The following is a 57,671-nucleotide window of genomic DNA, read 5'->3' on the forward strand; positions in this document are numbered from 1 at the left end:
TTGCAGCCGTCACGCTTAATCACTACCGTTGCCATTTACTCTCCGTGAAACTACATGTTGTGATTTTTACGAAGTGTAATCGCTATATATGGTGTTTGCCTGAGAATTAATTGCAGGGTTTTTGATATGGCGCAAAGAAGCAATAAGGAAGTTTGAAAGGCGCGCAATCAGCAACGCTGACTAAACTGAAAAAGTTTTAACCCGCCCATAGTTCCGCTTTCTGCAACTTGATGTGCGACGCGAAACAGGTTTAATGAGCCTTTTGCCCGCTTTGGTCAGACAATCGTTAACAAGGATGCCCTTCATGCCTCTGCAACGCACGCTGCTTGCCTGTTGTTTATCCGTGAGTTTTTCCGCTTTCGCCACCCCGGCGGGTGATCTGCCGCTGATGCCCTGGCCGCAACAGGTTGAGCTGCCTCGGAGCGGCGGTGCCTATCAACTGACGCCACAGCTGACGCTACACATATCGGGGGACCATCTGGAGGGGGCGGAGACGCGCTGGCTCAGACGTATTGCGCGACAAACTGGCTGGCCGTTGTTGCCAACGGACGCATCGGATGAAAAGGCGACTATCCGGGTGCAAATCAAGGAGGCGGTTGACCCCTTACCGCAACCGGACAGCGATGAAAGCTATCAGCTGGAGGTGAACAGCGATGGTGTCTTGCTCGAGGCGCAGACACGCTTCGGTGCCATGCGTGGTATGGAGACTCTGCTGCAACTGATTGAGAACAGTGAAAGCGGCACGGTCATCCCGTATGTCACCATCAATGACCAACCGCGCTTTGCCTGGCGCGGTCTGCTGATCGACTCCGCACGTCATTTTATGCCGGTGGAGACCATCAAACGTCAGATTGATGGCATCGCGGCAGCCCGTATGAATGTTTTTCACTGGCACCTGACCGACGATCAGGGCTGGCGTTTTGCCTCCAGCCATTATCCGCAGTTGCAGGATAAAGCCAGTGATGGCCGCTACTACACCCAGCAGCAGATGCGCGATGTAGTGCAATATGCCACGCAACGTGGCATCCGCGTTGTCCCGGAAATCGATCTACCCGGCCATGCTTCGGCCATCGCCGTGGCGATGCCAGAGCTGATCAGCGCACCGGGACCGTACTCAATGGAGCGCGGCTGGGGGGTATTTAAGCCGCTGCTCGATCCGAGCAATGAACAGGTTTTTGCCTTTATCGATACGCTGGTGGGGGAAGTGGCAGCGATCTTCCCGGATCCGTATCTGCATATTGGCGGTGATGAGGTTGATCCTGCGCAGTGGAATGACTCGCCTAAAATTCAACAGTTTATGCGCGATCACGGGTTAAAGGATGCCCATGCGTTGCAGGCCTGGTTTAATCAGCGGGTGGAAAAGATTCTTGAAGCGCATCAACGTCGCATGGTGGGCTGGGACGAAATCTATCATCCCGATCTGCCGCGCAGCATTCTGATCCAGTCGTGGCAGGGGCAGGATGCCTTAGGTGAGGTGGTGAAAAACGACTATCGCGGCATCCTTTCAACCGGCTTCTACCTTGATCAACCACAACCTGCGGCTTACCACTATCGTAATGAGCCTTTCCCGCAGGGGCTGAACGGCGAGGATCAGGTGCAGGCGGATGAGCAGGCACAGAGTTGGGCATTCACCCTGCCACGTCTGAAAGGCAGCGCGGTGAAGGGCAGTTTCACCCTGATTGAGGGAAAAGAGGGGTGGCGCGGTTTTATTGACTTTAACGGCAAAGCGCGGCGCCTGGTGCAGCAGGTTGACTGGTTGTCATCCAGCCAGGTCACGTTCCGGGTGGATACCTGGATGGGGGAAGTGCAGCCGATGGTGACGTTGACGGACAACAAACTGACCGGATATATGCTGGTGGGCAATGTACGTTATCCCACCGAGGGGGGCCGTCTGGCGCAAGTACCCAGCGGGATTGCCCCTTCGTTGCCCAGCCCGCAGCAGTTAAGTGAAAACCTGAAAGGGGGTGAAGCGGCGCTGTGGGCGGAAAACGTCAATAGCCAGATTATTGACACCAAACTGTGGCCACGAACCTTTGTGGTGGCGGAACGCCTGTGGTCTGCTGCCGATGTGAATGACAGCGATAATATGTATCAGCGGTTGAGCGCCATCGATCGCTGGGGTGCCATATCCGTTGGTCTGCAACAACATCAGCAGGCGGAGGTACAGATGATGCGACTGGCGAACAGCACCGATATTACCCCACTGCGCGTGCTGAGTGAGGTGCTGGAACCGGCACAATATTACACGCGGCAGCATCTGAAATTCCAGGCAGGCCACTATAACTATTTCGAGCCGCTTAACCGACTGGCCGATGTTCTGCCCGCCGAGAGCGAAGCGGTGCGTTTGCTGGACAAGCAGGTGGATGCCTTGATCGCTAATCGGGGCAACCGGCAGGCCACCAATGTGATTCGCCAGCAATTGCAACGCTGGCTAAGTAACAGCGACCGGGTGCTGCCGCTGACGCTGCATAACTATCAACTGCATGCGCTGCAACCGCAGGTACAGCAGGTGGCAATTCTCTGCCGCATGGGGCTGGATTTGGTCGCGACGCTGGAGCGTAATCAGGCGTATGGCGCGGGAGAAGTGGCGCAGATGCAAGAGAAACTGGATGACGCTGCCCTGGTGCAGGATGAGACGGTGCTGGCGTTAGTGCGCCCGTTGGAAAAACTGCTGCGTTCTGTCAAATAACCCAGGATGTAGCGGCGCGATTTATCGCGCGATTTCGTGCGCTATGCGGGTAAAATCCGCGCGATAAATCGCGCCGCTATGCGGGTAAAATCCGCGCGATAAATCGCGCCGCTACGGGGGGCATCAGCGACGAACCGCAATCGCCTCGATCTCAATCTTCACATCTTTCGGCAGACGCGCCACTTCCACGCAGGAGCGAGCCGGGAAGCTGGCGTTATGCTCGGTGAAAAACGCTTCATAGGTTGCGTTCACGGTGGCGAAGTCATTCAGGTCTTTGACAAACACCGTGGTTTTCACAATGTCGCCCACTTTCAGACCGGCAGCTTCAACAATCGCCTTCACGTTTTCCAGCGACTGACGCGCCTGAGCAGACACATCGTCAGCCACTGCGCCGGTTTGCGGATCAACCGGGATCTGGCCGGAGGTAATGATCATGCTACCGAGATCCACGCCCTGTACGTACGGACCAATCGCTGCCGGTGCTTTTTCGGTACTGATTTCGCGAGACATTGTTTCTCCTTAAGAAAATGCGCCGCCAGTGCTCCCGACGGCATGAAAAGATCGCCCCATTATAGGGGCGATGCTGACGATTACCAGTGACCGAGCACTACATGGTGCGCGAACTCTTTCTCGCAATATTTGCACTTCAGGTGCACTTCATCGTCGCGCTTTTTCACGGCAAAACTGGAGAACACTGGCTCGCTGCGGCTGATACAGTTGCCGTTCGGGCAGGTCAGCACCCGTTCGATGCGATCCGGCAGCGTCGGGGCGATCTTCGCCACCACTTCATATTCGTCGATACGGTTGACCGTGGCATGAGGGGCATACACCGCCAGTTGGTTGATCTGATCATCGGTGAGAAAGGTGTTCTCGATCTTGATCAGATCTTTACGCCCCATTTCGCCAGAAGGCAGATTCAGACCAATGGTGATGCGCTGATCGGTTTCGGTCAGGCGAAACAGCGACAGTAATTTAAAGCCAACCTGCGCCGGGATATGGTCAATCACCGTGCCGCGTTTAATGGCTTCAACCTGCAATTTGTTATCGTGTGTCATGCTGTTTTCCTCCTTACAGGGCCAGATCGCGATTCAGTACCAGAGCCAGCAAAGCCTGGCGGGCAAAGATGCCATTCCCGGCCTGCTGGAAGTACCAGGCGTGCGGTGTGCTGTCGACATCCGTAGTGATCTCATCGATTCGTGGCAGCGGGTGCAGCACCTTCATATTGTCGCGTGCGCCCACCAGGTCGCTGGCGCGCAGAATAAACTGCGCTTTGACGTTGGCGTATTCTGACGGGTCGAGACGCTCTTTCTGCACGCGCGTCATGTACAGGATATCCAGTTCCGGCATCACCTCTTCGATGCTGTCATGGCGCGACCAGCGAATGTTTTGCTCATCCAGCATATCGGTGATGTAAGACGGCATCGCCAGTGCATCAGGGGCGATAAAGAAGAACCGGTTGCCATCGAACTTCGCCAGCGCCTGAGTCAGGGAGTGCACGGTACGGCCATATTTCAGGTCACCCACCATCGCCACATTCAGGTTATCCAGACGGCTCTGGGTTTCACGAATGGTGAACAAATCGAGCAGGGTTTGCGTCGGATGCTGGTTAGCCCCGTCTCCGGCGTTGAGAATCGGCACGCCGCCGGAAAACTCAGTAGCGAGACGGGCCGCGCCTTCCTGTGGATGGCGCATCACAATGGCATCGACATAGGTACCAATCACCGAAATGGTATCGGCGAGGGTTTCCCCTTTCTTACCGAGCGAGGTGTTGCTGCCGTCGGCAAAACCGACGACCGAGGCACCAAGGCGATGCATGGCGGTTTCAAACGACAGACGGGTACGCGTTGAGGCTTCAAAGAAGCAGCTGGCGATGACGTTGTGTTTCAGCAATTCCGGCTGCGGGTGTGCCTTGAGCTGCGCGGCGGTATGCAGTACCAGCTCCAGCTCAGCGCGGCTGAGATCGTTAATTGAAATAATGTGCTTACGATATAGCGGGTTGGCCATAGCTCTCTCCTCTGCGCTGCCGGATAACGGACAAAAAAAAGCCCCTGCTTAAGGGGCTTGATTTGCGATCGATTGATGACGGAAAGAAACAGGTGCGCCGCCAGCTTTCTGGCGTAATTGAGCGTCAAATTGTGCGCTGCGCTGTTGCATGCTTCCTCCCGGCAAATTGTGGCGCATTATACGCATTCACTGCTTTGCATCAAGCAAAAATCACACGCGAGGTAATCGTTTGCTCCCGCCTGAGTCAGGGCTGGCCGAGCGTTGCCACCATCACGGCTTTAATGGTGTGCATGCGGTTTTCTGCCTGGTCAAACACAATGCTGTGTGCCGATTCAAACACCTCGTTGCTGACTTCCATACCGTCGTTCAGGCCATACTGCTCAGCCATCTGACGTCCCAGCGTGGTTTGGTCATCATGGAACGCTGGCAGGCAGTGCAGGAACTTCACCTGCGGATTGCCGGTCAACGCCAGCATCGCGCTGTTTACCTGATACGGGCGCAGCAGCGCGATACGATCAGACCACACGGATTTGTCTTCTCCCATCGAGACCCACACGTCAGTGTAGATGAAATCGGCACCCTGCACGCCGGTGGCGATATCTTCGGTCAGCGTGATTTTGCCACCGGTTTTTTGCGCTGCGATGCGGCATTGTTCCACCAGTTGTTCTTCTGGCCAGCAGCCTTTCGGTGCCACCAGACGCAGGTCCAGCCCGACCATCGCAGCTGCTTCCAGCATGCTGTTGCCCATGTTATTGCGCGCATCGCCAACGTACACCAGCGTCATCTGGTTCAGCGATTTTTGTGGCAGATGTTCCTGCATCGTCAACAGATCCGCCAGCAACTGAGTTGGATGGAATTCGGTGGTCAGACCGTTCCAGACCGGCACCCCGGCATGTTCCGCCAGGGTTTCCACCAACGCCTGACCATAACCACGATATTGAATACCGTCATACATACGTCCGAGCACGCGCGCAGTGTCTTTCATCGACTCTTTATGGCCGATCTGGCTGCCGCTTGGGCCGAGGTAAGTCACGTTAGCACCCTGATCGTAAGCGGCAACTTCGAAAGAGCAACGGGTACGAGTCGAGTCTTTTTCGAAGATGAGCGCGATGTTTTTGCCTTTCAGGTACTGCGTTTCGCTGGCGTTTTTCTTTGCGTGTTTTAATTCACCGGCCAGTCTTAACAGGTAATCAATTTCTGCTGGGGTGAAGTCCAGCAATCTCAGGAAATGGCGTTGGTTCAGCTGACTCATACAGCGCTCCATGTGGGGATCATAAATGAATTAAAATTCAATCTAACCGTATGAATATGCATTTTCAACCCCGGCGTTAAGAAACTTTCTGTTTTGAGTAGTGGCGCGCGAGGCAGTGTGGGAAAATAATTGCATTCATTGCCGAACATTTTGAGGATATCCCCATGGCATACGAAGCATTGCTGGAAGAACAACGCGAAGAGACGCGGTTGATCATTGATGAATTACTGGAAGATGGCAGCGATCCTGATGCCCTCTACACCATCGAGCACCATCTTTCCTGCAACAATTTTGACTCGCTGGAAAAAGCGGCGGTAGATGCCTTCAAGCTGGGTTATGAGGTGACTGAACCGGAAGAGCTGGAGCTGGAAGATGGCAGCACGGTGATGTGTGTCGACATCCTGAGCGAAGCCGCGCTGAAACCCGAGCTGATTGATGCGCAGGTTGAGCAACTGGTGAATCTGGCGGGCAAATACAACGTAGATTACGACGGTTGGGGCACCTACTTCGAAGACCCGGACGCGGAAGACGAAGATGATGACGGCGACTTCATTGATGATGAAGACGACGGTGTACGTCACTAAAAATGAACGGGCAGCCGCGTTGCTGCCCGTATTTTTTCCCCGCAGATAAAGACATTCATGAATTACGCCCCGCTATTAGAACCTATCCATCAGTTTCTGCATTGCCGCACACCACAGGCGTGGATTGATGAAGCACGCAAGCCGGAAAACCTGACGTTGCTACTCACCGATCATATGGTTTGTGAGTTAAAAGCCGCGCAAACCGCCGTCTGGTTGATTCGTAAATATGTGGCTGACAAGCCGAGTGGTGACGCTATTCTGGCGTGGCTGAAGCCCTACGAAGATTTTATTTTTGGCGAAGATCACGACAGCAACTTTATCAACGCCCACAAAAATCTGACCAAAAGCATCATCGTGCGTAATGAGTTGCCGTGGGCGGATGATCTGGTGGAAAAGATGGTGCTGCTGATTAAAGAAGAGCTGCACCATTTTTATCAGGTCTGGGAAATTATGCAGGCGCGCGGTCTGCCGTATCGCAAGATTACCGCCAGTCGTTACGCCAAAGGGTTGCTGCGTGAGGTCACGACTCATGAGCCAGATACCCTGGTAGATAAGCTGATTTGCGGTGCTTATATCGAGGCGCGTTCTTGTGAACGTTTCGCCAGCCTGGCACCGTATCTGGATGAGCAACTGGAGAAGTTTTATATCTCGCTGCTGCGTTCCGAAGCGCGTCATTACCAGGATTACCTGACGCTGGCGGCGCAGATTTCGCCGAAAGATATTGCGCCACGCGTGCGCGCGATTGGTGAGGCGGAAGGGCGCTTAATCAGCGAACCGGATATCGAGCTGCGTTTTCACAGCGGTGTGCCAACCTTATAAAATCCGCGCGATAAATCGCGCCGCTACAACCCGCGCGATAAATCGCGCCGCTACAACCCGCGCGATAAATCGCGCCGCTACGACCCGCATGATAAATCGCGCCGCTACGGGACGGAATGATTACAGGGTACGCAGCATACGCACTTCACAATCCACATGCCCGGTGCAGCCCATCGCGGTATCAATCAGGGTAAAACCCAGCGATTCATACAACTTAATGGCGCGCGTCAGGCTGGCGGTGGTTTCCAGATAGCAACGACGGAAACCTTGCTGGCGTGCATAATCCATCGCGCGTAGTGCCAGATCGCGGGCCAGGCCAAAACCACGCGCTTCCGGCAGAAAGTACATCTTCTGTAATTCACAAATATCCGGCGCGCTACACGCCAGGGGTGCCACACCGCCGCCACCCAGCACTTTGCCCTGATGCTCGACAATCCAGTAAGCGCTGTTCGCCTCGCTGTACAATTCAAACAGCCGGTCCAGATTGGGATCAGACACGGTATAGCCTTTGTCAGCAGTCAGGCCGAACTCGGCAGAGACGTCGCGAATAACCCGAGCAATCAGCGGATTATCGGCTGCGGTAATGGGACGTACCTGAAGATCCAGCGGGGTGACAGTGGTCATTAGCATCTCATCCGATAGAAAAAAGCCGGGCAGTGCCCGGCTTCGGTTAAGCAGTTGGCCTGAAGCGATTACAATGCCGCAATCACGCCCTGCTGTTCAATCAGTTTTGCTTTTGATTGTTCCAGCTCAGCTGCACGTTCGCGCTCTTTCGCTACCACCGCTTCCGGTGCACGGGCAACAAAACCTTCGTTCGCCAGTTTGGTCTGGATCTTCTCGATTTCAACATCCAGCTTGGTCAGCTCTTTCGCCAGACGATCCAGCTCCGCTTCTTTGTTCACCAGATCCGCCATCGGAATCAGCAGTTCAGCGCCTTCAACGATCTTGGTCACCGATACCGGGCCTTTCTCGCCCGCAGGCAGGATGGTGAGGCTTTCCAGGCGTGCCAGACGCGACAGGAAGTTACGGTTCTCTTCCACGCGACGCAGCGCCGCCGGTGAGCAATCACGCAGCAACACATCCAGCGGTTTGCTCAGGGCGATGTTCATCTCGGCGCGGATATTACGTACCGCGACGATAGCCTGCTTCATCCACTCGATATCCGCTTTCGCTTCCGCATCTTCTTTCGCCGCCTCGTACTGCGGGAACGGTTGCAGCATGATGGTGTCGTCGCTGATATTTTTCAGCACTTTGACACGCTGCCAGATGGTTTCAGTGATAAACGGAATGACCGGATGTGCCAGGCGCAGCAACGCTTCCAGCACCGTCACCAGCGTGTTACGCGTGCCGCGCAGTTCCGCTTCGCTACCGCTGTTCATCACTGGCTTGGTCAGCTCCAGATACCAGTCACAGAACTGGTTCCAGGTGAAGTCGTACAGCAGGTTGGCAGCGATATCGAAACGATAGCTATCCAGTGCTTCACGGTAGGCTTTTACGGTGCTGTTAAACTCGGTGAGGATCCAACGATCCGCCAGCGACAGCTTCATTTCGCCGCCATTCTGGCCGCAATCCTGATCTTCGGTGTTCATCAGCACAAAGCGGCTGGCGTTCCACAGCTTGTTACAGAAGTTGCGATAACCTTCGAGACGCTTCATGTCCCAGTTGATGTCACGACCCGTCGAGGCCAGTGCCGCCAGGGTAAAGCGCAGCGCATCGGTGCCTGATGGGACGATGCCGTCCGGGAACTGCTTCTCGGTACGTTTACGGATTTTATCAGCCAACTGCGGCTGCATCATGTTACCGGTACGTTTTTCCAGCAGATCTTCCAGTGAAATGCCGTCCACCATATCCAGCGGATCGATGACGTTACCCTTCGACTTGGACATTTTCTGTCCTTCTTCGTCGCGGATCAGACCAGTGATATACACGGTCTTGAACGGCACCTGCGGTTTGCCGTTTTCATCTTTCATGAAATGCATGGTCAGCATGATCATGCGGGCAATCCAGAAGAAGATGATGTCGAAGCCGCTCACCAGCACGCTGGTCGGGTGGAAGGTACGCAGCGCTTCGGTGTTCTCCGGCCAGCCGAGGGTTGAGAAGGTCCACAGGCCAGAAGAGAACCAGGTATCCAGCACGTCTTCGTCCTGGCGCAGCGCAACGTCAGCGCCAAGGTTGTTTTCCTGACGTACTTCTTCTTCAGTGCGACCGACATACACGTTGCCGTGATTGTCGTACCACGCCGGAATACGGTGGCCCCACCACAGTTGACGGGAAATACACCAGTCCTGAATGTCGCGCATCCAGGAGAAATACATGTTTTCGTACTGCTTCGGCACGAACTGGATGTCGCCGTTTTCCACCGCTTCAACCGCGACTTTTGCCAGCGGGGCAGTGCGCACATACCACTGGTCGGTCAGCATCGGCTCAATCACCACGCCGCCACGGTCGCCATAAGGTACGGTCAGATCGTGAGGCTTGATCTCATCCAGCAGGCCGAGGGCGTCAATCGCCGCGACGATCGCTTTACGCGCAGCAAAACGTTCCATGTTCTGGAACTCAGCCGGGATGGCGTTGCTGTAAACGTCAGTCTCTTCACCGTTAGTGTCGAGCACTTCCGCAGTGGTGCGGATGTCGCCGTCGAAGGTCAGGATGTTGATCATCGGCAGCGCATGGCGACGGCCAACTTCGTAGTCGTTGAAGTCGTGGGCCGGGGTGATCTTCACGCAGCCGGTGCCTTTTTCCATGTCGGCGTGTTCATCGCCAACGATCGGAATACGACGGTCTACCAGCGGCAGGATCAGCTCTTTGCCGATCAGATCTTTATAACGTGGATCTTCCGGGTTGACGGCCACACCGGTATCGCCCAGCAGGGTTTCCGGGCGGGTGGTCGCGACCACCAGGTAATCTTTACCTTCCGCGGTTTTTGCGCCATCGGCCAGCGGGTAGCGGATGTGCCACATCGAACCTTTGGTTTCGCGGTTTTCAACTTCGAGGTCAGAAATCGCGGTACGCAGTTTCGGGTCCCAGTTTACCAGGCGCTTACCACGGTAAATCAGGTTCTCTTTATACAGGCGTACAAACACTTCTTTCACGGCATTGGAAAGCCCTTCATCCATAGTGAAGCGCTCGCGTTCCCAGTCAACGGAGTTGCCGAGGCGACGCATCTGACGGGAGATATTGCCGCCTGATTCCGCTTTCCACTGCCAGATTTTGTCGATAAAGGCTTCGCGACCGTAATCCTGGCGCGTTTTGCCCTCTTCAGCCGCAATTTTGCGCTCAACCACCATCTGGGTAGCGATACCCGCGTGGTCAGTACCCGCCTGCCACAGGGTGTTTTTGCCCTGCATGCGCTGGTAACGAATCATGGTGTCCATGATGGTTTGCTGGAAGGCGTGACCCATATGCAAGCTGCCGGTGACGTTCGGCGGCGGGATCATGATGCAAAAGCTTTCCTGGCTGGTGTCGCCATTCGGTTTAAAGTAGCCCTGCTGTTCCCAGTGCTCGTAGAGCGGCTGCTCGATATCTTGCGGGTTATATGTCTTTTCCATTTCTGCTATGTCGTTTGCGGCTGTGGTGGCGTCGCCGTATTCAATTGGAAGCCAACGCTGCGATACGCTTTATAGCGGTCACGCGCCAGCTGTTTCTGGGATTCTTCGTAAGGAACGAAGTCTATCACTTCATGGAAAGCAGTAGCAAAATCTGCGAACTGCGGCAGCAGGCTGATTAGCAAGTCGCGTGGCGAACTGCCGCGTCGTTGCGGCCAGGCCAACTCGACCGGTGCGCCATAACGCGGGCCTTCACCCGCAAGGTTATGCGGTACAAAGGCATTGGCCGGGCGCTGCCATAAGGCTTCATCCAGACGATTGGCCTGCTGTTCATCGGTGCAGGCAATCAGGATGCGTTTGCCGTCACGCCAGCGTGCTTCGGCCAAATCGCACACCAGCGCTTCAATGGCGCTCAGGCCGTCGCTGGCGGTATCGGACTCCATCACATAAAAGGTGGCGTTTTTCATGGCGGGCTAGATTCCATTAATGACATTGGGGCGCATTATGCGCCCCGGTTTTAATTGCTGCACGTCGGATGCGTTAATCGTCGCCGTTCAGACCTGCACGGTTCAGCAGGAACTGCGACAGCAGCGGCACCGGGCGACCGGTTGCGCCTTTGGCTTTACCGGAGCGCCAGGCAGTACCGGCGATATCCAGGTGCGCCCAGTTAAATTTGCGCGCGAAGCGAGCCAGGAAGCACGCTGCGGTGATGGCACCACCCGGACGGCCGCCAATGTTTGCCATGTCGGCAAAATTGGATTCCAGCTGCTCCTGATATTCATCTGCCATCGGCAAGCGCCAGGCACGGTCGCCAGACTGCTCAGAGGCGCTGATCAACTCATGCGCCAACGGATTGTGGTTCGACAGCAGACCGCTGACATGATGACCCAGCGCAATCACGCAGGCACCGGTCAGGGTGGCGACATCAATCACCACTTCAGGATCGAAGCGCTCAACATAAGTCAGGGCATCGCACAGCACCAGACGACCTTCGGCATCGGTGTTCAGCACTTCTACCGTCTGGCCTGACATGGTGGTCAGCACGTCACCCGGGCGCATCGAACGGCCATCAGGCATGTTTTCACAGCCTGCCAGCACCCCGACCACGTTCAGCGGCAGATTCAGTTCCGCCACCATGCGCATCACGCCATAGACCGACGCAGCGCCGCACATGTCGTACTTCATCTCGTCCATCGCTTCCGCCGGTTTGATCGAGATACCGCCGGAATCGAAGGTCAGGCCTTTACCGACCAGCACGATCGGGCGTTCGTCTGCGTTGCTGCTGCCTTTGTATTCAATCACCGACATCAGTGACTCATTCTGCGAACCCGCTCCCACGGCGAGATAGGCGTTCATCCCCAGCTCTTTCATCTGCTGTTCGCCGATGACGCGGGTGGTGACATTTTTGCTGAACGCATCCGCCAGTTGGCGTGCCTGCGACGCCAGATACGCGGCGTTACAAATATTTGGCGGCATGTTGCTGAGGTCTTTGGCCGCTTTAACGCCAGAGGCTACTGCCAGACCATGCTGAATTGCGCGTTCACCGCTGGTCAGTTCACGACGTGTCGGCACGTTGAACACCAGCTTACGCAGCGGGCGGCGTGGCTCGACTTTGTTACTTTTCAGTTGATCAAAGTTGTAGAGCGCCTCTTTGGAGGTCTCCACCGCCTGGCGTACTTTCCAGTAGGTATTGCGGCCTTTGACGTGCAGTTCAGTCAGGAAGCATACCGCTTCCATTGAGCCGGTATCATTCAGCGTGTTGATGGTCTTTTGAATTACCTGCTTGTACTGGCGCTCATCCAGTTCGCGTTCTTTGCCGCAGCCGATCAGCAGGATGCGCTCGGAAAGGATATTCGGCACATGGTGCAGCAGCAGTGTCTGGCCCACTTTACCCTCAAGCTCACCGCGGCGCAGCAGGGCGCTGATGTAACCGTCGCTGATCTTATCGAGCTGTTCGGCAATCGGTGAAAGACGACGCGGTTCGAAAACGCCAACCACAATGCAGGCGCTGCGTTGTTTTTCCGGGCTACCGCTTTTTACACTGAACTCCATGCACTCTCCTGAATCTTAAAGACAACGGCCTAAGCTGTCGTTAGAATGTAGCGCGCTCGTAACGCATTAAATTTGTTGCGACGCCATGACATTTAAACGCCGGCGGTCATAATGAGTTAGGGTGGCAATGTGTTGTTTTTTCACCACCCGGACGCGTTTGTCATACTATTTTAGCTGCGATGACGGCCATTGATGAAGAAAAATGGCTGATAAGCGTTGAAACTAGCGATTTTCCTGCAAAAAGACAAGTTATCACAGGCGTACTAAGCGTGATCATCATTAGATATCTGGTTCGGGAAACGCTCAAAAGCCAGCTGGCTATCCTGTTCATCCTGCTACTGATCTTCTTTTGTCAGAAGTTAGTGAGGATCCTGGGTGCCGCGGTGGATGGCGAGATCCCAACAAACCTGGTTCTGACATTGTTAGGACTTGGCGTGCCTGAAATGGCACAACTTATCCTGCCCCTAAGCCTGTTTCTGGCGATTTTAATGACCCTTGGGCGGCTGTACACCGAAAGTGAAATCACGGTGATGCATGCCTGTGGCCTGGGGAAAAGCGTGCTGGTTAAATCAGCGATGATCCTGATGCTGCTCACCTCGATGGTGGCGGCGATTAACGTGATATGGCTGGGCCCCTGGTCTTCACGTTATCAGGATGAAGTGACGCAGAATGCCAAAGCCAACCCCGGCGCGGCCGCGTTGGCGGCAGGGCAATTCCAGACCTCCAGCGACGGTAACGCGGTGTTGTTCGTTGAAAACGTGCGGGGTAACACCTTCGGCAACGTCTTCCTCGCCCAGTTGCGTCCAAAGGGGAATGCGCGACCTTCAGTGGTGCTGGCAGATAGCGGGCATATGGAGCAACGCCCGGACGGGTCACAAATTGTGACGCTGGATAAAGGCACGCGTTTTGAAGGGACCGCAATGTTGCGTGATTTCCGTATCACCGACTTTGTGAATTACCAGGCGCTGATTGGCTACAAACAGGCGGTGCTGGATCCCAACGATGCTGAGCAGGCGGATATGCGCACGCTGTGGCAAAGCAAAGATCCTACCTTCACTGCCGAGCTGAACTGGCGTCTGACGCTGGTGTTCTCAGTATTGGTGATGGCGTTGATGGTGGTGCCGCTTAGCGTGGTGAACCCGCGTCAGGGCCGTGTCCTGTCGATGTTACCGGCGATGTTGCTGTATCTGATCTTCTTCCTGCTGCAAAGCTCGCTGAAATCAAACTCGGCGAAAGGGAAATTCGATCCAACCATCTGGATGTGGGTGGTGAACTTCGGTTACCTGGCACTGGCCGTCGGCCTGAACCTGTGGGATACGGTGCCGATGCGCCGCATCCGCGCCCGTTTTAGCCGTGGAGGGTCAGTGTGATGTTTAAGGTACTTGACCGGTATATCGGCAAAACCATTTTTAACACCATCATGATGACGCTGTTCATGCTGGTGTCGCTGTCGGGCATCATCAAGTTTGTCGATCAGCTACGTAAAACCGGGCAGGGCATGTATACCGCGCTGGATGCTGGGTACTACACCCTGCTCAGTGTGCCGAAAGATATTGAGATCTTCTTTCCGATGGCGGCGTTGCTCGGGGCGTTGTTAGGTCTTGGCAATCTGGCGCAACGCAGCGAACTGGTGGTGATGCAGGCATCGGGTTTCACCCGGATGCAGGTAGCACTGGCGGTGATGAAAACCGCAATTCCGCTGGTGTTGCTGACCATGGCGATTGGTGAGTTTGTTGCGCCGCAGGGTGAGCAGATGGCACGAAACTACCGTGCGCAGCAGTTGTACGGCGGTGCACTGGTGTCGACGCAGAATGGTTTGTGGGCGAAAGACGGTAGCAGTTTCATCTATATCGAACGTATCAAGGGCGATAACCAGATTGATGGCGTCAGCATCTACAACTTCAACGATCAACGTCGCCTGTTGAGCGTTCGTTATGCAGCGACTGCCACCTGGGATAAAACGAAGAAACTTTGGGTGCTGTCCCAGGTGGATGAGTCGGACCTGAAAGATGCGAAGCAGATTACCGGTTCACAAAGCCTGAGCGGTGAATGGAAGACCAACCTGACGCCAGACAAGCTGGGTGTGGTTGCGCTGGACCCGGACGCGCTGTCGATTCGCGGGCTTTACAACTACAGCAAGTACCTCAAACAAAGTGGACAAGAGGCGGGACGTTATCAGCTCAACATGTGGAGCAAAATCTTCCAGCCGCTCTCGGTGGCGGTGATGATGCTGATGGCGTTGTCGTTTATCTTTGGACCGTTGCGTAGCGTGTCGATGGGGGTACGTGTCGTAACCGGCATCAGCTTTGGTTTCCTGTTCTACGTGCTGGATCAGATTTTCGGTCCGTTGAGTCTGGTGTATGGTATCCCACCGATTCTCGGGGCGATTCTGCCGAGCGCGGCGTTCTTCGCCATCAGCCTGTTTTTGATGTTGAAACGTCGTTAAGCACCATCCCCGTAGCGGCGCGATTTATCGCGCAATTTCGTGCGTGATGCCGGAAAAATCGGCGCGATAAATCGCGCCGCTACGGGAGCGTCAAATATCTCATCAACATTGGCAACTGCGACAACAAATACAGCACCAGACCAATCGAACCGCCCACCAGCGTGCCGTTGATACGAATAAACTGTAAATCACGGCCAATATTCAGCTCAATCTGCTGCGACATTTCGCGCGCATCCCAGCTTTTCACCGTGTCACTGATGTGGCGTGTCAGAAACTGGGCAAACTCCGGTGCGACGCTACGTGCGGCATCTTCCAGATGCTGATTCATTGAGGTGCGCAGCGCCTGGTCAGCGGCAAGCGTTTCACCCAACCACAACGCAGCCAGTCGAAAGCGTTCCTGCACACGCGAGTTGTCGCTGCGCAAATCCTCCTTCAGCCAGCCGCGTAAATCCTGCCACAGTTCACCAATGTAGCGATTCAGCGACTCATCTTCCTTCAGCCAGCTTTTGATCACCTCAGCGCGTTCGGCCATCTCAGGATCGTTTTTCAGCTTCACAATCAGCCGCTCCACCGCGCGGTTAAAACCGAGGCGAAATTCGTGGCCCTGATCAAGCGCCACCTCATCCAAAATCGAATCGACGGCGTTAGCCACCAGCTCGGCGCTGTGCTCGCCCAACCACTCGGTGGGTAACACTTTGGCCTTGATTGGATGCTCGCGTTTCAGCCAGCGCACAATCTGCATGGCGATAAACTCCCGCGTGCCGGGCTTGTGCAGGATACGCAGCAGTTGCTGCACCGCCGCATCCAGCAGCTCCTGATGGCGGTTGTTTTTGGTCAGGCTTTCCAGCAGCAGCGCGCTGGATTGGGTGAGGTCAACCTTGTCGAGCGCGCGATGTACCGCCCGACGCAGAAACTGCTGAATACGCGCATCGTCGGTAAGGTCGAGAAAGCCGCGCATCACCTGCAACAGATGGCGGCCAATGCGATCGGCATTACCGGGCGCATTCAGCCACTGCGCCAGCATCTGCGAAGGGTCGTGACGACGAATCAGGGCCAGCAGCGAATCGGTATCGAGGAATTTTTCCTGCACAAAGCGGCCAAGGTTTTCGCCGATGCGATCCTTATTACGCGGGATGATCGCGGTGTGACGTGAAATAAAGGGCACCGGCACGCGGCGAAACAGCGCCACCACCGCGAACCAGTCGGCCAGCGCACCGACCATCGCCGCTTCGGCAATGGCTTTAACGCCACTGACCCAAAAGTTGGGCGGCAGAAACAGCGTAATGACAAAAATCGCGGCGGCAATCAGCAGCAGCGACAGCGCCAGACGTTTGCTCCGTTTCAGTTGTTGATGTTTATCCATTAACTGCTCCTTAACGACGACGCCCTCCCAACAGGCTACCCAACACGCCGCGAATGATTTGATTAGTGACCTGCCGTGCGGCGCTTTTTGCCATCGTCTGTACCACCCCATCACGCTTGCCGCCGCGCGGGCCGGTACTGCCAAACAGAATATCTTTCAGGCCGCCGAGAATGCCGTCATCCACCGCCACATTGTTGCCTTTCGCTGCGGGGGCATTGGCCTGATCGGTGGCAACCTGCACCCCTTTTTGTAGCATCTCGAAGGCAGATTCACGATCGACTTCGCTGTCGTATTTACCGTACAACGGCGAGTGGTTAATCAGGCCATTACGTTCATCACTGCTGACTGGCCCCATGCGGGAACCGGGCGCAATCACCATCGCACGTTCCACTATCGACGGGCTGCCTTTTTCATCGAGGAAGGAGATTAACGCCTCGCCAGTCCCCAGCGCCTGAATGGCCTCGACGGTATTAAACGCCGGGTTGGCGCGCATGGTGTCGGCCGCCGTTTTCACCGCTTTCTGATCTTTCGGGGTAAAGGCGCGCAGTGCATGCTGCACACGGTTGCCGAGTTGGCCCAACACGCTGTCGGGAATATCGGCGGGATTCTGCGTGACAAAATAGACGCCAACGCCTTTCGAGCGAATCAGGCGAATCACCTGTTCAACCTTCTCCAGCAGCACCGCGGGCGCGTCGTTAAACAGCAGATGCGCCTCATCAAAGAAGAACACCATTTTTGGCTTCTCAAGATCGCCCGCTTCGGGTAATTGTTCATACAATTCTGCCAGTAGCCACAGCAGGCTGGTGGCGTAGAGTTTTGGCAGTTGATAGAGCTTTTCGGCGGAGAGGATGTTGATAAAACCTTTGCCCTGATCGTCGCAACGCATCCAGTCGCGAATATCCAGCATCGGTTCACCAAAGAAATGCTCAGCACCCTGCTGCTCCAGCGTCAGCAGGCCACGCTGAATTGCGCCGACCGAGGCGCTATTGATGTTGCCATATTGCGTCTGGAATTCTTTAGCGTTGTCGCCGATGTATTGCGTCATAGCGCGCAAATCTTTGAAATCCAGCAGCAACAGGCCCTGATCGTCGGCGATGCGGAAGATGATTTGCAGTACGCCGCTCTGGATGTCATTGAGGTTGAGCAAACGCGCCAGCAGCAGCGGGCCAACATCCGAGACGGTGGCGCGCACCGGATGGCCTTGCTCGCCAAAGATATCCCACAACATCACCGGATTGGATTGAGGTTGCCAGTCGGTCACGCCGATTTTCGCCAGCCGAGCCAGCAGTTTCTCCGAACCTTCGCCCTCAGCGGCGATACCCGTCAGATCGCCTTTCACATCGGCCATAAACACCGGTACGCCAATGGAGGAGAAGGATTCTGCCAGTTTTTGCAGCGTGACGGTTTTACCGGTGCCGGTCGCGCCGGTAATCAGGCCGTGGCGGTTCGCCATGTTTGGCAGCAGTTGCAGTTTCACTTCCGGGGTTTGGGCAATCAACAACGGGGTGGTCATGATTTTTCTCTCTCAGGCAAGCGGTGATGCCTGAAAGGATAGCAAACGTCGACCAGGCGTAGCGGCGCGATTCTTTATCGTCTGCGAAAAGATGCGCGATAAATCGCGCCGCTACGGGACAGGTTATTTCTTTTGCACCGTATCGAAATATAACAGGCTCACACCGATCCCCTGCTGCACATGATCGACATTATTACGCACCGCCACCTGCTGCGCGCCCTGTAAGGTGATAACGAACGGCGAATTCTGCTGCACCGACTGCTGCAATTCGGTGTAGAGCTGGCGACGTTTGGCCGCATCGCTTTCGCCTGCTGCGGCGCGGGTTTTGGCGCTCAGATCCGGAATGTCCCAGCCGACGCGCCATGCGAGGGTTTTCGAGCCGCCGGGTACGTTGTACACAAAGGCGCTGGCGTTGGTATTGGGATCGACATAATCCGCTCCCCAGTAAATAAAGATTGACTGGAAATCACGTCCGCGCATTTTGCTCCACAGCTCCGACTCCGCCACCGGTTGCAGCTCAATCTGAATATCCGCTTTGGCAAAGCTGGCTTGCAGTGCCTGGGCCACATCGATATAAGGCGGTTGATTGATGACCGTTAGCGAGAACCGGGTGCCGGACTGAATGCCGCCCTGGCGCAGAATTTGTTTGGCTTTCGCCACATCGTAGTGGAATGGCTGGTTTTCCAGCGCGCCGTCAAACCCCTGCGGCAGGAAGCTTTGATGAATAGCGTATTGGCCTTTTAACAGTTGATCGGCGATGGCGTGATAATCCACCAACCAGCGAGCGGCCTGCCAGAATGCAGGATTGCCAAGTGCCGGTTGTGCTTTGTTCTGCGTATTGAAGCCGAGGTAATACACCAGGCTGGACGGGAAAGCAGCGATGCGCAGGTTTTTATCGCTTTTCAGCGCGTCAATCTGATCCGGACCAAGCTGGTAGGCGACATCGACATCACCCTGCTGAATCAACAAACGACGTGCGCCAGCATCGGCCACGCCTTTTAGCAGAATACGTTGCAGGTGCGGCTGGGGCTGTGCCTGGGCGTTAGCGGTCAACACCAATGCCTGCTGCGGGACATATTGCTGAATGACAAAGGCCGCGCTGCCTGCGGAATGGGTGTGCAGCCAGCCGTTACCCAGATCGTTGTTGGCTTCATGCTGTTGCACGGTTTTGCTGTCAACAATCGAGGCCACCGGCGCCGTCAGCAGGCGTAGCGCCAGATCCTGCCCAATCGCCGCAGGCCACTGGATTTCCAGTTGGTGATCATTCAACACCTTAAACTGAGCGGCGACATTGTCTGGCGTCCAGCCAAACTCAGCGAGGATAAACGACGGTGCCTTGTTAAGTTGTACCGCGCGGGTTAAGGAGAACACCACATCCTGCGGCGTTACCGGATTGCCGCTGGCAAAATGCGCGCCGGATTTAAGGGTAAAGACCAGGCTGTGCGGCGTGCTGCCCGCTTGCCAGGAGGTCGCCAGCAGCGGCGCGAGTTTCTGCGGCGTCGTGCGATCGGCCTCCACCAACGTTTGATACAGATTGCGCTGCACGCTGTTGCTGACGGTTTCAAAACTTTCCGCAGGGTCAAAACTGATGATGCCATCGAGCGGCACGGCGACAACTAAGGTGTCCTTCGGCGTCGCCGCCTGTAACGTAAAAGCGCAACTGATTAGCGCCAGCAACAAAACTAATGATCGCATTATTGTCATCCCGAGTGATTGATTAACTGACTCTATCGCTGAGGCGCAAATGGCAAAATGCCGGTTTGTTCTGAGCTGTGCCAGAAATTAACAATCCATTTCGGCGCTCAACTATTTCGCTTATTTTGTGCGCTGCCTGTCATTTTTTGGAAATAGATATGGAGATTGTGTTTCCTGTAAGTAAATAAGATGTTATTAATGAGAATGGTTCTCTTGTATGGAAGTGTGATTTATTTTTATCGATTAATTCCCGGTATTATTACGATGCGTAAATTGTTTTGGTCATTTGCACAGTTGATTCGAACAAAAACCTGACATTTGTACGGTTAAAACGGAAATTCCCGCCGCGAAAGCCCTTCACCAGCTCGTAACCAAAATTCAACATGATGATGCTTTCTCATCAAAACACATCCTTAATTTAATTCTTACACTTTGAAATATCTGTATCCCTAAGATTGCCAGGTTGTTTACCGATGAATTAAGTCATTAACAAAAATAATTATCTTTCTTAGCAAGTGAGAGTCGTCAGGCCATGCTTTTACAAAAACCGACCACCAGACGTAAATTTCTGCTTGGGTCGCTTTTGGCTTTGCCATTAAGTGACCTGGTATTTAAGGGATTGACTGCGGCCCAGGCCGCGGAAATGGCAGCACCGGAACTTGCCGACTATAAACCGATCTTTTTCAGCAGCGATGAGTGGCAATTCATTCTTGCCGCCACCGATCGTCTGATCCCTGCCGGCGGTAATGGCAAGGCTCCGGGTGCGCTGGAAACGAACGTACCGATCTTTATCGACCAGCAGCTTCACAGCCCTGAGTTCGGTGACGAAATCTACATGCAGGGTCCGTTTGACGTGCATGCGCCCGCCACGATGGGCTATCAGATTCCGTTTACTCCGCAGCAGATGTATCACACCGGCATCAAGCTGGTGAATCAGTGGACGCAGAGCAGCTACCAGAAAGCGTTCCACGAGCTGACGCTGGAAGAGAAAGACGCGGTTCTCACTAAAGTGAATAAAAATGACGGTATCGACTTCGCCGCACTGGGCGAGCCGAACCTGAAAGCCTCCCAGTTCTTCAGCCAACTGCTTGCAGATACCAAACATGGCTACCTCGCTGATCCGATGTACGGCGGCAACAAAGGCATGAAAGCCTGGATTGCCATCGGCTTCCCTGGCGCGCGCGCCAGCTTCACCGAGTGGGTTAAACAGCACAACGTACCGTACCCGCTTGGCCCGGTTAGCATCATGGGTGAGCGCGCGTAATTGCGTTTCGCATCAGGTATTTGAGACAGGATTATCATGGCACAGATTACTAAAAAAGAAGTCGACGTCGTTGTCTGCGGCCTCGGCTGGGCAGGCTCGTTAATGAGCATTGAGCTGGCGTTGGCTGGCTTAGAAGTACGCGCGCTGGAGCGCGGTGGTGAGCGCGACTATCCCGAGTTCGCTTACCCGAAACCGGCGGATGAGTACGCCTATAATGTGCGTAACAAGGTGTTCGCTACGCCGAAAGAAGTGGCGGTGACCGTGCGCTACAACATGGACCAGACGGCGCTGCCGACCCGTAAGTGGGGCGCGTTTGCGCCGGGTACCGGTGTGGGTGGCGCGGGCATGCACTGGACGGCGGTACTGATTCGTCCTACCCCGACCGATATCAAACTGAAAACCTATGTCGATCAGGCGTACAAGCCGGGTATTCTCCAGGAAGATATGCGCGTGATGGACTTCCCGTTCACCTGGGATGAGATCGAGCCGTATTACACCAAGTTTGAGAAAATTTGCGGTCAGTCCGGTAACACCGGCAACCTGCGCGGTCAGATCCTCGAAGGTGGTGACCCGTTTGAAGGTCCACGTTCTGAGCCTTATCCGCTGCCAGCGCTGGAAGACACGCTGAACAACGTGATGTTTAAAGAAGCGGCGACCAAACTGGGCTACCATCCGTTCCCGAACCCGTCTGCCTGCGTTTCACGCGCGTGGAAAAACCCGTATGGCAACACCATCGCGCCTTGTAACTATTGTGGTTACTGCTCGAAATATCCGTGCCTGAACTACTCCAAAGCTTCACCGCAAACGGCGGTGATGGATGCGCTGAAGCGTATGCCGAACTTCTCCTATGAAGTGCACGCGGAAGTGGTGAAAGTGGTTCTGCACGATGACCAGAAGACCGCTAAAGGGGTGATTTACTACGACGTAGACGGCAACGAAGTGTTCCAGCCGGCGAAGATCGTGGTGCTCTCCAGCTTCCAGTTGTACAACGTGCGTCTGATGCTGTTGTCCGGCATTGGTAAGCCGTACAACCCGATCACCGAAGAAGGTGTGGTTGGTCGTAACTATGCGTTCCTGTCGAACGGTGGCGCGACCCTGTTCTTCAAAGACAAGAACTTCAACTCGTTCGCGACCGCTGGTGCGACCGGCCAGATGTTCAACGACATCTCTCCGGGCAACTTCGATGGTCCAGGTCTCGGCTTCCTCGGCGGTGCCAAGATCCACAGTTCACAGGCGACCGGTACGCCAATGGCCGCTGCACTGCCGAAAGGCACGCCGAGCTGGGGTATGGGCTACAAAGAAGGTCTGGAGCAGTGGTACAACCATTCGATGAAGATCAGCATCACCACGACCTGCCAGTCGTATCGTGATATCTATCTGGATCTCGACCCGCACTACACCGACCACCGTGGCCTACCGCTGCTGCGTATGACCTTCAACTGGAAAGAGAACGAGTTGAAGCTGCAACAGCATCTGAAAGGCATTGTGGGCAACATCGCCAAAGAGCTGAACCCGGATAGCATGAGCATGAGCTTCCTGCCAATGGGCGCAGACTTTGACCTGACCAAATACGTATCCACCCATAACGTGGGCGGCGCGGTAATGGGTGACAACCCGAAAACCTCTGCGCTCAACAAGTACCTGCAAAGCTGGGACGTGCATAACGTGTTTGTACCGGGCGGTAACGCCTTCCCGCAGAACTTCCAGGCGAACCCGACCGATACTATCGGCGCGATCACCCTGATGGCGGCACAGGCAATCAAAGAACATTATCTGAAAAACCCCGGTCCACTGGTACAGGCATAAGCACATGAAATTAAAATCATTGTTAATCGCTAATGCCGTGTTGCTGGGAAGCATTGCGGCGCAGGCGCACGCGGCAGATGACGCACAACTGATCAAAAAGGGTGAATACCTGTCGCGTCTCGGCGACTGTATGGCCTGTCACTCGGTAGCGGGTAAGCCGGACTATGCCGGTGGCCTGGCGATTGAGTCTAATCTGGGCACCATTTACTCCACCAACATCACGCCGGATAAAGAACACGGTATCGGTAACTATACCGAGCAGCAGTTCTCCGATGCGGTGCGTAAAGGCGTGCTGCCGGATGGCTCCCACCTTTACCCGGCGATGCCTTACCCGGATTACGCCAAAATCAGCGATGAAGATATGCACGCGTTGTATGTCTACTTTATGCAGGGCGTAAAACCGAGTGCGGAGCAGCCACCGGAAACCAAACTGAGCTTCCCGTTCAGCCAGCGCTGGGGTATGCGTTTCTGGAACTGGGCGTTCACCTCTGACAAGCCGTTCCAGCCGATTGGCGGTGCCTCTGAAGAGGTGAACCGTGGTGCTTATATCGTGGAAAGCCTTGGTCACTGCGGTAGCTGCCATACGCCGCGCGGTCTGGGTATGAACGAGAAAGCGCTCGACAGCAGCGATGATCAGTTCCTCGCTGGTGGTAGCCTGAACAACTGGGATGTGCCGTCACTGCGTGGTCTGCCGCGCTGGAGCGAGCAGGAGATCGTTGATTACCTGCAAACCGGTCGTAACGATAAAGCGGCTGTTGGCGGTGAGATGAAGTCGGTGATTGAGCACAGCAGCTCGCACATGACCGATGCCGACCTGAAAGCCATCGCAGCCTACCTGAAGTTCCTGGGCGGCAACCCGCCGTTGCAGGCGTACAACGTTCAGGCCCAGCAGGCGACGGAAGCGAAGCTGACCGCAGGCAAAAATCTGTCGGAAGGTGAGCGTCTGTACCTCGACAACTGTGGCGCGTGCCACTTTGTCACCGGTAAAGGCGCGCCGGGCGTGTTCCCGGAACTGGATCAGGCCACGATCGTCAACGCCAAAGATCCAACCGGACTGATCCACACCATTCTGGAAGGTGCACAGCAGCCATCGACTGAAAAAACAGCCTCAACCTTGTTGATGCCTGGTTTTGCCAACCGTCTGAGCGATGATGAAGTGGCGCAACTGGCGACCTTTATTCGCCAGGGCTGGAGCAACAACGCTCCGGCAGTCACGAAAGATCAGGTTGCTGACGTTCGTAAGACTCTGAAGCACTAATGATCATCGGGGCGGCGTTCAGGCCGCCCCTGTCATTCATAGTAACGGCGCGATTTATCGCGCTGATTTTTTATGCCCCAGTGCACGGATTTAGTTGTAGCGGCGCGATTTATCGCGCTGATTTTTTATGCCCCAGTGCACGGATTTAGTTGTAGCGGCGCGATTTATCGCGCTGATTTTTATGCCAGGTGCACGGATTTAATGGTAGCGGCGCGATTTATCGCGCTGATTTTCAACGGATTAGTGATAAGTATGAATCACTTCCAGCACGCCGTTGATAATAAACTGCACACCCATACACACCAGCAAAAAGCCCATCAGGCGTGAAATCGCCTCAATACCGCCTTTCCCTACCAGTTTCATTATCGCGCCTGAACTGCGCAGCGATATCCACAAAATCAGTGAAACCAAAAAGAAGATCATCACCGGTGCCACCGCGATTACCCAGCCAGGGAAATCAACGCCGCTGCGTATCGTCGAGGCTGAGCTGATGATCATCGCAATGGTGCCCGGACCGGCGGTGCTGGGCATCGCCAGCGGCACAAAGGCGATATTCACGCTTTCGCGATGGTTATCACTCGATTCCAGCTCATCCTGTTTATGCTCCGCCTCCATTGAATGGCCCACGGGTTTGGCGGGAAATAGCATACGAAAACCGATAAAGGCCACAATCAGCCCGCCCGCCATGCGCAGGCCGGGAATGGAGATCCCAAAGGTGTGCAGCACCGCAGTGCCCGCGTACCAGGCCACCATCATAATCAGAAAAACATAGATGGAGGCCTGCATGGCCTGGCGGTTACGTTCCTGAAAATTCATATCACCGGCAAGGCCGAGAAACAGCGCGACGGTGGTGAGTGGATTGGCAAGGGGGAGAATGACCACCAGCCCGAGGCCAATGGCTTTGAAAAGATCCAGCATGTCGGTTCCTTCTGATGCAGGCGCGCCGATGACAGCTCGGCGCGGTTCAGTTTACGGAGACAACGTGATGTAGGTGATTAGTGTTTCGGGCGATCCAGCGCTTCGATCAACTCAGGGAAAAAGTCTTCCAGCAATTCGGGTGTCATCAAATCAGGATAGTTGATCAGATGTTCGCGAATGCGTTCGTTGACATCAGGGATCAGGCGCAACGCAGCATCATGGGCGCTGATTTTTTTCTGCTTCATCAGGCGCAGTACGTCATCGGGCAGGCTGTCTTCATCTTCGGCTTCTTCTACCGCTTCCAGTGCGTCCAGCTCATCCAGCAGATCCATCAGGGCTTCAATCTGCGGGGTGCGTGACTGATATTCAGGCGGCATTTCGTTTTCCAGGTAGCGCAGCAGGGCGCGTACTGGCGAGCCATCGGGTGAGGACGGCGGTTCGCTGGCAAACCAGTTCAGCAAATCGTGTTGGCTTATCTGATGGACGTGATAACCGTTATCCACCAGTTCATCCGCAAGGAGGTCGGCGGTGTCATGCTCAATCAGGCAAATGTGCGTGCGATTGGGGGTGAACTGCTCCAGCCATTGGTAAATCTCTTCAATCACGCTGTCGTCGTAATTGAAGTTCTGGCTGAGATAGCTGCCGTCCTGTTGATGTACGCAAATGCGAATCAGGTCGGGATCGAAGTAAATCGCAATGTTGATGCCTTTCATGCGCGCTGTCCTGTGAGATCTAAAATCCCACTATAGCGTTAATGATGGTGCGGGGAAATCACCCCTCAAGGGAAGGGCGTGACGGGCAGCACGATGCAGGGAGTTGGCGGGAGGGGCAACGCAGGACATTGAACCAGGGGACAGCCTGCCTCACGGTCCTGCGCTGCCCAATGTCATTACATCCCGATGTATTTCTTGCCTTGCTTCAGTACCACATCACAGGCTTTGGTCTTCAGCTTTTCGCCCATCGTGGAGTTGCTCAGGCTCTCGAGGTTCAGCTGCTGGCCGTTGCCGGTGTTAAGCAAGCCTTGCAGACCCTGCTGGTAATCGGTTTTCTGTTCCTGGGCGGTGGTGCTGCTCAGGCCAAGTTTGCCCAATACCTGATCTTTCACCGACTCTACGTTGTTTTTCACCACATTGTGTTCAACGCAGTACTGCATCACACCTGCCGCATTGGTCATGCTGTTGGCGCTAACGGCTTTGTCACCGCCGTTCAGCAAGCCAGTGACCGATGAAAGCGACATCCCTTCGCTCGACGTGCTGCTGCCGCTGGTGGTTCCGCTGCTCAGCTGTGAAGCGGCGCTGCTCAGTTGATCCTGCCAGCTCGCTGCTGATGCGCTGCCTGCAACCAGTAACGCAGCAATACCCCATCCCCAAATCACGCGTTGTGTTGTTTTAGTCATTTCAACCTCATTTCTCTTTATGGCTGACTGGTGTCAGTGTTGCTTAAGAGAGGGTAGACCTAAGAAAGTTCCAGGGGGTAGGGGAGATTGGGAATGTTCTGGTTTTTGGCGGGATTTTGCGCGGAAATTTGCTGGTAGCCGAGGTGGTGGTGCTTTTTTCAGCGCTTAGCGCACATCCGGATCGATTCCGGTTGCGTGCCTTGTCGGTAACGGTATAATCCCCAACGTTTTCCGCATCCTCTTCAGTGCCGAAGTGGCGAAATCGGTAGACGCAGTTGATTCAAAATCAACCGTAGAAATACGTGCCGGTTCGAGTCCGGCCTTCGGCACCATTAGTTCTTCCAAGACCTTCCGAGAAAGTCCATTTATCCCTTTAAAATCAATGAATGCTTCGATTTTTACGTCCTGAGTTGTCCGAGTTCGTCCGTTGAAATCCGGGGGGCACTGGGGGCATAATTGGGGGCATATTCACTTCGATTAGAAATGTGCCCCCAAAATGAAGCTCAACGCCAGACAGGTCGAGACCGCAAAGCCCAAAGAGAAAACCTATAAAATGGCCGACGGTGGCGGTTTGTACCTTGAGGTTTCGGCAAAGGGTTCTAAATACTGGCGCATGAAATACAGGCGTCCTTCTGACAAGAAAGAAGATCGCCTGGCATTTGGTGTCTGGCCGACAGTAACTCTTGCTGAGGCAAGGGCCAAACGCGATGAAGCCAAAAAACTGTTAGGGCAGGGGATTGACCCAAAAGCTGAACAGAAAGAAGCTCAGGCCGAAAATTCGGGGGCATATGCTTTCGAAACCATTGCTCGTGAATGGCATGCCAGTAACAAGCGATGGAGTGAAGACCATCGATCGCGCATTCTTCGCTATCTTGAGCTTTATATTTTTCCTTATATCGGTTCGTTCGATATTCGCCAGCTCAAAACCAGCCACCTGTTAGCCCCGATTAAAAAGGTTGATACCAGCGGTAAGCATGACGTTGCACAGCGGCTTCAGCAGCGTGTTACAGCCATTATGCGTTATGCCGTACAGAATGATTACATTGACTCTAACCCCGCGATGGATATGGCTGGAGCTTTATCCACCACCAAAGCTCGTCATTATCCAGCTTTGCCCTTCAGTCGGTTCCCTGAATTCCTTGAGCGTCTGCGAGCTTATCGTGGACGTGTTATGACTCGTATAGCTGTTGAGCTTTCCCTGCTAACCTTTGTGCGTTCAAGTGAGCTTCGCTTTGCAAGATGGGATGAGTTCGATTTAGATAAGTGTCTTTGGTGTATTCCCGCAAAACGAGAAGAGATAAAAGGTGTGCGGCACTCGCATCGTGGTGGATTTGACCCTATATATCCAGACGCCTTTTCTCTCTTACGGTTGTGATAACTTTCTGCGTATATATTCCCGCGGCGAGCGATATCCCAGCGCGCTGTGCGGGTGATGTTCGTTGTAATGACTGAACGCCTCCGCCAGGTTCATCACCGCTACCTGGCTGTCCGGTTTTGGCATCACACTGATGTAATCCCGCTTTATCGTTTTCACGAAGCTTTCTGCTATGCCATTGCTTTCCGGGCTACGAACTGCGGTCGTACATGGCTCAAGCCCCAGCATCCGGGCGAACGCCCGCGTTTCATGCGCTCTGTAGGCTGAACCGTTATCTGTCAGCCATTCCACCGGTTCTGACGGCAGATGCTGGCCGAAGCGTTTTTCTACCGCACCCAACATGACGTCCTGTACCGTTTCTTTGTCATAGCCACCAGTGCTCGCTGCCCAGTCGATGACCTCCCGGTCGCAGCAGTCCTGTGCGAAGGTTACCCGCAGCTTTTCACCATTGTCGCAACGGAACTCGAAGCCATCTGAACACCAGCGCCGGTTGCTCTCCGTGACCGACACGCGACCTTTATGTGCACGCTTACGCTGAGGATCAGCAGGTTTGCGCTCCAGCAGCAGGTGATGAGTACGCATAATCCGGTACACGCGTTTTGCGTTCACAACAGGAAGCGCGTCACGCTCTGACTGTCGCCGCAACAGCGCCCATACCCGGCGATAACCATATGTGGGCAGTTCGGCGACCAGGGTATGTATCCGGGATAACACCGCAGTATCGTCAAAACTGGCATACAGCCTGCGATCCTGCCAGTCAGGCGAACGGTGGACCCTGAGACTCAGTTGCGCACGCGACACGCCAATACTGCGGCTGACATCGCTTATTCGTCGTCCTCTGGCAACAAGGGCGCATGCGCAATCCATTTTTTTGTCCGGCCGAACTCCACGGCCTCTTTGAGTATTTCGGCTTCCATCGTTTTTTTGCCCAGAAGACGCTGAAGTTCGCGGATTTGCTTATTGGCAGCAGCAAGCTCGGAAGCGGGAACGACTTCTCCGCCTGAGGTCACGGCGGTCAGTGAGCCGTCTTCATATTGCCTGCGCCACTTGAAGATCTGATTAGCATTGATACCGTGCAGTCGTGCGACGTGAGACACGGTCATGCCCGGTTCCATAGTCTGCTGAATAATGGCAATTTTTTCCTGCGGAGTACGACGCCGACGTCGCTCAGGTCCTGATAACACTTCAACCATCTTATTATTCTGACTGGTGTTAAACATAGTTCCAAGACTACCTCTTATTTTAAGAGAGGCGAAGTGTCTGGTGATCTAAGGGGCTAATCTACGTGGTATGAAGATGAAAGAGGAGCATATAGTGCCATTGAGCCGTCAGGCACTGACTTTACTTGATCAGCTAAAGCAACTTAGCGGTGACAATCCACGCTTATTTCCCGGAGATCATGATTCTAAAAAGGTGATGAGCGAAAACACAGTTAACAACGCTTTGCGTGCGATGGGTTATGACACTAAAACTGAAGTTTGTGGCCATGGGTTTAGAACTATGGCGCGAGGTGCATTGGGCGAGTCTGGATTATGGTCTGATGATGCTATTGAACGACAGTTAAGCCACTCGGAACGTAATAACGTGCGAGCGGCTTATATTCATACATCTGAACATTTAGATGAGCGGAGGTTAATGGTTCAGTGGTGGGCAGATTATCTTGAAGATATAAAAAGAGAATTCATTTCTCCCTATGATTACTCCCATAGATGACTTGTTGATTTATCTATGGGAGAAGGCGATTTCTCTTTGCTATACCATTGATTTAAAATTGTCTCTTATGTAATCGAATTCTGATATCCAAATATTTGACATTATTAAATGTTTAAGGTTTTTAGTATTTATCGCATCCTTCGTCTTATATAAACAGTGCCCTTCTAATTTTCCATTGGTTGAGCACATGATACATGGGCTAATAGGATGGGCACCACAATTGACTTTCAAATTATCAATTTCTTTTAATGCTTTATAGCAAAAATAATGTAGTAGCCATTTGCCTTTTGAGAACCTCTTTAAATCAGGCAAGCAATTAGATAAACCTTGTTCATTGGCGAATTCTAATAAATCATCTTTTTTTTCTCTAACATTACTAATATCCGAAGCTGACAGGATTCTCCCTTCAGAATAACCGTAAGAAAACTTGCTATCATAACTAGGATATAATGCACTCTTAAGTGATTCCAGAGATAATAAAAAGAAATCTTCATCATTAAGTGATATCAATTGAAAGTAATGTTCTATCAGATCGTCAGTTATCATTGAGTTGGATATTTTTGTGCATAATTGTAATAGCTTAGGTATAATTTCCTTGCTGACAAAATGCGATTCCATTGAATAGTAACAAAGCATTAGAATTAGAGGGTTTGTAGGCACTTCACCTCGAAAATCCTTTACATCCTTATCAATAATTCCGACGATATATTTTTTATGTTGCCATCGGGTTTGAGGGATTCGGATAATTTCATCCATTGCTAAAACTACATTTTGACATCCAGGTGAAAAGCCATCAATAGTTTCAATAGGGAAAACCTCTGCTAACTTACCTGCACTTTTTGCAAGTGAGTCATATAGTTGTATGTCATCCGTTCCCTCAACTATTACACTTATAGTATTGGTCATTATTGCTGTATTTAAAACTTCCCCTATTTCATATTTCATTTTTATTGACCTACATGTAATTCTAGTTCACAAAGATAGTTAGGGTTGCGATTGGCTAATGATGGGCTGTGAGACGCAACTATTATTTGAGTTTTAGGGACTAATTCAGAAAATAAAGTCAAAAGTTCCCTTTGCCATTTAATATTTAAAGATATCTCTGGCTCATCGATTATCAAGAAGTTTCTCTTCCCTCCCTCAAATAAAACAAGGCATAAGAATGTTAGAATATGCCTTTCACCACTAGATAACTCACTCAAACTATGTCTGATTCTACCGATTTGTACAAATATTTGCTCATCTCTAACAATTAACTCCTTACCATTGATTAAGAATCGATTAAATGTGTCAATTAATAAATTTATTGAGCTCAGCATTTGTTTTTCTAATTCCAATTCATTCATGATGTTCATGAAGAGTGGGCCGAGGATTTCATGGTGCCTGTAACGTGATACTTCGTTCTCAAAATTTTCATCGGAAAGAATTTGAATTACTTTAGACTTAAAATTATTTTCTTCGCCGTCATCTAAAGCCTCAATTATTCTATCTTTATACTCTATTAATCGCCCCTCGAAATCCCTGGGTAAATTTGTGCTAGGATCTCTGCTTACTGTTGTTTCATTGAGGGTTATGGCCAATGATAATGTATCGAACAAAGCGCTTTGTATTCTTTTTGTTGCTGTTATTCTTGCTATTTTATACTTTTCCAATAGTAAGGATTCAATATTTTCTATCTTTATTGATTGAAGGTGAAGGTTTTTCTTAATAAGCTCGAATTGATTTATTTCTGATTTTGACTTGTATTTGTTTTGAGTGAGCCTTAAGAAGGTTGACATTTCATGCGAAATTGAGAATAAATCTATTTCTTTGTTTATAATGTTTTTGTTTTTAGCAAAAAACTCATATATCTGGCGAGGTTCAACACGAGATGCTTGATTGACAACCCCCCTTTCTACTCCCATGGAAAGGGATGAAACCTCGCTTAAAGGTGATGATTGAAAATCTGACCAGTTATATTCAGAGGTTTCCAATTTCTTGTTTAGTTCATTTCTTTTTGTTGTATCATACTTTCTTTTTATAACCACTCTGTCATATCCAATGGGTGTGGAGTAATATATAGACACTCCAGATACTTTATTTTGAATTAAAACAGACTCATCTTTTTCAAAAATAGCATGAAGAATCTTTAGGAATGTTGTTTTCCCACTTCCGTTTTCACCATATATGACGGATATATTGCTGGCAGAAAAAAGCACGTTTAATCTTGAGCTTGAGGATTTAAATCCATTTAATTCTATTCGCTGTATTTTTATCATGTTTCGCTCTATAAACCATTTACTAAATAGTGGGGTGGGTTTGTATTTAAAAATTTGCTTAGGCAAGGAAGTGATTTCATGCCACTTCGTTTAGTTATACATTATTTCTTTTTACTGCACCTATAGTTATTTGAAAATAGGCGGGAAATATTTCCCTTTAATGAAGATGTGTTTCATTGTTCGCTACGTTTTAGTGTTGTTTAGGATTTATTTTCAATGGGTTATCTCAACAGCGCGCTCTCGTACCCCCGCCACGCCTGCCCGCTTTATGTAGCGGTTTTCATGCACCTGCATGAATGGTGCCGGGCCGCGCCGCATCTGGCCTGCGCGGGGATAATCAGGGTGCAGGAATTCATGCGTTTTCATGCAGCATAGACATGCACTCGCGCATGAGAAGGCCAGCCAGGGAAAAGGAACACAAAAAAACCGGCGCGGTGGCCGGTTCAGATGAGGATTAGACGCTTTTCAGACGGGGGCCTGCTGACGCCTGGACAGTTTACTGGCGGAGCCGTAGCGGTTCAGTGTCTGTGCCTGCCGCTCCGCAATTTCCTGCTCCCCGGCGTTCTCCCTGTCTGTCACTTTCTGCGGCTTCATCATGTCCGCTCAACGCTCTCCAGCGCAATGAACGTGCAGGAGCATTCCAGATTCCGGCACTGATACCAGGTGTGCTTCACAACGGGGCTTCATAGGCACTGGTGCGTTCAGGGCCATTATGCGCTCTCCGTCAGTCTGCTGAGGTGCTGCTGAAGGCGCAGGTGTTGTGCGGACTTGTAGCTGCCCTTGTAACTAAACGCGACAACCGTAAGAACCACGCTCGTAGGTTTCTGGCAACATCTGAATGGGAAGTCTGGCTGGAATAGAAGAAGGCCGAGGCGGTGGAGTTGACAATGGTCGCAGAGGCTAGGAAATTTATCTGAGTTCAGCTAAATACAAAGGGGCTGGCATGCCCCTTCTCCTGCCATACTATTTTGCACTGCTGTGATTGGACGCATTGCAATTTGCAAATTTAAAAAAATGGAGCCAGTGCTAGGTTCCATCAATTCTTGCTCTTTTTACTTCAAGTATGTGGACCGAGGAATCGATCACCATTCAGATGGATCATATGAGTAGGTGCATCTGCAACCCAAACTTCTGTTTCCCACGATAGATCCATAAGGTATTTAGCCATTACTTTACGGTCAGGAAACGCCGTAACATAAACCAATCCGGGTTTTGCATTCGCAAATAATTTTGCTAATTCACCATGGCGTTTTCCGTCAACTGGTCCATGAGAGGTGACTGACTCGATTAGCAGTAACCAATTACGTTCTTCCCAATAGAGAACAACATCTGGCAGTTTTCCTTTGCGGTTAACTGTTACTCCCAGCTCAGCAAGCCGTTCCTTGCGGAAATGATCTTCTTTCGCTCCAGTGTCGCCGATATATATCACTTCGGCTTCTGGGGCGAAGCGAGGACCAAACTCAACAATGATATCCTTGATTAACTGACTGTGGGCACCAGGGCTTAAGGTGAGATCCGTTCCGTCGTTCAGCTTCAAAGGGATCATTTCCATTTTTCTTGCCATTGCATACTGTTCAACCAAGGTGGATATGTTTCCCATATGCCCTTTGAGTGACTCATCCCATTCAGGAGTACCATACGTTAGCAGCACGGAATGCAATTCAGGTGCTATTTGGTAGCAGGCTTTGGGAGAATTAACCGCCCGGTTGGGTTCATCAGGGTTGTATAAAGCAACTCCACCATCACAAAATTGATGGAGTGTTTGTCGGCGGAATGTTTCACGAGTATTAGGGGCATATTCTTTACCGTATACGTCCCTACACCAATCCATGATCGGAGTGACACCTATCATTGGCCGTTGTATTTTTGACCAACATCCATCAGGGTGAAGGTCAAGAAGCGCGAGTAAGGTCAGTGCTGAACGTTCATTTATCTGAGGGCGTGGCATCCCCAACAAACGTAATATCTCAAGAGATTGTTCAATTTTTTCTTGAGCTTTTAGTGGATCAGTCGTTTTTCCTTCTGTCATCAGATCTAATTCCCTATTTATTATTTCATCTATTTGGTTCTGACTAAGTACTTCACTGTCTAACTCACTGCCTATTTTCCGCAAAATTTCCAGTGGCGGATAGTGGATCGACCTTAGGTCTGAGGCATTTATTTGAGTGTGCCCACCAAACTGGCGATAATATTTGTCCAACAAAGTGCAGTTCAAATAAACATAAAGCCCACGGGCAAGATCTGCGTCCATACCAACTTTTTTAATATGAAATACATTGGTTTTATTTTCAAAACCGATTAAATCACCTGGAAGAGATGAGTCATACAAAGTTGCTACGATTCGACGTTTTTCTTCTTTACTGCTAAATCTTTTAATGATCAGAAAGTAGCCCTCATTTTTCCAAAGCCATGGGCGTGATGAATCTGAAACCCTTATAGCATTTGGCTTTTTTCCGTCGAGGGGCCAATGAACTTTCCCGTTTAAATGCTGAGGGAAAAGAAGCGGAACGGATTCTGCATCTAAAGTTTCGCGCAAGTCGTCTCGAAGTCGAAAGTTAACGACAGGTCCTGTACTGACCTGAATTTTTAGATCGTCTAATGTTGATGTGAATGGGGACAATCTTTCAACAATGTCCTGTTCACGCGGGCTTGCTGCGATATGTATGAACTTCTGTTTATCCGTAGAGTTTACTATTTTGTCGATCGAAACCTGACGCTGTGTCATGTCGGTAGCTGTTATTTGCCCGGTTTCTTCATCAAGATGAAAATCAGATGTTGGACTTGAGGTGATCGTAACTTCGCCTTGAGATACACCTTTGATGCAGTGAATGATAATATTTTCTTGAAGAACCTCATCTTCTGCAAAAGCAGTCTTTCGAGAGTCAAAAATGTGAATTTTCTTGATGGATGTTTCAGAAAGTAATTGTTCCCGGAAAGGTTGATAGTACGGGCCATTACAGAAAGAACGAGGAATGATTGCTACTAATTCCCCACCTGATTTCAACTGTTTTAACGCTAAAGCAACAAACCCCGAATATAAATTGACGGTTTCTATTCCTGCGTTGCTCATGGAGATTCTGTGAGGGCTGGAGGATAGAATTTTTTTGTATGGGGGATTCATGATTACATGACTGTACGTTTCAATCTCTTCCGGGTCGAAAAGGTTTTTTATGCGCAGGCTTGTTTCAATTATGTAGTCCTTGGTGTTGATTTTATGTGAAAATTTTTCCCCAAACTCATTTGCACATGATTTTAGTGTTTTATCCAAAAATGGCAGCATCACCTCTTCAATGTCATAGACATCGAGCTCTATTTTTTCAACTCCCAAGGACAAAGCTCGATCTACGAATGCAGCCGAAAGTGATCCCACTCCACATCCAGGATCAAGTAACTTAACGTCACTTTCGATGTTGTCGAACAGACTTGCCATGAACAGACAAATCGGGCCTGGAGTCATAAATTGGCCTAGTGCTGATTTGGTCTTTGGGTTGAGTAGCTTATTCGCTTCTTTTCTATTCTGTTCAGCCAATTCCAAAAGACGCATCGTATTTCCACTCAGTCGCTAAAAAATCAAAACTGCGTTTTGTTCTTTTTCATCAAAGTTGATCCCAAGAATCAGAAACGCGTCACAAGGGGACAATATTACTACAAATGGCTAGGGGAAAAAGGTATAGCGTGAACGTAACGGTTCATCACACTGACAAGTGGGGCAACTTTCTCCATTAGTCTGAGTCCTCTATGTGGAAGATTTTAACAAAGAGGGGAGAATACTTGCTTTGTGTGACATAGCTGAATGAGTAAATGGAATTCTCATATTGGCAAAGCGTTTTGCCGTTGGCTATCTACTCTTGGTTAGTGAGTTGCGTCTTGATGCGGCCTGCGTGTGACGCCAATGATAGGGAAGCAAGCAGGGACAATACAGTTAAAACTGTTGCTGTACGTTTTTTCATCTTTACCATTCCTCCCCTGAGAGAAAGCTCTTTTGATACTGTGTCAGCAGTCTCCTGCGTTAACCCGGTATAGAACAGTGTTTAGGCCTGGTTTGCTTGCACCGACAGTTTTGTGATGTGTTCCAGTGGTGTGACGTTCTCGAATAAGATCCGACCCTTGCTTTTGCGTGGAGTATGGCCCCCACATCTTGGAACCTGCATGGCGTCTGGACCTTCCGTACTAAGTCAAAACCGCGTTTTGTGAAACTTACTGACCCTTCATCCTCAGATCGGACATGCTGAATATGTATGATCCTAATTAAGGGCAGTCTTTGGCTTCTTCCCGGCGCCACCACAATAGAATGCATAGCCGGAGTAATAGTGACCTCGTGAAATTTCCCTGTCTTCTCCTGCTTGATTGCAACAGGCTGCAGATTTTTCTGGGTTAATTACTAACTATTTTTAATACTTCTTTTTTTATTTTCCCTATGTTTTGCTAGAGTCATTCCAGGCATGAGATAAGGAAACGAAAATGGATACTTCCCTTTTAAACTCAGTAAACAGCCAGGGACGTGAGCAGTTTGAATCTGCTGTGAATGCGCTCCAGGGAGACATCTCAGCAGCCACTGCACGCCTGTTAATTGATCCACGTTTACGTCTGGAGTATTCGAAACGCATTAAAGAGATGGCTGAAGATCTCCGCTCAAGAGCAAACATTGGTCTTATTAGCTGGGAACAGGCAGCGCAGCAGGCGCAGGAAACACGCAATCTGATCATGGATCTGGTCAGAACGCGGAGTACCCCGCTCGGGCGTGCCATGGCTCAGCAGATGAAGTCTTCGGGGAAAACGCTCAATGAATTAGTGGCTAAGAAAGCCATTTCCCTGTTCGGGCCACGTACTAATTTCAATACGCTTTCTCAGGCTCAGAAAAATCAGGTCTATGCCAGCATTGTTGAATCTGCTGGTAAATCAAATCCTCAGGTTAATTTGAGGATGCTGAAACTCTCCCTAGTGGGAAAGGGGCTTGTGGTTCTTTCCATAGCCGTGTCCCTGTACGAAATTTACACCTCGGAAAATAAGGTCGCAGAAACTGGACGCCAGCTGGCAATTAATGGTGCTGGTATTGCAGGCGGAGCCGCAGGTGGCATGGTTGCGGGGCTGGTGTGTGGTCCGGGAGCACCTATTTGTGTTCTCATCGGTGGATTTATCGGTGGTGCGCTTGCCGCATGGGAAATGGGATATTTTTGGAGGTAATCATGCAACAGCTCAGCACATTATCCCTGGTCGAACATTCCGGGCAAACCGAGTTCTCGCAGGCGTGTTCAGAGATTTATTTTGACGGTAAGCCATCTGGCATAGTGGTACCCGGAAAGGTACTGGAAGCGGCTTTTCGGGTGGATGAGGATCGCTATTTGATCTTTACCACCGATGACGTTCTGTTTGAAGAGTCGCTGACAATTACCCTGATAAGCCGTGAGCAGGGCGTTATTGAGATTGCCCATCTTGGCGGAGAATACGCTTCGGGCGCATTTGAAAATGCCTCCACAGATGAAGAGAGTGTTCATTTTCAGTTTATCGATGATGTCAGATGGACCGTAAAAATTTCTAAGTCACCTCATTTGCGCATTCCTTTCCTGTCTGATCCGCGCGGCGTGAAACGTCTTTCTGGATTAAAAACCTATATGACTTTTTCAACAAACCCAGTTTCGGAAAGTGTTAAATGAAAAACAATAAGAGGTGTTAACTCGAAGCGGGGGTGAAATAACTGATTTATCTTGAGAGTCATGCCTTCGGTACCAATGATTGATGAAGAAATTAAGTCGCTTAAGAGCGGCTTTTTTTGTGTCTGAAATCCATTCAACCGAATGTCGTAGCATTCCCCCCAAACACCCACTAGCATTCCCACCATATCCCCTTAACCCACCACCCAGGCCACCGCATGCTAACTCGCTCCCTCACTCGTGACTGGCGCATCCCCATCGCAGCACTCCTCACCCTGACATTGCTGCTGATCACCACCACGCTCTACACCCACTGGCCCGCATTCCTGCAATGGAGTCTCGCCACGCAAATCTCGCTGCACCGCAGGCTGGTGACGTACCTGCTGCAACTCAACAGCCACGACTACACCGGTGGGATATGGTTGTTAGGCGGCGCATTTATTTACGGCGTACTGCACGCTATCGGGCCGGGGCATGGCAAATTTATCGTCACCACCTATCTCAGCACCAACAAAGAAAGCCAGCTGGCGGCGCGCGTGGTGCCGTTTCTTGGCAGCCTGATGCAGGGCATCTGTGCCATTTTGTTTGTCTATATCCTGGCAGTCGGTTTTAACCTGGCGGCTGGCGATCTCAGTACCAGCCGTTGGTATGTGGAAAAAGTCAGCGCGCTGCTGATTGGCGCGTTTGGTGCGTTTGTTATCTGGCAGACGTTGTACCAGCAGCGACCACGAAAAATAGCCATCAGTACGATCAAACCGCTGCATCAGCACCCGGAACAATGCGGTTGTGGGCATCACGGTGTCGGCGCGGATTTAACCCACGCAGACTGGAAAACCCGCCTCGGCGTGGTGCTGGCGATTGGTGCGCGGCCATGCAGCGGTGCGATTATGATTCTGCTGTTTTCCAATACGCTGGGGATTGTCAGTTGGGGGATCGCCGCTGTGATGACGATGTCATTGGGGACGGCACTGTCCATCCTGGGGTTGTCGCTGGCGGTGCGTTATGCGCGCCATCGTACCGTGACCTTTTTCAGTCGTGACAACGAAAACTATCGCTGGTTGATTCCGGCGGTACGGATCGCGGGCGGTGTGATTATCATCCTTTTTGCCACCGTGCTGTTCCTCACCGTTATCCCGGTCAGCGCCAACGGGGATTATATCGCCGCCGGGTGCTAGCCAAACTCAGCAAGATCCGTCAGGCCAAACGCGCCACCGCTCAGGCATAGTTAATGGCAAGGAGAATGCCATGCCCGTCAACAAAACTGAGGTTTACCACCAGCGCTTTAACAAGGTGTTTGATTATATCGATCAACACCTTGACGATCCGCTGCTGCTGGAACAACTGAGCGAAGTCGCCCATTTTTCGCCCTACCATTTCCACCGGCAATTTACCGGTTACTGCGGTGTCGCGCCGGGGCGCTACATTCAGTTGATGCGTCTGAAACGTGCGTCATACCGGCTGGCATTCAATCCGTCCGAGAAGATTATCGATATTGCGCTGGATGCAGGCTTTCAGCATGCGGAGTCGTTCAGTCGTGCGTTCAAGCAGATGTTTGCGATGACGCCGAGTGAATTTCGTCAGCAGCCCGCCTGGGTCAGTTGGCACCAGCGTATGCCGCAGTTACAGACCAAACGGAGAGAAACGATGCCGGTCACTATCATCAATTTTCCCGCCACCCAGGTGGCGATGTTGTCACATTACGGCCAGCCCGAACGCATTATGGAGACGGCGGCGCGTTTTATCACCTGGCGCAAAACCACCGGCTTATCACCGATTGTCAGCAGCCAGACATTTGGCATTGCCCACCATGACCCGGCCAGCACCCCCGCAGAGATATTCCGCTTTGATATCTGCGGCTCGATAACAGCCCCGATCCCGGAAGAAAATGCGTTTGGTGTGGTCAATGCGCTTATCCCCGCCGGTCGCTGTGCGCTGTTGCGTCATCATGGTTCGCACGATGCCATTGCCGCAAGCGCGCGCAGGCTTTATAGCGACTGGCTGCCAGCCAACGGTGAGGAGCTGCGAGATTTTCCACTGTTCTTTCATTATCAGAACTTTATTCACGATGTGCCGGAACACCAACTGATCACTGACATCTATCTGCCATTGAAATAGCAGAAACTCCCGACAGCGTTTGCTGGCGGGAGTTTCTCGACACAGCGCGCCCATATCGTGGCAGAATAGCCGCCCGACCCATCAGAATCGTGCAAGAGAGAGACGATATGTCAGATGATATCGAGCAGCGCATCTATGAACTTGTCCGTCGTTATGATGGCGTTTATCTGTTTAAGCAAAAAACGCTGTCGCCGCAGATTGATATCGATAGCGATCTCAATTTTGACGCCGATGAAGCGGCCGCGCTGATGGAGGAGTTTTTCTCCGAGTTCAACGTGGCGCGCGGTACCTTTTCTATCGCGGCCTACTATCCTCCTGAACCATCGCTGGGCGCGATCCTCAATCCTTTCAACAAACGCCAGGTACCGGTGGTGCCGGATTTCACGTTGGGTATGTTGATTGAATCGGCTAAGGCCGGGCGCTGGTTGTATGAATAATTAGCGTTTCTGATGCACGCCAAAGCCGCTTTGCCCTGGCGCAATGTCCTCCCTGAGCGTCAGCGCCGGGATGACATAATCGCCACCATTTTGCCGCCGAAACGCAATCGGTTCGCAAGTCGCTAAGGTATCCAGTCGGGTAGCCAGCGTATCGCACCAGCTGGCGAAACGCGCGTCCGCCGCTTTCTGCACCTGATACAACACCACCGGTGGCAGCACGCTAAAGCCCGGATAGAACAACATGCCATGCTGGATGGGGAACAACAGATCGTCGATGGGACCATTGATGCCACGCGGGCTGTAATGTGATTCCCAGCCGCCAGTGGTGACCACCAGCATCGCCCGTTTACCCGCCAGGTTACCTTCACCGTAGCGTTCTCCCCAGCGGCTTTCGTTATGTTCACCCACGCCATAAGCGAAGCCACAGGCATAGACGCGGTCAAACCAGCCTTTCATGATGGCGGGCATGGAGAACCACCACAGTGGGAACTGGAAAATCACCGCATCGGCCCAGCGCAATTTTTCCTGTTCTGCGGTGATATCCGCCGCTTGTTGCTGATGTTCATAGGCGAACCGGGAATCCAGCGAAGCGTGAAAATACTCGCCCACCAGCGGAGCCTGCGTATCCGCAGCATCCAGTTGCGCTTTCCAGTTCATGGCATAGAGATCTGACACCTGCACCTGATGCCCGGCGTTTTTTAGCTGCTGTACACTGAAATCTTTTAACGATCCGTTCAGTGAATGGGCTTCCGGGTGAGCGAAGACAATCAATACATTCATGGTGTAATCCTGTGAGAACAAAGTGGATGCAGGCTACGTCATGGCTGGATATAGTAGAAATCAATTACTGATATCTCAGGTATAGACACGGTGAATATCGGAGCGCTGGATTTAAATCTACTCCTCACACTCGATGTGCTGCTGGCCGAACTGAATGTGACGCGAGCGGCACAGCGCCTCAATCTGTCGCAACCCTCGGTGAGTGCGCAACTGGCGCGGCTGCGCAGCATCTTTAACGATCCGCTGTTGCTGCCTGGACCGCGTGGTATGTTGCCGACGTCACGGGCGGAAGCGCTGCGCGAGCCGCTACGGCTGGCGCTGGAGTCGCTGCAACGGGCGATTGCCCCTCCGCAGGCTTTTGAACCTGATAAGGCAAACCTGACCTGGCGTATCGCCGCCACCGATTACATGTCCTCGGCGATCATGCTGCCGGTGATCGGGACGTTGCGGGTCGCAGCACCGGATTGCCGTGTGGCGGTGTTTGGTCTTAATCCGCCGCTGGTGGCGCAGCAACTGGAGAAAGCCGAACTTGATTTGATTTTCCATACTGGCGATCGCGCGCCTGAGACGTTGCATCAGCGCAAATTGTTTAGTGAGCGTTACATGCTGGCCGGACGTATTGGTCATCCGCATTTACATCCGGGCCTGACGCTGGATACGTTCTGTCAGCTGGAACATCTCATCGTCTCGCCGGACGGTGGTGGATTCAGCGCCGCTACCGACAGCGCGCTGGCCAGGATCGGACGCGCGCGGCGCGTGGTGTTATCGGTGCCACATTTTCTTTTTATGCTGGAGGTGCTGGCGAGCAGCGACATGGTCGCGGTGCTGCCGGAGCGGCTGGTACGCCGCTCAACGCAATTGCAGGTTATCGAGCCGCCGCTTGATGTGCCGGGGTTTGATATTTTAATGATGTGGCACGAACGTATGCAGCGCGATCCGGCCCATCAGTGGTTAAGGCAACAGATTATGGCCGCAGTGTAACTTCGTACACTGGCGGATTTTTGGCTGCCATTGCGCCTAATTTCTCGTCGGCAACCTGAAATCCGGGACAGCTCGCCCAAATGTTTTTGCTGCCAATGATATAGACGCGTTTTTGTGCGCGGGTCACCGCGACATTAAGCAGGTTAGGTTTGGCGGAAGCCCATTTAGCGGCTCCCCGGGTACGGGCATCCAGTCCGAGCACGATAATCACATTTTTCTCTTCTTTCCCCTGGAAGGTATGTACCGTTCCCACCCGGTCATCTAACCAGCGTTTAATCCCTTCTACGTGACCAAGTTCGGTACGGAGCAACGACTTCAATTGGTTTTTGACCTGGCGGAAAGGCGAAATGACATACACATCCGGCAGATTGTCATGAGCGTCTAACCATGATGTCACCATTTGCAGCACCCGCTGTCCCTGGGCAGGCACATAGTGTTTTCCCTGAACCTCGCCGCCAATGTCCAGCCAGCGACTGGCTCCCCAAACGCTACTGTCCCTGGGCCAGCGTTGATCGCGGCCATGCAGCATTTTGTTGTTATACGCAATGGCATTCGCAATGCTAAACATCGGTTCATCGCAACGTCGATGGACACGTAACGGGCTGCCAAGCCAGTTATTCTTCGCGATTTGCGCAGTACCATAAGGGTTGACGCGGTCAGCCAGATTTTGCACCGATTGGGTGGTTGGCGACCATTCTAGCCATTCAGCACCAAAGGCGCGTTCGGCGAGGGTTTCGACAAATGCCGGCGGGATAGTAAACACGGGCTCGATTTGCAGTGGATCGCCAACCACCACGGCCCGTCTGGCTCGCCACAGCGCACCAGCAGCCTGTTGTGGCGTAGCCTGTCCTGCTTCATCAATAAATAGCCAGCCAATCTCTGCAAAGCTGAAATGTTTAAACTGTCGATGGACCGAAGCAAAGGTAGATGACACCACCGGCACAATCATAAATAACAGCTGCCAGAGCGCCAGGCTTGCTCGTCGATCGGTGATGCTGCCATTGATTGCATCACTTAACGAGAACAAAACCTCTTTTAAATTGCACTTACGGTAAGACGCTTTCAGCCAGGCCTGATGCAGGTCCAGTGCGGATGCCATCAGCTGGCTGCGCGCGGCATTTAACACTGCACCCTGACCAAACGCGCTGCGCTGCACCTGTTCCGCTTCGATATCGGTATCCGCGCCAGCAAACATCACATCCGGGTACTGCCGCTCTAGCTCGTCGCAATGCTGCTGCGCGGCTTCCAGTTCTGCAAGCAGCTGTTTTGCCCGTTGTTCTTCAAGATTTAGCGTTGCCTGCGTGGCGACCAGGCGACGATGTAATCCCGCACAAATGGCTTTTTCCCGACAAATTTTTTCAATACGTAATGTCCACCAGCCAGGAATACGTAAAGCGCGTTTAGCGATGACGGCCTGAAGTTGGTAAAGACGCAGGTTTAATTTTTCCCGCTTGCGCAGCTGTTGCTGGTGGGCGTTGCGCCGATCATTTTGTGTTTCAAGCAACTGAAGATCGCGCAAAATATCCTGATAGTGCTTTTCGGCATGCTTAAAGGCGAGCTTCGCTTCTGCGAAGGTTGTTATATTGGCACCATTGATGGCAGAGAAAAGATTGCGATATTCATCTGCTGGTGCCGGGGCAATGGCGGATTTATGGCTCTGAGTAAAAGCCCGCTCCTTAAATTGTTCGCGATTTTTCTGTTTCCCCAACGCGACCGCGATAAGTCCCCAGCAATCTTCTTCCGCTGACAGCGGATCAATGGCAAATGTTTTGCCTTGTTGCTTTTCGCCTGGAGTGAGATGGCGCGAGGTTGCTGCAACTTTACGTGCTGAGGGTTTTAAATAATCAACCTCTTTCCAGTCATCGCCGAGGCTTTTAATTTGTGGCAACTCGCGTGAGATATTTTCTACCGCGGTATTGTTACTTGAAACCACCACCATCTCGAAGCCGGTAAGTTCATCACGCAGGCAGGGAATCATGCGGGTTTCATTATTTACTCTTAACGGGATGCTACAGGAAAAGGCATCTTCAACCTGGTGGAGATTCGCCAGCATGCCAGCGCGTTTCACCAGATTATTGGCAATCACATCACGTAATAAAGTGGTTTTCCCGGTGCCCGGCGGCCCATTAACGGAAAAAAGCCCGGTCTCCGTCAGTTCATCTGCAAGCGTATTAATGGCAAATTGCTGCATCAGACTCATATTGTGTTGAGCATCGGACAACCAGCGTCCGGGAGGCAGTTTATTTAACCGGAGATGATCAACCAGCAGCGCTCGCCCTTCCGGTAACAGCAAATCCGCTTTTCGCTGGCGATCTCCCGTCAGATAGCGACCCAGAGGTGAGGCCGCATCCAGCCCATGCTGGCGGATATATGTCATCGCCTGCTCAATATCACGCAGATAAAAACTGTTCAGAATGCTGATGTCACCTGAGCGATCTGCTGCGGATAAGGCATGATGACTGCCAGTTATCAGGGCTTGTTGCGTTATTTGGCTCAGTTCCGGTAGGCGTCGGGGATCGATTGTTTCCCCAGGTTGTTGCTGATTCCTCACTTCTCTTAATTTAATAAATAATGCAGGAACCTGGATTTGCGGCTGGAAAGATGTCCACTCGGCCATTGCCTGCAAAAACTCGATAATCTCAAAGGTCGTCAGAACTTTAGGTAAGTTGTGTTGCTGCTTAATATTATTCGCAACGGTAATAATACTTTTAAAGCGGTCGTGAAGTTTTTTCGTGCTCAGTTCATAGTTTTCAAACCGCAGATTATCCAGGCTGCCTTTTTTTAATTGTCCTAATGCCCAGGTCACGGTAGAAAATTCAAAGCTATCGCTGTCTATAACGCCATGCGGATCAACCACACATTTTATCGAGCAAGTACGCCCGTCATCGCCAATCTTTTCAACATCAATATCGCTGATTGTCGGAAAGGATTGCTGTGCTTGTTGGAATATTTCCTGACGATCAAAAATACCGAAAAAAAGCTCATAGCGATATTTTTTAGTGGGAGAGTAGCGGTGGCCAGCCCGCCTCACTTGCTCAGGATTGATCCACGGGAGGATAGTCAGCGATTGCAGGGCTTCCATCTCAATTTGCAACACGCCATCGGCATTATCTTCAAGATCTTTAATATCTGTCGATTCGAAGAATTCAATTTTGTGCCAATACTCGAGAATATGAATGGCCTGGTGCGTTGCGGAATTTGAGTTATGGCTGTCCATGTTAAGTTGCAGTCCTTATGGAAAAGTACGCAGTTTTGGACATACTACTGCGTTGAATGATACTTGTTCAATGATTAGCAACGTTGCTTAATTTTCTGCGGATTTAGTCGGAAATTCGAAGACGTTCTCATGGCTATGATTGGACCCATCTTATATCGCTAAAAATTCACTTCTCCCGGCCTGAAAAACTGCGCACACTATCCACCTTTATCATTATGGAGAGATGGTATGACATCCCGAAACCTGCTGGCGATCGCGCTGTTTGCCAGCATGGCCGCGCCGCTGTTGGCTGATGACAGCGGTATTTCCTTCAGCCATAAAGACTGGGAGCTGGCGTGTGATAACACCCTGACCTGTCGGGCGGCAGGCTACAGCACCGAAGAGGGGGCGGGTGGTTCGGTACTGCTGACACGCCAGGCCGGGGCAAATACCCCGGTAAGTGGCGAGGTAGTGCTGGCAGATGCAATGGAGGATGAGCCGAAACCCGTGGCGATGCTGTCGTTATGGATCGATGACAACTCACTGGGTGAGTTGCAGAAAGCCGATAACGACGAATGGCGTTTAACGGAGGCCCAGACACAGGCGGTGATCCGCGCAGTGAAAGGCAATGGCACGGTCGAGTTTCGTGGTGGTGAAGAACCGTTTGAACTGTCGGATAATGGCGCCTTTGCGACCTTGCTAAAAATGGATGATGCGCAGGGGCGTCCCGGCACGCCAGGGGCGCTGGTCAGAAAAGGCGATAAGCCGGAAAGTAGCGTGTTGGTCGCGGTTGCTGCGCCAGTCATTCAGCAGGTTAAAGTGATGCAAGCCCAGCCGCGCGCGCTCACTGCCCAGGAGTTGTCATCGGTTAAACCGCAATTGATTGAGTCTCTTACCGATGATGACAGCTGCGATAATTTGCAACCGTCCGATGACCAGCCAGAAGAGGGGGCTGAGCCAATCACCCTGACGCCCGTGGATAAAACGCATGTGCTGATCTCCGCACTGTGCTGGCGCGGTGCCTACAACGAAGGCTATGGCTTTTGGTTGATGGACAAGCGATTACAGCAAAAACCCGAACTGATTACCGATTCCGCCTCTGACTACCACGACGGCGTGATTTCGCTGGCGCAGAAGGGGCGGGGCATCGGTGATTGCTGGAGTACTGCCGCATGGGTGTGGGATGGCAAAGACTTCCAGCAAACCAGCGAGGCCACCACGGGCATGTGTCGTGCTATCCGGGCAGGTGGCCCCTGGCAATTGCCCACGCTGGTGACCAATGTGAAGCCAGCGCGATGAGATGGTTTTGCCTGATGCGCGATAAATCGCGCCGCGACGCCAGGTATTATTTCATGCAGCACTGCTTATATTTTTTGCCACTGCCGCACGGACAGGGATCGTTACGTCCAATCTTTTCACCGGCAAAATAGGGCACCTGGGGGGCTGGCTCAGGCTGTGACAGGCGCTGCTCCTGCCAGTAATCATGTAGCTGCAAGGCCGCCGGTCGAATCGCTGCGATACTGGCTTCAAACTGTTCCGGGGTGAAGCCGTCCAGTTGGGCAAAATTTTCTTCGCTGCCGTGTAAGGCAATGGCGTCGAGTGCCGGTTGCTGGGCTTTCGGCAGGGCTGACCAGTCATCCTGTGCCACGCCGCGCATATAGCCAAAGCACCACTCTTCCACCACGGTAAACTCCTGACCTTCCATCTCACGAGTGCCGAACAGCGGATCAAACTGGTCCGGGAACTCGCTCAGGCGCTCGGCGATATCGTTCATATGCTGGAAGGTCAGGGTCATAAAGCGATCCATTTCACGTTCGCTCGACCACTTCGGAATGTATTTCTGGCCGCCCCACATCGCCACCAGCCATGCGCTTGGCTCGATATCATTGGGGCCGGAAAGCAGCGCAGTCAGCATGCCATCCAGTTCAGCAACATCCACCACGGAGTGCTCAGTGCCGTATTTCTCCAGCATCTCTTCAAGCCAGTTCAGCTCTTTTTCGGTTAACGGGCCGTGGTTCATACGGTATCTCCTGCGATCGCTGCTCATTGACGGGCACGTTGCCCGACGTCGATAACGCGCGATTATAGCGGGAAGCGGAGGGATTCAGCCATCAATTGCCACTTTTCAGCTATCCATTGCTGAACCTTTCCTAAAAATCATTTCCCATAACATATTTCGCAACATTATTGGCTCTGATTCGCGACCAATGTCAGCGTAAACACTGAACTTGCTGCATTAAGGACGCAAATATCATGAGTGTTGGCACTTTGCCGGTACTGGACTTAGGGCTGCTGGAGTTACCCGGCGCTGCGCAGGCAGAACATCTCACTGAGTTACGCGAAACGGCACGCGATGTCGGTTTCTTTTACCTGGTGAATCACGGCGTCAATGCGCAGCTGCTGCAAAATGTGCAGAGCATCACCCGCGCTTTCTTCGCCCTGCCAGAGGCGGAAAAACAACGGGTGTCGATGATCCATTCACCCCATTTTCGCGGTTACAACCGTGCCGGGGTGGAATATACCCGCGAGCAACGTGACCAGCGTGAACAGTTTGATATCGGTGCCGAGCGTGTCGCGTTAACGCTACAACCTGGCGATCCGGCATGGAAGCGATTGCAGGGACCCAATCTGTGGCCGGAGGCATTGCCGCAGTTGCGTCCGGTGATCCATGCATGGCAGCAGGAGATGACCGGTGTGGCGCTGCGTCTGCTGCGTGCATTTGCCCGCTCGCTGTCTCTGCCTGCTAATGCCTTCGATGCCCTCTACGGCACCCATCCAAACGAACATGTGAAGCTGATTCGCTACCCTGGCCAGGCGGCACATGAGAGCCAGCAGGGTGTCGGGGCGCATAAGGATTCCGGCTTTCTCACCTTTTTGTTGCAGGACGAACAGCGGGGATTGCAGGTAGAGGTCACGCCGGGCAATTGGGTTGATGCGTTACCGAAACCTGGTGCTTTCGTGGTGAATATTGGCGAATTGTTGGAGCTGGCGACCAATGGCTATTTACGTGCCACCGTGCATCGTGTGGTTTCTCCCCCGGCACGTAAAGAACGCATTTCCATCGCCTTTTTTCTTGGCGCGCAACTGGACGCACAAGTGCCGCTCTATCAATTGCCGGCATCACTGGCGGCAGAGGCGGCCGGGCCAACCAGCGATCCGGCAAATCCACTGATTCGTGACGTTGGCTGGAATTACCTGAAAGGACGTTTGCGATCCCATCGTGACGTGGCTCTGCGTTATTACACCGATGCACTCAATACCGTTAAATCATAAGAAAAGGGAAACTCATGGACAAAAAAGTGATAGCAGCACTGGCTTTATTTTCTCTGGCGAGCAGTTACGCTTCCGCGGCCGCACTGCGTGTGGCTGCCGATCCGGTACCGCACAGCGAAATTCTCAATCAAATCAAGCAAACCGATAAAAAGCTCGATTTGCAGGTGATTGAACTGAACGGCAACCTGAATGCCAACGAGCTGCTGGCGCGGGGGGATGTTGATGCTAACTATTTCCAACATGTGCCGTACCTGCGTGACCAGGAAAAGGCGCTGGGCGAGAAGTTCGCCGTGGTGGCAACGGTCCATATCGAGCCATTGGGGATTTATTCGCACAAAATCAAATCCTTGAAAGATGTGCCTCAGGGGGCGCAGGTAGCGGTACCCAATAACGTGACCAATTTGAGTCGTGCGTTGTATCTGTTGCAGGCTAACGGGTTAATCAAACTGAAAAGTGGCAGTGCCGGTTCGTTGGTCACCACTGCGGATATCAGCGATAACCCACATCAGTTGAAAATTATTGAAATCGAAGCACCGCAACTGCCTCGCGCGCTGGATGATGCCACGCTGGCGATTATTAACGGTAACTATGCGTTGCAGGCAGGTCTGGTACCGTCAAAGGATGCGCTGGGACTGGAGCAGGCGAAAGACAACCCGTATGCCAATGTGTTGGTAACAACACCGAAGCTGGCACACGACCCACGTATTCTGGAACTGGCGAAAGATCTTGAGTCAAAGCAAACTGCTGAATTTATTAACCAGCAGTACAAAGGTTCGGTGATCCCGGTGCACCAATAATTCCTGCCACCACCTGTATCTGACGGGTGGTGTTCCCCTCTATCTGTGTTATATTTCGCCGGATATTTCACGGTCTGTTTTGTTCTAATTTATTGATTTAACTTAAATCAGCTGTGGTTCCTTTCTGACATCCGGGGTTTTGTGATGCAACATGGCATCGTCACCTGTTGCTTGCGTCTGTTAACGGTAGCAACGGCGGTTTTTTTGCTCAGTAGCTGTGGCACGCTCTCGCAGACATCGGCCCCGGTCAGTGACAATATTTACCTTTCGCATGCGTCATTCGAGGATAATGTCGATGACATGGTGCGGCATTACATGCAGCAAAAGCAGGTCTCCGGCATCAGCATCGCCATTATTCATCAGCGTGGTGAACCCCAGTTTTACAGCTATGGCGTCACTGATGCTGTGCATCGTTATCCCATCACACCGGATACCTTGTTTGCCCTGGGATCGCTGAGCAAAGGGATCACCGCAGAGGTGATTATCCAGTTAGTCAATCGTGGCGAGCTGCACTGGACGGATACCCTGGCGACGTTGCTGCCCACGTCTGTGCCACTCAGCGCTGATGCCAGGCGCATAACCTTGCTACAACTGGTGACGCACACCTCAGGCCTGCCACGTCAGGACATGGATTTGTCGATGTTTATCAAATTCATGCGCTACCTCTCCAGCGGCGAGAATTTTTACGGCAATTTAGATAGCGATGAGGTGCTGGACTATCTGGCGGATTTCCGTGCACCAGGCAATCCACAGGCACAATATTCCAACCTGGGTTACGCCCTGCTTGGCTATATCCTGCAATATCACTTTCATCAGAGCATCGAAGTCCTGGCCCAACATCATTTATTTATTCCACTGGGCATGACCAGCACCAGCTTTGCTGCCTCTCATCTACGCAATTTCCCTTACCGTGCACTGGGCCATGCTGGCGATCAGCCAAAGTTGATTCCGCGAGGTCAACTGACACCTGACTGGCAATTTCGTCACAATATGGTGGCCGCGGCGAGCCTGTACAGCAACGCGCGGGATCTCATCCGCTATCTCGGTGCGCATCTCAGCGCCACGCCTGATGAGGCCATTAATCAGGCTTTTGCCCAGGTCGGGCAGGGCTATCAGCAGCACGGAAATCAGTCACAAAATATTGCCTGGGTTACCGACAGCTACGGCGATCAGCGCATTACCTGGCAGGTAGGCTATATTGGCGGTTACTCCAGCTTTATCGGGTTTGATCAGGCCAACGGCAATGCCATCGTGGTGCTGCAAAATGCGTTTAACTGGAGTAATTACCTTGGCATTGCGTTATTGAGGGATTGGGTGCGGCAGTAACACGGTTGCTTGCAATTAAGCCTTGCAGAATTGCGTGGCGGCTGTTGTATGCTGTCCGGCGAAATTTGACGCGCAGGACGCGGTGCAAAGCGCACCGGGGAACCTTCTGCGTGCCGCAATTGTCAGTAAATTGAACATTGAATAATTAACCAGAGTGGACATCACCATGCGCAGGACTCACGCCGTACTTCTTTCTGCAGGACTTTTTCTGGGCTCGTTAACCCTGACGCCCGCCGCGCTGGCCGAAGGCGAGCAAACTGATAACGTGCCACCGCCGCCGCAGGTTGAGCAAACCGCGCCAGACGCACAGGCCCAGGCACCGGTAGTGGCAACCCCGGCGCAACCGCAGGATAACGCCGCACAGCCTGTCGCACCGAACAACTACGATCTCACCACTATCGTGATTGATTACAAAGAATATAAAGTCGGCGATGTGGTGCCGGATGAGTATCGCGGTAAATCCTACATCATTAGCGAATGGCAGCCGCGTCACCTGCCAGCACCGCAGGAAGATACCCATTGGGCATATATCAACGCTAACTACATCCTGATCACCAATGACACCGGTAAAATCGTGATGGCGAAATCCGGTGACATCTTCTTTAAAGGTTAGCGATTAATCAGGCGCGCCAACTGCGCCACCGCATTGCTGATTTGACTGGTGCTGGTATTACCGTATCCCAGCACCAGTCCTTGTTGTTTGTGCTCTCCCAGATAAAACCCTGACAGTGCGCCGGGCGCGCAACCTGACTGAATCAGTTGGTCTGCCAACGCGATATCCTGTATTGCGGGTGGGAGCTGTAATACCAAATGCATGCCACATTCCCCACCGAGCAATGAAACCTTTTCACCCAATTGTTGGATGAGTGCGTTGCGCAATGCGGTCTGACGTTGTCGGTACAGGCGACGCATTTTGCTCAGATGACGACTGAAATCGCCATTGCGGAGAAAAGCCGCCAGCGCCTGCTGCTCCAGGCGATTACCGCCGCGCAGCACTTCATGCAGCGCCGGGCGCAGACGCGGTAACAACTGGGGCGGCAACACCATAAAACCCAGACGCAATGCAGGAAACAGGGTTTTGCTGAATGAACCCACGTAAATCACCGGGGCGTGCTGCGCCATCCCCTGCATTGCCGCGATGGGTTCGCCGCTGTAACGAAAATCACTGTCGTAGTCATCTTCAATAATCCACGCCTGATGCTCCCGCGCCGCCGCCAGTAACGCCAGACGGCGTGGCGCACTCATCACCACGCCAGTGGGATACTGATGGGTCGGTGTGGTGTAAATCAACCTTGGTGGACGTTGTTGCCAGTCTTGCGGCTGCGGTGCCAGCCCGTGAGTGTCTACAGCGATAGGCTCGATGTGCAGGTCTCCTGTGCGCATCGCGGCTTTCGCCCCGCGATAGCCCGGTTCTTCCACCCAACCGATGTCACCCGGATTGCTGAGGAGCAACACACATAATGACAGCGCCTGTTGTGCGCCTTCGGTGATGACAATTTGCTCCGGGGTGCAGCGTACCCCGCGTGCCAGAGCAAGATGTTGGGCCAAGGCTTCACGTAATGCACCTTCCCCAAGCGGATCGCCATAGCCCAGCAACTGGTGGGGCTGATGTTGCATCACGCGATTAAATGCGCGTCGCCACTGGGCGAGTGGAAAGTGCGACAGCGCTGGCACGCCTGGCCTCAGCGCCATTTCCTGACTGAACGGACGGTGTGATGAATTTAACTGGGCCACGCGAGTTGCCAGCCGTGGCTCGCTGTCATGTTCTGCCATAGCAGCAGGGGCGGGGAGCTGTGCAACCGGCGTGACGCGGCTACCCTGGCGATCGCTCACCAGAAAACCTTCTGCCTGTAGCTGTGTCCAGACGGCGATCACCGTATTACGCGAAACCTGAAGTTCAAGTGCCAACTGGCGCGTGGCGGGCAGTCGGGTGCCTGCGGGGAGTTTGCCAGCCAGAATCGCCTGCCGGATACGCTGGAACAACTGCTGCTGTAGCGTCAAAGGGTGATGGTTTGCCAGCGGTGCCGTTAGCAGGGTGCTGAGGTCGAAGTCGTTCATGCCGTGCTCGCGTGGATCTAACAATAAGCATGATTGTGGCGCTTTTTACAGGGCCAGCAAAGTGGCAAATTACCTCTACCCAATCCAACGGCAGGGAAACACGATGTCTCAGAACACCAATACCTGGGGGCAACCCGTGGGGTTTGCATTACCCGACTGGCAATCGCGTCCACGACCGGAATTTATCCCCTTTACCGGCGACTATTGCTTCCTCGAACCGCTCAGTGCCGAACGTCATGGTCGCGAACTCTATGCTGCCTATGCGCTGGCGGAAGATGGCCGGGACTGGACCTATATGTTTGCGCAACCCTTCAATGATGAAGCGGCCTATCTGGCGTATGCGCGGCAGATTGAGAATGGGCACGATCCCATGCATTTCGCGGTGATTGATAAAGAAAGCCGGCGTGCTGTCGGAACGCTGGCGTTGATGCGCATCGAACCTACGCATGGCGTGATGGAGATTGGACATGTGGCGTTTTCTCCGCTTTTAAAGCAAACGCGCATGGCAACCGAGGCCCATTATCTCCTGATGCGCTATGCCTTCGAACAACTTGGCTACCGCCGCTACGAGTGGAAATGTGACAGCTGCAATCAGCCATCACGTAATGCGGCACTGCGACTGGGGTTCCAGTTGGAAGGGATTTTCCGTCAGGCCATTGTCTACAAAGGCCGCAGCCGTGATACCTGCTGGTTTTCGATTATTGATAGCGAATGGCCGCAGGTAAAACTGGGCTTTGAACGCTGGTTGTCAGCGGATAACTTCGACGCCGGGGGAAGGCAGCGCTACCGACTGGAAGCGCTGCGTCAGGGCTAAGTGAGAAAGATATATTTGCTGGCGGCAAGCACGATGGCGCAGGTTGCTGCCATCATGACCCGCTTCAGCCATTGCAGCTCTTTCTTCATCCCGACAATGTCGAGATTCATGCCACTGATACGGGAATCCGTGTGATCAAAACGCGCTTCAAGTTTTTCGAAGCGCTTATCAACCCGGTCGAAACGTTGATCAACTTGTGCAAAACGCTTATCAACGTGTTCAAAGCGCTCATTCACGTTCTTTTCAAACTGGTCAATCCGATCTTCAAGGCGGTCAACGCGTGTTTGTAGAGCCTGTTGTCCTTTTACCACTCCCTCCATCGCCTGGGATAAATCGGCTTTGGTCAGTGAATGTTCCTGCTGCATTTCGGCGAAGATCTCGACCAGCACTTCTGCCTGGCGTTCGTCCACACCTGCCTGCTGCAACGATTTGTACGCTTTATGGGTATTCATCATCGTCAGTATCATCCCTGTTCTCCCTGAATGGTTTTCTCCTGGGGAGAAACCTGTCTGGGATGTGATAGTTGCGCCATGTGACAGTATGTATTTTGCGCGCTATCTCGAAAAAAATCAATTAGGACAACGAGTAACGAGATTTTCAGGGGCAGGCCGCCTGTGCCGTGGCACAGGCGGGTGGGGGATTAATTATGTGCGTATTTACCGCTAATTTTTTTGCCGGAAGTTGGGGTTTCATCCTCTTCATCGGTGATGGCGGGAACGGACAGGCTGGCTTTTACGCCCCAAAAGTAGCAGACCAGTGAAGCAACGATGGCGAGGATCATATCCAGTGGTGCACCAATCACACCGCTGCCGCCGTAGGTGCCGAGCATGGAAATCACCAGTACGGCGATGTAGTAGGCCAGTAGCCACCATGCGCACTGCAAATCCTGACGGAACTGGTTGTTTTTCTTGCCAAAAATGGCATAGCCAATCCAGGCGACAATCAGGATCGGGATGAGGATCTCATTCACTGACCAGCCACTCCAGTAGATCAGCAGAGTACTGGCAACAAAAGCCAGAGGACTGAGGATCGCGGCAATCGGTAAACGGAACGGGCGCTGCATATCTGGCAAGTGGTTACGGAACGCGCCCAGGGTTATTGGACCGGGCATATAGGTAAACACCGTTGCGGAGGTTACTGCACCAATCAAGCCACCCCATACCTGAAACTCTGATGGCAGCGTCCAGACGATCGCCAGCAGCAATGACAGCCACAATGCGCCACGAGGCACACCGGATTTCGCATCCACTTCACCAAACACCTTGAACAGATGGCCGTTGCGCGCCCACGCGAAAAGTACGCGTGCGGCCCCAGCCAGATAGATGTTACCGGTCCCGGCCGGTGAAATGACGGCGTCGATCAAGATCAGGTTAATTAACCAGGTAAGACCAAGGCTGCGTGCCAGGTCAGCATAGGGTGACTGGAATACCTGCTTCAGACCAGCCCAGCCGTGTTGCGACAGTAAATCTGTCGGCACTGCACCCATAAAGGCGTATTGTAGCGCCAGATAAATAACGAAACTGACGGCGATAGCGATACCAATCGCCAGCGGCACGTTGCGCTGTGGGTTTTTGGCTTCGCTGGCAAAATCCACCGCCTGACGAAAACCGAGGTAGGCAAACACGATCCCTGCGCCGGTCAGTGAACTGAACACGCCATGAGCTCCGCCCGGAGGTGCCGGTGGCACCTCAAGATTTGGCGCATGGAAGTAGAGCAGCAGGGTGACAATGGTCAGCAACGGCACGATAAATTTAAAGGTGGTAACAATGGTGTTAACGCGGCCAAAGAAACTGACGCTCCAGTAGTTAAGCAGGAAAAACACCACCAGCAGCCCAATCTGCACGGCAAAACCCAGTCCGGTCGGGCTGCCATCAGCATGTCCCAGCGCTGGCCACCAATAAATGGCGTACTGACGCACGGCTTCAACCTCCACCCCGGCCGTGCTGGTGTAGGCGAGCAGTGAACTCACGCCAATAACAAAACCGACGATATTGCCGTGTGAATAGTTGGGGTAGCGCACAAAGCCGCCCGCGCGCGGCAGCGCCGATGAAAGCTCGGCATACACCAGGCCAATCAGCAGCACGATCACTGCCCCTAATACCCACGCCCAGCCAGTATGGCTGCCCGCATAGCCGGAGCTGTTGAGTGCGGCATATAACCAGCCCGACCCAATCATCGATCCAATGCCAAGTAACGACAGATCGACCAGCCCTAATTTCTGTTTTAGCCCACTTGACGCCATAACATGCCCCTGTCTGATTATTAGATGTTGTGAGAGGGGAATAAAGCATATTGCGTGCCAGTAATATTTTACGGATGTGAAGGTTTAGCGATGAAATAAATATTCTGGCATCACCTGGAGAATGGGCGGTTCAGGTAAATGCCTGACATGGAAATAGGGGGTTCAATATATTCGGGAACTATCTGAACCTATGGATTCGCGGTGCAGGACGCACCGCGATGATCCGAAATATACATTATGCATGTAGTTGAAACATTATGTCATCCCTGCAACAGGAATGACATAATTCCCGTTAACCCTGCGGTTGTGGAATAATTTTAATATCCACCATGCCAATACCTAATTTACGGGGGTCCTGGCCGATGATATTTCCCACATTGGAGAGCTGGGGTTCCGGCGGGGCAATAATTAAATTATGGCTGCCGCCGGGATTGGTGAAATGCAGCGTGGTGGTCGATACATCGTCACCCAAGGTTAATTCCTGCTGCTGATCGCCAACGCGAACCGGAATTGGCCGATGCGCATTGGGGCCAAATGCACGGGCGGTGATCACCACATCAAAACTTCCCGGCAGCGGATCGACATATTCGATGTTCACTTCCGGTGCCAGATTGGCGTTGGACCAACGTCCCCACAGCTCCGGGCGCGAAATGCCGGTGAAGCTTTTCACGCTTTGCGGTGCACCGGGCACGTTGAGCATAAAGCTGTCAGCGCTATAGCGAATGGCGTTGTCTTCAATACGGATCTGCTGCTCATTGTGCTGATATTGCGCATCGCTGAGGGTGGTTAGCGGGAAGATCGCTTTTCCCTTCCACACCGGTTTATCAATACGCGTAACCGTTGGCTGACCGCCCATCTGCCCCATTGCGAGACAGAGGTCGCTGGAAAGTGCCAGATCAGGCTGCCACAGGCGCGCCATCTTAAAGCAGCGATCCACCCAGACGAACTTCTCCGCAGCGGTAAAGTCTGCCAGCTGATAACGCAGCGGCGCGGAATACTCACCTTCTGGCAGCGGTTCCACGCGTTTATCGCCCACGCGGAACAGAATCGGCAGCTTGAAGGTGGTACCTGAGAAGCTGAAAGTGTTCTTCTGCTGGTCGATGGTGAAGGCATCGAGCTTGCTGGGGAAATTCCACAGCTGGATGATATCCGGTTTCCATGACAACACCTTCTGCGTCATGTTATCAAACTGCGCGGAAAGCGAAGGGGAACTGAGGCCGCTGCGGCCAAGGCCAATGGCTTTATCGCCACCGAGAATATCCAACACGGTGGCACCGTTATCCAGCGTGCTGCGCTTGCCATCCAGCACCTTCGCTTCAGGCTGATCGCCACGGATCACCATAAACAGGTCATGGCGTGGTTGCTGGATCAGATATTGATGCGCGGTGTTATTCATCGCCAGGTGATCGGACGTCACCACAATGATGGTGTTTTTAAACCACGGCGAGGCTTTAATACGTTCAATCAGTCGCGCCACATGTTCCTGAGAGCAGGCCACCGCACTGAATGACTGATTTGGTTTGCCATCATAGCTGTAGCTTTTATGTTGGCAGGTACGGGAAATAAAACCGTCCGGGTGGTGGGTATCGACGGTGAGGGTAAAGAGCGCAAAGCGTTTCTGCTGCCGCGACAGTTCCTCATACTTCTTAAACACTTCATCCATCACGGTATCATCGTAATAACCCCAGTTGTTGCGATAGTCAGGGTCAGCCACGCGATCTTTCAGTTCCTGCGCACCGTACATATGTGCCGGGTCAAAACCATGCGATTTCAGGAAGGTATCTTTACCGGCAAAGCGCAGGTCGGCACCCTGAATAAACCAGTTCTCGTAGCCGGAATTCTTCAGGATATCGCCGAGACAGATATTTTGTGGGAAGAAGCTGGACAGTGCGGCCGACGCATTGTCCTGGAACGGAGCAAACAGCGGAATCCCACATTGTGAGCCGACCATACCGGCGATGGTGTAATCCGTGCCGGGCAGTTGTTCGGTGTTGCTGAAATCCAGGCTTTGATCTTTTTCACGACTCAGCTCGGGTGCCAGGCCGGGGAAC

General features: G+C 52.5%; 46 protein-coding genes, 1 tRNA gene and 3 pseudogenes (2 of these 50 only partly in view). 23 read left to right on the forward strand and 27 right to left on the reverse strand.

Going from position 1 to position 57,671, the window contains the following annotated elements; translation table 11 throughout:
• On the reverse strand, positions 1 to 35 hold the 5' end (the start) of the coding sequence (gene nrdD, locus AC6I8T_RS02815; protein WP_021185756.1) for an anaerobic ribonucleoside-triphosphate reductase. Its footprint begins 2,104 nt before the window's first position; 35 of the gene's 2,139 nt are visible here — the first part of the coding sequence; it begins with the start codon at positions 33 to 35; its stop codon lies off the left edge, out of view.
• A gap of 269 nt (positions 36 to 304) precedes the next feature.
• Here nrdD and AC6I8T_RS02820 point away from each other — a divergent pair, with 269 nt between their 5' ends.
• Positions 305 to 2,689 (forward strand): beta-N-acetylhexosaminidase, encoded by a 2,385-nt coding sequence (locus AC6I8T_RS02820; protein WP_208724710.1) that lies wholly within the window; start codon positions 305 to 307, stop codon positions 2,687 to 2,689.
• A gap of 123 nt (positions 2,690 to 2,812) precedes the next feature.
• Here the strand turns inward: AC6I8T_RS02820 and ridA are convergent, their stop codons facing one another.
• The 4 genes from ridA to argF form a co-directional block, all read right to left on the reverse strand.
• Positions 2,813 to 3,199, reverse strand: coding sequence for a Rid family detoxifying hydrolase (gene ridA, locus AC6I8T_RS02825; protein WP_208724711.1), 387 nt, complete (start codon positions 3,197 to 3,199; stop codon positions 2,813 to 2,815).
• Positions 3,200 to 3,279: 80 nt separating this feature from the next.
• Positions 3,280 to 3,744: an aspartate carbamoyltransferase regulatory subunit gene (gene pyrI / locus AC6I8T_RS02830; protein WP_021185759.1), complete on the reverse strand. Its 465-nt coding sequence runs from the start codon at positions 3,742 to 3,744 to the stop codon at positions 3,280 to 3,282.
• Positions 3,745 to 3,757: 13 nt separating this feature from the next.
• Positions 3,758 to 4,693, reverse strand: a complete 936-nt coding sequence (pyrB, locus tag AC6I8T_RS02835) for an aspartate carbamoyltransferase (RefSeq protein ID WP_208724712.1) — start codon at positions 4,691 to 4,693, stop codon at positions 3,758 to 3,760.
• Between the two features lie 244 nt (positions 4,694 to 4,937).
• Positions 4,938 to 5,945 carry an ornithine carbamoyltransferase gene (argF, locus tag AC6I8T_RS02840; protein ID WP_021185762.1) on the reverse strand — a complete coding sequence of 336 codons (1,008 nt, stop codon included), beginning with the start codon at positions 5,943 to 5,945 and terminating at the stop codon, positions 4,938 to 4,940.
• A gap of 164 nt (positions 5,946 to 6,109) precedes the next feature.
• Between argF and rraB the strand changes: the two genes are divergently transcribed.
• A complete protein-coding gene (gene rraB, locus AC6I8T_RS02845; RefSeq protein ID WP_013507725.1) occupies positions 6,110 to 6,529 on the forward strand; it encodes a ribonuclease E inhibitor RraB in 420 nt (139 codons plus the stop codon).
• A gap of 57 nt (positions 6,530 to 6,586) precedes the next feature.
• Positions 6,587 to 7,348 carry a tRNA isopentenyl-2-thiomethyl-A-37 hydroxylase MiaE gene (miaE, locus tag AC6I8T_RS02850; protein WP_208724713.1) on the forward strand — a complete coding sequence of 254 codons (762 nt, stop codon included), beginning with the start codon at positions 6,587 to 6,589 and terminating at the stop codon, positions 7,346 to 7,348.
• A gap of 120 nt (positions 7,349 to 7,468) precedes the next feature.
• Here miaE and AC6I8T_RS02855 read toward each other — a convergent pair whose 3' ends face one another.
• The 4 genes from AC6I8T_RS02855 to pepA all read right to left on the reverse strand — a co-directional run bounded on the left by AC6I8T_RS02855 (position 7,469) and on the right by pepA (position 12,945).
• Positions 7,469 to 7,972: a GNAT family N-acetyltransferase gene (locus tag AC6I8T_RS02855; protein ID WP_021185764.1), complete on the reverse strand. Its 504-nt coding sequence runs from the start codon at positions 7,970 to 7,972 to the stop codon at positions 7,469 to 7,471.
• A gap of 68 nt (positions 7,973 to 8,040) precedes the next feature.
• The gene (locus tag AC6I8T_RS02860; protein ID WP_208724714.1) at positions 8,041 to 10,896 is read right to left on the reverse strand and encodes a valine--tRNA ligase; all 2,856 of its coding nucleotides are present in this window, start codon (positions 10,894 to 10,896) and stop codon (positions 8,041 to 8,043) included.
• 5 nt (positions 10,897 to 10,901) lie between these two features.
• Positions 10,902 to 11,360 (reverse strand): DNA polymerase III subunit chi, encoded by a 459-nt coding sequence (locus AC6I8T_RS02865; RefSeq protein WP_021185766.1) that lies wholly within the window; start codon positions 11,358 to 11,360, stop codon positions 10,902 to 10,904.
• A gap of 73 nt (positions 11,361 to 11,433) precedes the next feature.
• A complete protein-coding gene (gene pepA, locus AC6I8T_RS02870) occupies positions 11,434 to 12,945 on the reverse strand; it encodes a leucyl aminopeptidase (RefSeq protein WP_021185767.1) in 1,512 nt (503 codons plus the stop codon).
• 269 nt (positions 12,946 to 13,214) lie between these two features.
• On the opposite strand from pepA, the gene lptF reads away from it, so the two are divergent.
• Positions 13,215 to 14,315, forward strand: coding sequence for an LPS export ABC transporter permease LptF (lptF, locus tag AC6I8T_RS02875; protein WP_021185768.1), 1,101 nt, complete (start codon positions 13,215 to 13,217; stop codon positions 14,313 to 14,315).
• Entirely contained in the window at positions 14,315 to 15,391 is a 1,077-nt protein-coding gene (gene lptG / locus AC6I8T_RS02880) for an LPS export ABC transporter permease LptG (protein WP_208725484.1), read from the forward strand. Before lptF ends, lptG begins: the two co-directional genes overlap by 1 nt.
• A gap of 79 nt (positions 15,392 to 15,470) precedes the next feature.
• On the opposite strand, the gene AC6I8T_RS02885 is transcribed toward lptG, so the two are convergent.
• From AC6I8T_RS02885 to AC6I8T_RS02895, 3 genes are all read right to left on the reverse strand, one after another.
• Entirely contained in the window at positions 15,471 to 16,754 is a 1,284-nt protein-coding gene (locus tag AC6I8T_RS02885) for a DUF445 domain-containing protein (protein WP_497833482.1), read from the reverse strand.
• Between the two features lie 10 nt (positions 16,755 to 16,764).
• Complete coding sequence (locus AC6I8T_RS02890; RefSeq protein WP_497833483.1) at positions 16,765 to 18,267, reverse strand: helicase HerA-like C-terminal domain-containing protein; 1,503 nt, start codon at positions 18,265 to 18,267, stop codon at positions 16,765 to 16,767.
• 123 nt (positions 18,268 to 18,390) lie between these two features.
• Positions 18,391 to 19,962 (reverse strand): ABC transporter substrate-binding protein, encoded by a 1,572-nt coding sequence (locus tag AC6I8T_RS02895; protein WP_497833484.1) that lies wholly within the window; start codon positions 19,960 to 19,962, stop codon positions 18,391 to 18,393.
• Positions 19,963 to 20,494: 532 nt separating this feature from the next.
• Here AC6I8T_RS02895 and AC6I8T_RS02900 point away from each other — a divergent pair.
• Genes AC6I8T_RS02900 through AC6I8T_RS02910 form a run of 3 tightly spaced genes read left to right on the forward strand, consistent with a single transcriptional unit; the run spans position 20,495 to position 24,290 of the window.
• Complete coding sequence (locus AC6I8T_RS02900) at positions 20,495 to 21,226, forward strand: gluconate 2-dehydrogenase subunit 3 family protein (RefSeq protein ID WP_021185774.1); 732 nt, start codon at positions 20,495 to 20,497, stop codon at positions 21,224 to 21,226.
• A gap of 36 nt (positions 21,227 to 21,262) precedes the next feature.
• Complete coding sequence (locus AC6I8T_RS02905) at positions 21,263 to 23,032, forward strand: GMC family oxidoreductase (protein WP_208724718.1); 1,770 nt, start codon at positions 21,263 to 21,265, stop codon at positions 23,030 to 23,032.
• A 4-nt stretch (positions 23,033 to 23,036) separates the two neighbouring features.
• A complete protein-coding gene (locus AC6I8T_RS02910; protein ID WP_021185776.1) occupies positions 23,037 to 24,290 on the forward strand; it encodes a c-type cytochrome in 1,254 nt (417 codons plus the stop codon).
• A gap of 240 nt (positions 24,291 to 24,530) precedes the next feature.
• Here the strand turns inward: AC6I8T_RS02910 and AC6I8T_RS02915 are convergent, their stop codons facing one another.
• The 3 genes from AC6I8T_RS02915 to AC6I8T_RS02925 all read right to left on the reverse strand — a co-directional run bounded on the left by AC6I8T_RS02915 (position 24,531) and on the right by AC6I8T_RS02925 (position 26,604).
• Complete coding sequence (locus AC6I8T_RS02915) at positions 24,531 to 25,208, reverse strand: MarC family NAAT transporter (protein ID WP_021185777.1); 678 nt, start codon at positions 25,206 to 25,208, stop codon at positions 24,531 to 24,533.
• A 77-nt stretch (positions 25,209 to 25,285) separates the two neighbouring features.
• A complete protein-coding gene (locus AC6I8T_RS02920; protein ID WP_208724719.1) occupies positions 25,286 to 25,921 on the reverse strand; it encodes a hypothetical protein in 636 nt (211 codons plus the stop codon).
• Between the two features lie 176 nt (positions 25,922 to 26,097).
• Complete coding sequence (locus AC6I8T_RS02925; RefSeq protein WP_497833485.1) at positions 26,098 to 26,604, reverse strand: YjjA family protein; 507 nt, start codon at positions 26,602 to 26,604, stop codon at positions 26,098 to 26,100.
• 247 nt (positions 26,605 to 26,851) lie between these two features.
• Here AC6I8T_RS02925 and AC6I8T_RS02930 point away from each other — a divergent pair.
• Positions 26,852 to 26,936 (forward strand) — tRNA-Leu (locus tag AC6I8T_RS02930).
• Positions 26,937 to 27,100: 164 nt separating this feature from the next.
• Positions 27,101 to 27,931, forward strand: a pseudogene (locus AC6I8T_RS02935) (tyrosine-type recombinase/integrase); the annotation flags it as partial.
• 36 nt (positions 27,932 to 27,967) lie between these two features.
• On the opposite strand, the gene AC6I8T_RS02940 reads toward AC6I8T_RS02935, so the two are convergent.
• Positions 27,968 to 29,172 (reverse strand): IS3 family transposase gene (locus AC6I8T_RS02940; protein WP_303465396.1). Its coding sequence is split into 2 segments (ribosomal slippage): positions 27,968 to 28,854 and positions 28,854 to 29,172, totalling 1,206 coding nucleotides; the frame shifts between segments, so codons are not numbered across the junction.
• A 91-nt stretch (positions 29,173 to 29,263) separates the two neighbouring features.
• Between AC6I8T_RS02940 and AC6I8T_RS02945 the strand changes: the two are divergent.
• Positions 29,264 to 29,692 (forward strand): annotated as a pseudogene (locus AC6I8T_RS02945) (tyrosine-type recombinase/integrase); the annotation flags it as partial.
• 39 nt (positions 29,693 to 29,731) lie between these two features.
• Here the strand turns inward: AC6I8T_RS02945 and AC6I8T_RS02950 are convergent.
• The 4 genes and pseudogenes from AC6I8T_RS02950 to AC6I8T_RS02965 all read right to left on the reverse strand — a co-directional run bounded on the left by AC6I8T_RS02950 (position 29,732) and on the right by AC6I8T_RS02965 (position 35,494).
• Complete coding sequence (locus AC6I8T_RS02950; RefSeq protein WP_208724722.1) at positions 29,732 to 30,637, reverse strand: DUF4435 domain-containing protein; 906 nt, start codon at positions 30,635 to 30,637, stop codon at positions 29,732 to 29,734.
• 2 nt (positions 30,638 to 30,639) lie between these two features.
• On the reverse strand, positions 30,640 to 32,016 hold the full coding sequence (locus AC6I8T_RS02955) for an AAA family ATPase (RefSeq protein WP_208724723.1): 1,377 nt from the start codon (positions 32,014 to 32,016) through the stop codon (positions 30,640 to 30,642).
• A 399-nt stretch (positions 32,017 to 32,415) separates the two neighbouring features.
• Positions 32,416 to 32,650 (reverse strand): annotated as a pseudogene (locus tag AC6I8T_RS02960) (ogr/Delta-like zinc finger family protein); the annotation flags it as partial.
• A 357-nt stretch (positions 32,651 to 33,007) separates the two neighbouring features.
• Positions 33,008 to 35,494, reverse strand: a complete 2,487-nt coding sequence (locus AC6I8T_RS02965; protein ID WP_244634017.1) for a BsuBI/PstI family type II restriction endonuclease — start codon at positions 35,492 to 35,494, stop codon at positions 33,008 to 33,010.
• Positions 35,495 to 36,411: 917 nt separating this feature from the next.
• On the opposite strand from AC6I8T_RS02965, the gene AC6I8T_RS02970 reads away from it, so the two are divergent.
• The 5 genes from AC6I8T_RS02970 (at position 36,412) to AC6I8T_RS02990 (ending at position 40,153) form a co-directional block, all read left to right on the forward strand.
• Entirely contained in the window at positions 36,412 to 37,134 is a 723-nt protein-coding gene (locus tag AC6I8T_RS02970) for a hypothetical protein (protein ID WP_497833486.1), read from the forward strand.
• 2 nt (positions 37,135 to 37,136) lie between these two features.
• Positions 37,137 to 37,604: a hypothetical protein gene (locus AC6I8T_RS02975; RefSeq protein WP_497833487.1), complete on the forward strand. Its 468-nt coding sequence runs from the start codon at positions 37,137 to 37,139 to the stop codon at positions 37,602 to 37,604.
• A gap of 215 nt (positions 37,605 to 37,819) precedes the next feature.
• Positions 37,820 to 38,776, forward strand: a complete 957-nt coding sequence (locus AC6I8T_RS02980; protein ID WP_208724726.1) for a nickel/cobalt transporter — start codon at positions 37,820 to 37,822, stop codon at positions 38,774 to 38,776.
• Positions 38,777 to 38,846: 70 nt separating this feature from the next.
• A complete protein-coding gene (locus AC6I8T_RS02985) occupies positions 38,847 to 39,716 on the forward strand; it encodes an AraC family transcriptional regulator (RefSeq protein WP_497833488.1) in 870 nt (289 codons plus the stop codon).
• Between the two features lie 107 nt (positions 39,717 to 39,823).
• Positions 39,824 to 40,153: a DUF1493 family protein gene (locus AC6I8T_RS02990; protein WP_497833489.1), complete on the forward strand. Its 330-nt coding sequence runs from the start codon at positions 39,824 to 39,826 to the stop codon at positions 40,151 to 40,153.
• On the opposite strand, the gene AC6I8T_RS02995 is transcribed toward AC6I8T_RS02990, so the two are convergent.
• On the reverse strand, positions 40,154 to 40,933 hold the full coding sequence (locus tag AC6I8T_RS02995) for an NAD(P)H-dependent oxidoreductase (RefSeq protein WP_208724729.1): 780 nt from the start codon (positions 40,931 to 40,933) through the stop codon (positions 40,154 to 40,156).
• A gap of 90 nt (positions 40,934 to 41,023) precedes the next feature.
• On the opposite strand from AC6I8T_RS02995, the gene AC6I8T_RS03000 reads away from it, so the two are divergent.
• Positions 41,024 to 41,914: a LysR family transcriptional regulator gene (locus tag AC6I8T_RS03000; protein ID WP_208724730.1), complete on the forward strand. Its 891-nt coding sequence runs from the start codon at positions 41,024 to 41,026 to the stop codon at positions 41,912 to 41,914.
• On the opposite strand, the gene AC6I8T_RS03005 is transcribed toward AC6I8T_RS03000, so the two are convergent.
• The gene (locus tag AC6I8T_RS03005) at positions 41,898 to 45,131 is read right to left on the reverse strand and encodes a DEAD/DEAH box helicase (protein ID WP_497833490.1); all 3,234 of its coding nucleotides are present in this window, start codon (positions 45,129 to 45,131) and stop codon (positions 41,898 to 41,900) included. The two genes, AC6I8T_RS03000 and AC6I8T_RS03005, sit on opposite strands and share 17 nt — an antisense overlap.
• A gap of 228 nt (positions 45,132 to 45,359) precedes the next feature.
• Here AC6I8T_RS03005 and AC6I8T_RS03010 point away from each other — a divergent pair, with 228 nt between their 5' ends.
• Complete coding sequence (locus AC6I8T_RS03010; protein WP_208724732.1) at positions 45,360 to 46,409, forward strand: DUF1176 domain-containing protein; 1,050 nt, start codon at positions 45,360 to 45,362, stop codon at positions 46,407 to 46,409.
• A 46-nt stretch (positions 46,410 to 46,455) separates the two neighbouring features.
• On the opposite strand, the gene AC6I8T_RS03015 is transcribed toward AC6I8T_RS03010, so the two are convergent.
• The gene (locus AC6I8T_RS03015; protein WP_497833491.1) at positions 46,456 to 47,130 is read right to left on the reverse strand and encodes a YecA/YgfB family protein; all 675 of its coding nucleotides are present in this window, start codon (positions 47,128 to 47,130) and stop codon (positions 46,456 to 46,458) included.
• A 233-nt stretch (positions 47,131 to 47,363) separates the two neighbouring features.
• Here AC6I8T_RS03015 and AC6I8T_RS03020 point away from each other — a divergent pair, with 233 nt between their 5' ends.
• From AC6I8T_RS03020 to AC6I8T_RS03035, 4 genes are all read left to right on the forward strand, one after another.
• Positions 47,364 to 48,383, forward strand: a complete 1,020-nt coding sequence (locus AC6I8T_RS03020) for an isopenicillin N synthase family dioxygenase (RefSeq protein WP_208724734.1) — start codon at positions 47,364 to 47,366, stop codon at positions 48,381 to 48,383.
• A 14-nt stretch (positions 48,384 to 48,397) separates the two neighbouring features.
• Positions 48,398 to 49,180, forward strand: coding sequence for a MetQ/NlpA family ABC transporter substrate-binding protein (locus AC6I8T_RS03025; protein ID WP_021185790.1), 783 nt, complete (start codon positions 48,398 to 48,400; stop codon positions 49,178 to 49,180).
• Between the two features lie 144 nt (positions 49,181 to 49,324).
• The gene (locus tag AC6I8T_RS03030; protein ID WP_208724735.1) at positions 49,325 to 50,506 is read left to right on the forward strand and encodes a serine hydrolase domain-containing protein; all 1,182 of its coding nucleotides are present in this window, start codon (positions 49,325 to 49,327) and stop codon (positions 50,504 to 50,506) included.
• A gap of 166 nt (positions 50,507 to 50,672) precedes the next feature.
• Positions 50,673 to 51,119 carry an RcnB family protein gene (locus tag AC6I8T_RS03035; protein ID WP_036627485.1) on the forward strand — a complete coding sequence of 149 codons (447 nt, stop codon included), beginning with the start codon at positions 50,673 to 50,675 and terminating at the stop codon, positions 51,117 to 51,119.
• On the opposite strand, the gene pdxR is transcribed toward AC6I8T_RS03035, so the two are convergent.
• Complete coding sequence (gene pdxR / locus AC6I8T_RS03040) at positions 51,116 to 52,564, reverse strand: MocR-like pyridoxine biosynthesis transcription factor PdxR (RefSeq protein WP_208724736.1); 1,449 nt, start codon at positions 52,562 to 52,564, stop codon at positions 51,116 to 51,118. The genes AC6I8T_RS03035 and pdxR overlap by 4 nt on opposite strands.
• A gap of 103 nt (positions 52,565 to 52,667) precedes the next feature.
• On the opposite strand from pdxR, the gene AC6I8T_RS03045 reads away from it, so the two are divergent.
• Positions 52,668 to 53,378 (forward strand): GNAT family N-acetyltransferase, encoded by a 711-nt coding sequence (locus tag AC6I8T_RS03045; RefSeq protein ID WP_208724737.1) that lies wholly within the window; start codon positions 52,668 to 52,670, stop codon positions 53,376 to 53,378.
• Here AC6I8T_RS03045 and AC6I8T_RS03050 read toward each other — a convergent pair.
• From AC6I8T_RS03050 to opgB, 3 genes are all read right to left on the reverse strand, one after another.
• On the reverse strand, positions 53,375 to 53,845 hold the full coding sequence (locus AC6I8T_RS03050) for a hypothetical protein (RefSeq protein ID WP_208724738.1): 471 nt from the start codon (positions 53,843 to 53,845) through the stop codon (positions 53,375 to 53,377). The two genes, AC6I8T_RS03045 and AC6I8T_RS03050, sit on opposite strands and share 4 nt — an antisense overlap.
• A gap of 173 nt (positions 53,846 to 54,018) precedes the next feature.
• Complete coding sequence (locus tag AC6I8T_RS03055; RefSeq protein ID WP_497833492.1) at positions 54,019 to 55,620, reverse strand: APC family permease; 1,602 nt, start codon at positions 55,618 to 55,620, stop codon at positions 54,019 to 54,021.
• 292 nt (positions 55,621 to 55,912) lie between these two features.
• Positions 55,913 to 57,671, reverse strand: partial view of a phosphatidylglycerol--membrane-oligosaccharide glycerophosphotransferase gene (gene opgB / locus AC6I8T_RS03060; protein ID WP_208724739.1) — the 3' portion only. The gene runs 539 nt beyond the window's last position; 1,759 of the gene's 2,298 nt are visible here — the last part of the coding sequence; its start codon lies off the right edge, out of view; it ends in the stop codon at positions 55,913 to 55,915.

The organism is Pantoea sp. X-Soil-OKNW-556, from assembly GCF_059730695.1.

Coding starts and splice junctions, on each gene's coding strand:
- pepA (WP_021185767.1), bottom strand. CDS start 12,945: ATGGAGTTCAGTGTAAAAAGCGGTAGCCCGGAAAAACAACGCAGCGCC.
- pdxR (WP_208724736.1), bottom strand. CDS start 52,564: ATGAACGACTTCGACCTCAGCACCCTGCTAACGGCACCGCTGGCAAAC.
- AC6I8T_RS02925 (WP_497833485.1), bottom strand. CDS start 26,604: ATGACTAAAACAACACAACGCGTGATTTGGGGATGGGGTATTGCTGCG.
- AC6I8T_RS02990 (WP_497833489.1), top strand. CDS start 39,824: ATGTCAGATGATATCGAGCAGCGCATCTATGAACTTGTCCGTCGTTAT.
- AC6I8T_RS02985 (WP_497833488.1), top strand. CDS start 38,847: ATGCCCGTCAACAAAACTGAGGTTTACCACCAGCGCTTTAACAAGGTG.
- AC6I8T_RS03050 (WP_208724738.1), bottom strand. CDS start 53,845: ATGATACTGACGATGATGAATACCCATAAAGCGTACAAATCGTTGCAG.
- AC6I8T_RS02910 (WP_021185776.1), top strand. CDS start 23,037: ATGAAATTAAAATCATTGTTAATCGCTAATGCCGTGTTGCTGGGAAGC.
- AC6I8T_RS02995 (WP_208724729.1), bottom strand. CDS start 40,933: ATGAATGTATTGATTGTCTTCGCTCACCCGGAAGCCCATTCACTGAAC.
- AC6I8T_RS02855 (WP_021185764.1), bottom strand. CDS start 7,972: ATGACCACTGTCACCCCGCTGGATCTTCAGGTACGTCCCATTACCGCA.
- pyrB (WP_208724712.1), bottom strand. CDS start 4,693: ATGGCCAACCCGCTATATCGTAAGCACATTATTTCAATTAACGATCTC.
- AC6I8T_RS02965 (WP_244634017.1), bottom strand. CDS start 35,494: ATGCGTCTTTTGGAATTGGCTGAACAGAATAGAAAAGAAGCGAATAAG.
- AC6I8T_RS02895 (WP_497833484.1), bottom strand. CDS start 19,962: ATGCGATCATTAGTTTTGTTGCTGGCGCTAATCAGTTGCGCTTTTACG.
- AC6I8T_RS02865 (WP_021185766.1), bottom strand. CDS start 11,360: ATGAAAAACGCCACCTTTTATGTGATGGAGTCCGATACCGCCAGCGAC.
- AC6I8T_RS02920 (WP_208724719.1), bottom strand. CDS start 25,921: ATGAAAGGCATCAACATTGCGATTTACTTCGATCCCGACCTGATTCGC.
- AC6I8T_RS02900 (WP_021185774.1), top strand. CDS start 20,495: ATGCTTTTACAAAAACCGACCACCAGACGTAAATTTCTGCTTGGGTCG.
- AC6I8T_RS02885 (WP_497833482.1), bottom strand. CDS start 16,754: ATGGATAAACATCAACAACTGAAACGGAGCAAACGTCTGGCGCTGTCG.
- AC6I8T_RS02905 (WP_208724718.1), top strand. CDS start 21,263: ATGGCACAGATTACTAAAAAAGAAGTCGACGTCGTTGTCTGCGGCCTC.
- argF (WP_021185762.1), bottom strand. CDS start 5,945: ATGAGTCAGCTGAACCAACGCCATTTCCTGAGATTGCTGGACTTCACC.
- ridA (WP_208724711.1), bottom strand. CDS start 3,199: ATGTCTCGCGAAATCAGTACCGAAAAAGCACCGGCAGCGATTGGTCCG.
- AC6I8T_RS02860 (WP_208724714.1), bottom strand. CDS start 10,896: ATGGAAAAGACATATAACCCGCAAGATATCGAGCAGCCGCTCTACGAG.
- AC6I8T_RS03020 (WP_208724734.1), top strand. CDS start 47,364: ATGAGTGTTGGCACTTTGCCGGTACTGGACTTAGGGCTGCTGGAGTTA.
- AC6I8T_RS02975 (WP_497833487.1), top strand. CDS start 37,137: ATGCAACAGCTCAGCACATTATCCCTGGTCGAACATTCCGGGCAAACC.
- AC6I8T_RS03035 (WP_036627485.1), top strand. CDS start 50,673: ATGCGCAGGACTCACGCCGTACTTCTTTCTGCAGGACTTTTTCTGGGC.
- miaE (WP_208724713.1), top strand. CDS start 6,587: ATGAATTACGCCCCGCTATTAGAACCTATCCATCAGTTTCTGCATTGC.
- rraB (WP_013507725.1), top strand. CDS start 6,110: ATGGCATACGAAGCATTGCTGGAAGAACAACGCGAAGAGACGCGGTTG.
- AC6I8T_RS03030 (WP_208724735.1), top strand. CDS start 49,325: ATGCAACATGGCATCGTCACCTGTTGCTTGCGTCTGTTAACGGTAGCA.
- AC6I8T_RS02950 (WP_208724722.1), bottom strand. CDS start 30,637: ATGAAATATGAAATAGGGGAAGTTTTAAATACAGCAATAATGACCAAT.
- AC6I8T_RS03055 (WP_497833492.1), bottom strand. CDS start 55,620: ATGGCGTCAAGTGGGCTAAAACAGAAATTAGGGCTGGTCGATCTGTCG.
- AC6I8T_RS02980 (WP_208724726.1), top strand. CDS start 37,820: ATGCTAACTCGCTCCCTCACTCGTGACTGGCGCATCCCCATCGCAGCA.
- AC6I8T_RS02915 (WP_021185777.1), bottom strand. CDS start 25,208: ATGCTGGATCTTTTCAAAGCCATTGGCCTCGGGCTGGTGGTCATTCTC.
- AC6I8T_RS02970 (WP_497833486.1), top strand. CDS start 36,412: ATGGATACTTCCCTTTTAAACTCAGTAAACAGCCAGGGACGTGAGCAG.
- AC6I8T_RS02820 (WP_208724710.1), top strand. CDS start 305: ATGCCTCTGCAACGCACGCTGCTTGCCTGTTGTTTATCCGTGAGTTTT.
- AC6I8T_RS03005 (WP_497833490.1), bottom strand. CDS start 45,131: ATGGACAGCCATAACTCAAATTCCGCAACGCACCAGGCCATTCATATT.
- AC6I8T_RS03045 (WP_208724737.1), top strand. CDS start 52,668: ATGTCTCAGAACACCAATACCTGGGGGCAACCCGTGGGGTTTGCATTA.
- pyrI (WP_021185759.1), bottom strand. CDS start 3,744: ATGACACACGATAACAAATTGCAGGTTGAAGCCATTAAACGCGGCACG.
- lptG (WP_208725484.1), top strand. CDS start 14,315: ATGTTTAAGGTACTTGACCGGTATATCGGCAAAACCATTTTTAACACC.
- AC6I8T_RS03025 (WP_021185790.1), top strand. CDS start 48,398: ATGGACAAAAAAGTGATAGCAGCACTGGCTTTATTTTCTCTGGCGAGC.
- AC6I8T_RS03015 (WP_497833491.1), bottom strand. CDS start 47,130: ATGAACCACGGCCCGTTAACCGAAAAAGAGCTGAACTGGCTTGAAGAG.
- AC6I8T_RS03010 (WP_208724732.1), top strand. CDS start 45,360: ATGACATCCCGAAACCTGCTGGCGATCGCGCTGTTTGCCAGCATGGCC.
- AC6I8T_RS02890 (WP_497833483.1), bottom strand. CDS start 18,267: ATGACCACCCCGTTGTTGATTGCCCAAACCCCGGAAGTGAAACTGCAA.